At 45.4% G+C, this 57,671-nt stretch carries 48 protein-coding genes (2 of these 48 running past the window's edge); 23 read left to right on the forward strand and 25 right to left on the reverse strand.

Features of this window, described 5'->3' with window-relative positions; all coding sequences use genetic code 11:
- Both preA and CLV42_RS18215 read left to right on the forward strand, forming a co-directional pair.
- Positions 1 to 238: the end of an NAD-dependent dihydropyrimidine dehydrogenase subunit PreA gene (gene preA, locus CLV42_RS18210; protein WP_106603360.1), read on the forward strand. The gene continues 1,031 nt to the left of window position 1, outside the view; only the last 238 of its 1,269 coding nucleotides appear in the window; the start codon falls outside the window, past its left edge; the stop codon is at positions 236 to 238.
- 279 nt (positions 239 to 517) lie between these two features.
- Positions 518 to 913: a hypothetical protein gene (locus CLV42_RS18215; protein ID WP_106603361.1), complete on the forward strand. Its 396-nt coding sequence runs from the start codon at positions 518 to 520 to the stop codon at positions 911 to 913.
- A gap of 43 nt (positions 914 to 956) precedes the next feature.
- Here the strand turns inward: CLV42_RS18215 and CLV42_RS18220 are convergent, their stop codons facing one another.
- Positions 957 to 3,467, reverse strand: a complete 2,511-nt coding sequence (locus tag CLV42_RS18220; protein ID WP_106603362.1) for a phosphocholine-specific phospholipase C — start codon at positions 3,465 to 3,467, stop codon at positions 957 to 959.
- 488 nt (positions 3,468 to 3,955) lie between these two features.
- Between CLV42_RS18220 and budA the strand changes: the two genes are divergently transcribed.
- Together budA and CLV42_RS18230 are read left to right on the forward strand one after the other, a co-directional pair.
- A complete protein-coding gene (budA, locus tag CLV42_RS18225; protein WP_106603363.1) occupies positions 3,956 to 4,840 on the forward strand; it encodes an acetolactate decarboxylase in 885 nt (294 codons plus the stop codon).
- 163 nt (positions 4,841 to 5,003) lie between these two features.
- Positions 5,004 to 5,528, forward strand: a complete 525-nt coding sequence (locus CLV42_RS18230; protein ID WP_106603542.1) for a DinB family protein — start codon at positions 5,004 to 5,006, stop codon at positions 5,526 to 5,528.
- 67 nt (positions 5,529 to 5,595) lie between these two features.
- Here CLV42_RS18230 and CLV42_RS18235 read toward each other — a convergent pair whose 3' ends face one another.
- Positions 5,596 to 6,147 (reverse strand): DNA-3-methyladenine glycosylase I, encoded by a 552-nt coding sequence (locus tag CLV42_RS18235; protein WP_106603364.1) that lies wholly within the window; start codon positions 6,145 to 6,147, stop codon positions 5,596 to 5,598.
- A 283-nt stretch (positions 6,148 to 6,430) separates the two neighbouring features.
- On the opposite strand from CLV42_RS18235, the gene CLV42_RS18240 reads away from it, so the two are divergent.
- From CLV42_RS18240 to pstB, 5 genes are all read left to right on the forward strand, one after another.
- Positions 6,431 to 7,027 (forward strand): hypothetical protein, encoded by a 597-nt coding sequence (locus tag CLV42_RS18240; protein ID WP_146154417.1) that lies wholly within the window; start codon positions 6,431 to 6,433, stop codon positions 7,025 to 7,027.
- Positions 7,028 to 7,113: 86 nt separating this feature from the next.
- Positions 7,114 to 7,944 (forward strand): PstS family phosphate ABC transporter substrate-binding protein, encoded by an 831-nt coding sequence (locus CLV42_RS18245; RefSeq protein ID WP_106603366.1) that lies wholly within the window; start codon positions 7,114 to 7,116, stop codon positions 7,942 to 7,944.
- Positions 7,945 to 7,954: 10 nt separating this feature from the next.
- Entirely contained in the window at positions 7,955 to 8,845 is an 891-nt protein-coding gene (pstC, locus tag CLV42_RS18250; protein ID WP_106603367.1) for a phosphate ABC transporter permease subunit PstC, read from the forward strand.
- Positions 8,842 to 9,687, forward strand: a complete 846-nt coding sequence (gene pstA, locus CLV42_RS18255; protein ID WP_245901681.1) for a phosphate ABC transporter permease PstA — start codon at positions 8,842 to 8,844, stop codon at positions 9,685 to 9,687. The genes pstC and pstA overlap by 4 nt, the downstream gene beginning before the upstream one ends.
- On the forward strand, positions 9,680 to 10,462 hold the full coding sequence (gene pstB, locus CLV42_RS18260; RefSeq protein WP_245901682.1) for a phosphate ABC transporter ATP-binding protein PstB: 783 nt from the start codon (positions 9,680 to 9,682) through the stop codon (positions 10,460 to 10,462). The genes pstA and pstB overlap by 8 nt, the downstream gene beginning before the upstream one ends.
- Positions 10,463 to 10,533: 71 nt before the next feature.
- On the opposite strand, the gene CLV42_RS18265 is transcribed toward pstB, so the two are convergent.
- A complete protein-coding gene (locus CLV42_RS18265; RefSeq protein ID WP_106603368.1) occupies positions 10,534 to 11,862 on the reverse strand; it encodes a hypothetical protein in 1,329 nt (442 codons plus the stop codon).
- Between the two features lie 317 nt (positions 11,863 to 12,179).
- Here CLV42_RS18265 and CLV42_RS18270 point away from each other — a divergent pair, with 317 nt between their 5' ends.
- Together CLV42_RS18270 and CLV42_RS18275 are read left to right on the forward strand one after the other, a co-directional pair.
- Entirely contained in the window at positions 12,180 to 12,905 is a 726-nt protein-coding gene (locus tag CLV42_RS18270) for an SDR family NAD(P)-dependent oxidoreductase (RefSeq protein WP_106603369.1), read from the forward strand.
- 122 nt (positions 12,906 to 13,027) lie between these two features.
- A complete protein-coding gene (locus CLV42_RS18275; protein ID WP_106603370.1) occupies positions 13,028 to 14,416 on the forward strand; it encodes a hypothetical protein in 1,389 nt (462 codons plus the stop codon).
- Between the two features lie 25 nt (positions 14,417 to 14,441).
- On the opposite strand, the gene CLV42_RS18280 is transcribed toward CLV42_RS18275, so the two are convergent.
- From CLV42_RS18280 to CLV42_RS18300, 6 genes are all read right to left on the reverse strand, one after another.
- Positions 14,442 to 19,313: a PKD domain-containing protein gene (locus CLV42_RS18280; RefSeq protein ID WP_317048003.1), complete on the reverse strand. Its 4,872-nt coding sequence runs from the start codon at positions 19,311 to 19,313 to the stop codon at positions 14,442 to 14,444.
- Between the two features lie 318 nt (positions 19,314 to 19,631).
- Positions 19,632 to 19,766, reverse strand: a complete 135-nt coding sequence (locus tag CLV42_RS34445; protein ID WP_262487440.1) for a hypothetical protein — start codon at positions 19,764 to 19,766, stop codon at positions 19,632 to 19,634.
- A 554-nt stretch (positions 19,767 to 20,320) separates the two neighbouring features.
- On the reverse strand, positions 20,321 to 21,418 hold the full coding sequence (locus tag CLV42_RS18285) for a TIGR03118 family protein (RefSeq protein WP_106603371.1): 1,098 nt from the start codon (positions 21,416 to 21,418) through the stop codon (positions 20,321 to 20,323).
- Between the two features lie 385 nt (positions 21,419 to 21,803).
- Positions 21,804 to 22,793 carry an aldo/keto reductase gene (locus CLV42_RS18290; protein WP_211303480.1) on the reverse strand — a complete coding sequence of 330 codons (990 nt, stop codon included), beginning with the start codon at positions 22,791 to 22,793 and terminating at the stop codon, positions 21,804 to 21,806.
- Between the two features lie 65 nt (positions 22,794 to 22,858).
- Positions 22,859 to 23,716 (reverse strand): helix-turn-helix domain-containing protein, encoded by an 858-nt coding sequence (locus CLV42_RS18295; protein ID WP_106603373.1) that lies wholly within the window; start codon positions 23,714 to 23,716, stop codon positions 22,859 to 22,861.
- Between the two features lie 100 nt (positions 23,717 to 23,816).
- Positions 23,817 to 24,041 carry a hypothetical protein gene (locus CLV42_RS18300; RefSeq protein ID WP_106603374.1) on the reverse strand — a complete coding sequence of 75 codons (225 nt, stop codon included), beginning with the start codon at positions 24,039 to 24,041 and terminating at the stop codon, positions 23,817 to 23,819.
- A 159-nt stretch (positions 24,042 to 24,200) separates the two neighbouring features.
- Between CLV42_RS18300 and CLV42_RS18305 the strand changes: the two genes are divergently transcribed.
- Entirely contained in the window at positions 24,201 to 24,569 is a 369-nt protein-coding gene (locus CLV42_RS18305) for a DUF1963 domain-containing protein (RefSeq protein ID WP_245901683.1), read from the forward strand.
- A 161-nt stretch (positions 24,570 to 24,730) separates the two neighbouring features.
- Here CLV42_RS18305 and CLV42_RS18310 read toward each other — a convergent pair whose 3' ends face one another.
- The 5 genes from CLV42_RS18310 to CLV42_RS18330 form a co-directional block, all read right to left on the reverse strand.
- Positions 24,731 to 25,702 carry an ion channel gene (locus CLV42_RS18310; protein ID WP_106603546.1) on the reverse strand — a complete coding sequence of 324 codons (972 nt, stop codon included), beginning with the start codon at positions 25,700 to 25,702 and terminating at the stop codon, positions 24,731 to 24,733.
- A gap of 71 nt (positions 25,703 to 25,773) precedes the next feature.
- Entirely contained in the window at positions 25,774 to 26,232 is a 459-nt protein-coding gene (locus CLV42_RS18315) for an SRPBCC family protein (protein WP_106603376.1), read from the reverse strand.
- A gap of 61 nt (positions 26,233 to 26,293) precedes the next feature.
- Positions 26,294 to 27,124, reverse strand: coding sequence for a helix-turn-helix domain-containing protein (locus CLV42_RS18320; RefSeq protein WP_106603377.1), 831 nt, complete (start codon positions 27,122 to 27,124; stop codon positions 26,294 to 26,296).
- Positions 27,125 to 27,223: 99 nt separating this feature from the next.
- Entirely contained in the window at positions 27,224 to 28,018 is a 795-nt protein-coding gene (locus CLV42_RS18325; protein ID WP_106603378.1) for an MOSC domain-containing protein, read from the reverse strand.
- A 62-nt stretch (positions 28,019 to 28,080) separates the two neighbouring features.
- Positions 28,081 to 28,470 carry a winged helix-turn-helix transcriptional regulator gene (locus CLV42_RS18330; protein WP_106603379.1) on the reverse strand — a complete coding sequence of 130 codons (390 nt, stop codon included), beginning with the start codon at positions 28,468 to 28,470 and terminating at the stop codon, positions 28,081 to 28,083.
- Positions 28,471 to 28,591: 121 nt separating this feature from the next.
- Here CLV42_RS18330 and CLV42_RS18335 point away from each other — a divergent pair, with 121 nt between their 5' ends.
- A complete protein-coding gene (locus CLV42_RS18335) occupies positions 28,592 to 29,653 on the forward strand; it encodes a zinc-dependent alcohol dehydrogenase family protein (RefSeq protein WP_211303481.1) in 1,062 nt (353 codons plus the stop codon).
- 184 nt (positions 29,654 to 29,837) lie between these two features.
- On the opposite strand, the gene CLV42_RS18340 is transcribed toward CLV42_RS18335, so the two are convergent.
- From CLV42_RS18340 to CLV42_RS18350, 3 genes are all read right to left on the reverse strand, one after another.
- Positions 29,838 to 30,119: a hypothetical protein gene (locus CLV42_RS18340; RefSeq protein WP_106603380.1), complete on the reverse strand. Its 282-nt coding sequence runs from the start codon at positions 30,117 to 30,119 to the stop codon at positions 29,838 to 29,840.
- A 105-nt stretch (positions 30,120 to 30,224) separates the two neighbouring features.
- On the reverse strand, positions 30,225 to 31,415 hold the full coding sequence (locus CLV42_RS18345; protein WP_106603381.1) for a PQQ-dependent sugar dehydrogenase: 1,191 nt from the start codon (positions 31,413 to 31,415) through the stop codon (positions 30,225 to 30,227).
- A 173-nt stretch (positions 31,416 to 31,588) separates the two neighbouring features.
- On the reverse strand, positions 31,589 to 31,951 hold the full coding sequence (locus tag CLV42_RS18350) for a DUF2200 domain-containing protein (RefSeq protein ID WP_106603382.1): 363 nt from the start codon (positions 31,949 to 31,951) through the stop codon (positions 31,589 to 31,591).
- 112 nt (positions 31,952 to 32,063) lie between these two features.
- On the opposite strand from CLV42_RS18350, the gene CLV42_RS18355 reads away from it, so the two are divergent.
- Together CLV42_RS18355 and CLV42_RS18360 are read left to right on the forward strand one after the other, a co-directional pair.
- On the forward strand, positions 32,064 to 32,585 hold the full coding sequence (locus tag CLV42_RS18355; protein WP_106603383.1) for a hypothetical protein: 522 nt from the start codon (positions 32,064 to 32,066) through the stop codon (positions 32,583 to 32,585).
- A 358-nt stretch (positions 32,586 to 32,943) separates the two neighbouring features.
- Complete coding sequence (locus CLV42_RS18360; protein ID WP_106603384.1) at positions 32,944 to 33,855, forward strand: aldo/keto reductase; 912 nt, start codon at positions 32,944 to 32,946, stop codon at positions 33,853 to 33,855.
- Between the two features lie 146 nt (positions 33,856 to 34,001).
- Here CLV42_RS18360 and CLV42_RS18365 read toward each other — a convergent pair whose 3' ends face one another.
- On the reverse strand, positions 34,002 to 35,273 hold the full coding sequence (locus tag CLV42_RS18365; protein WP_106603385.1) for a polymer-forming cytoskeletal protein: 1,272 nt from the start codon (positions 35,271 to 35,273) through the stop codon (positions 34,002 to 34,004).
- Between the two features lie 98 nt (positions 35,274 to 35,371).
- Here CLV42_RS18365 and CLV42_RS18370 point away from each other — a divergent pair, with 98 nt between their 5' ends.
- The 6 genes from CLV42_RS18370 (at position 35,372) to CLV42_RS18395 (ending at position 44,628) form a co-directional block, all read left to right on the forward strand.
- Positions 35,372 to 36,307, forward strand: a complete 936-nt coding sequence (locus CLV42_RS18370) for a hypothetical protein (protein ID WP_106603386.1) — start codon at positions 35,372 to 35,374, stop codon at positions 36,305 to 36,307.
- Between the two features lie 244 nt (positions 36,308 to 36,551).
- Positions 36,552 to 37,643, forward strand: coding sequence for an efflux RND transporter periplasmic adaptor subunit (locus CLV42_RS18375; RefSeq protein WP_106603387.1), 1,092 nt, complete (start codon positions 36,552 to 36,554; stop codon positions 37,641 to 37,643).
- Positions 37,644 to 37,663: 20 nt separating this feature from the next.
- Positions 37,664 to 42,127, forward strand: a complete 4,464-nt coding sequence (locus tag CLV42_RS18380) for an efflux RND transporter permease subunit (RefSeq protein ID WP_106603388.1) — start codon at positions 37,664 to 37,666, stop codon at positions 42,125 to 42,127.
- A gap of 24 nt (positions 42,128 to 42,151) precedes the next feature.
- Positions 42,152 to 42,778: an outer membrane beta-barrel protein gene (locus CLV42_RS18385; RefSeq protein ID WP_106603389.1), complete on the forward strand. Its 627-nt coding sequence runs from the start codon at positions 42,152 to 42,154 to the stop codon at positions 42,776 to 42,778.
- 66 nt (positions 42,779 to 42,844) lie between these two features.
- Positions 42,845 to 43,873: a sensor histidine kinase gene (locus tag CLV42_RS18390; RefSeq protein ID WP_170117558.1), complete on the forward strand. Its 1,029-nt coding sequence runs from the start codon at positions 42,845 to 42,847 to the stop codon at positions 43,871 to 43,873.
- A complete protein-coding gene (locus CLV42_RS18395; protein WP_106603391.1) occupies positions 43,870 to 44,628 on the forward strand; it encodes a LytR/AlgR family response regulator transcription factor in 759 nt (252 codons plus the stop codon). The genes CLV42_RS18390 and CLV42_RS18395 overlap by 4 nt, the downstream gene beginning before the upstream one ends.
- A 324-nt stretch (positions 44,629 to 44,952) precedes the next feature.
- Here the strand turns inward: CLV42_RS18395 and CLV42_RS18400 are convergent, their stop codons facing one another.
- A complete protein-coding gene (locus CLV42_RS18400) occupies positions 44,953 to 45,663 on the reverse strand; it encodes a Vps62-related protein (protein WP_170117559.1) in 711 nt (236 codons plus the stop codon).
- Positions 45,664 to 45,854: 191 nt separating this feature from the next.
- Positions 45,855 to 46,817, reverse strand: coding sequence for a hypothetical protein (locus CLV42_RS18405; RefSeq protein ID WP_106603393.1), 963 nt, complete (start codon positions 46,815 to 46,817; stop codon positions 45,855 to 45,857).
- A 451-nt stretch (positions 46,818 to 47,268) separates the two neighbouring features.
- Between CLV42_RS18405 and CLV42_RS18410 the strand changes: the two genes are divergently transcribed.
- Positions 47,269 to 47,808, forward strand: coding sequence for a DUF2975 domain-containing protein (locus tag CLV42_RS18410; RefSeq protein ID WP_106603394.1), 540 nt, complete (start codon positions 47,269 to 47,271; stop codon positions 47,806 to 47,808).
- A 2-nt stretch (positions 47,809 to 47,810) separates the two neighbouring features.
- On the forward strand, positions 47,811 to 48,044 hold the full coding sequence (locus CLV42_RS18415; protein WP_106603395.1) for a helix-turn-helix domain-containing protein: 234 nt from the start codon (positions 47,811 to 47,813) through the stop codon (positions 48,042 to 48,044).
- A gap of 117 nt (positions 48,045 to 48,161) precedes the next feature.
- On the opposite strand, the gene CLV42_RS18420 is transcribed toward CLV42_RS18415, so the two are convergent.
- The 5 genes from CLV42_RS18420 to CLV42_RS18440 all read right to left on the reverse strand — a co-directional run.
- A complete protein-coding gene (locus CLV42_RS18420) occupies positions 48,162 to 49,064 on the reverse strand; it encodes a helix-turn-helix domain-containing protein (protein WP_106603396.1) in 903 nt (300 codons plus the stop codon).
- Between the two features lie 2 nt (positions 49,065 to 49,066).
- Positions 49,067 to 49,984, reverse strand: a complete 918-nt coding sequence (locus tag CLV42_RS18425) for an SDR family oxidoreductase (protein ID WP_106603397.1) — start codon at positions 49,982 to 49,984, stop codon at positions 49,067 to 49,069.
- 161 nt (positions 49,985 to 50,145) lie between these two features.
- Entirely contained in the window at positions 50,146 to 53,328 is a 3,183-nt protein-coding gene (locus CLV42_RS18430; RefSeq protein WP_106603398.1) for a reprolysin-like metallopeptidase, read from the reverse strand.
- 339 nt (positions 53,329 to 53,667) lie between these two features.
- Positions 53,668 to 56,532 carry a M1 family aminopeptidase gene (locus CLV42_RS18435; protein WP_170117560.1) on the reverse strand — a complete coding sequence of 955 codons (2,865 nt, stop codon included), beginning with the start codon at positions 56,530 to 56,532 and terminating at the stop codon, positions 53,668 to 53,670.
- Positions 56,533 to 56,605: 73 nt separating this feature from the next.
- Positions 56,606 to 57,671 carry the 3' portion of a helix-turn-helix domain-containing protein gene (locus CLV42_RS18440; protein ID WP_106603400.1) on the reverse strand. Its footprint extends 77 nt past the window's final position, so the window shows 1,066 of its 1,143 coding nt (coding positions 78-1,143); its start codon lies off the right edge, out of view; its stop codon occupies positions 56,606 to 56,608.

A 57,671-nucleotide genomic window follows, 5' to 3' on the forward strand; every position in this document is an offset into this window, starting at 1 on the left:
TCACTGTGGGCTGTGTTATATCAGCTGTGAAGACGGCTCACATCAGGCTATTAACCTGTCATACGGCAACCCATATAACACCTATACCGTCAAAGAAGAAGAATGTGTAGGTTGTAACCTATGCAAACTGGTATGCCCTGTAGATAATTGCATCACAATGGAGGAACACCGAAAAGGTGACGAATACCTCAACTGGAAAGAATTTCAGCGTAGGGGTCTTCCATTGAATGATCATTGATGCCCGGCTAACGAACCTGCTCTATATCAATGGTCTTATAAAACGCGAACGGAACAAAACATCAATCGCCCGCCTACGGCGCGGCGCCTTATTTGTTTACTGGATGGCAACCCGGGATGTAAAATCCGCGAATTACGATTCCCGCGGAAATTGTATCCCACAAATTCATTTTTATTACTATTTTTAACCGTGAACCATCACCCCTATACGAATTAAAACCCGGGACACATCTGACAATCAGATACCTATATTCGAATAAATAATCTACAAAAAGGAAAAATGAAACTTTGGACAAACGAACCAAGTAAACAGGAAGCTGAAGCATTAATCACTGAATATTTCCAACTCCTGCAAAACGGAAAATTAAACGAAGCAAACGACATGATCGGTGGTGCATACGACGATTGGTTAGACGCTATTTTCGTAGTGTGGGAGGACCATTACCTGATCCATGAAATCCCTAAGGATTCATCTTTTGAAGGTAAGGAATGGCTGAATGACCTGACCTGGTTAAAAGACCTGACTATTAAACCAGAAATGGAATGGATCAACGACAGCTATGTATGGGCTGATTTCATTTACCGTGGAGAACCATCTGGTTATGTAGGCGAATTCAGTATTCAGAAAACTGACGACGGTTACACCGTAAGACGTGAGATGTTTAAAATGGCATAATAAAAACCGGAGATAATCTCTCCGGTTTTTAACACTCAAATATTTACACAACATTCCCCATCAACGGATCTGTATGACTAACCTTCCCCGTCTCCACATGGCCTGCAAATCCCTCAAACATATCTGTTCCCGGCACACTGACAGTATAATCATACCACTGATGACTTCTGGCTAAATTTAGCACAACCTTCACCGTTTCCTGCGGAGCTATTGTGCGCGTTACAGCGCCATTCTTATAACTGTTGTCTTTTATCTCAACAGTGTATGCTTTAACATCATAGTTAGTGATGCTAACGATGATGTTGCCGCTCAACTCTGCCGCATTCTTTTTACTCTTTTCATAAAGCGTTTCTATCTTTATTTGCGGATTATTCCTGTCGCCTGCAAACTCACGATAGAAGCCATTAGGGGCATATACCCTCAGGTTATATCGACCCTTATCAAAATCATTCAGTGCCCATTCGTCCACAAGCGTATCTCCAGGAGCTGCGGCGTATTGCCATGTACGTAATGTTTCCATTTTGTAAGGCTGCATGGCATATACCATAAAAGGAGCACCTGCAGCACGTTCACCGAAAGCAGTCTTCGCCGCTTTAAAGCTGATGCCGTAGCTGTTCTTCTCTTTATTGAATTGCCCATTTACCAGCAGCTCATAAGGCGCAGCACAAGCCTGCCGCGTACCTTTTTCCTGTTTAGGGAAGTACGGCGACCGTAGATGATCTTTATTGATCTGCTCAATCTCCGATTCAGTCAGCGCCTTGAAGTTATCAGGCGCCTGCTTGAACTTTGCATTATATATCTTTTCGATAAACGCCTGTTTCTGCAGGAACTGCGGACTTTCAATCTGCTCTCCGTTATACGGCCTGAATGCAGAAGTCAGATCTCCGCAGATAGTTCTTCTCCACTGTGTGATGTTTTCTTCCTTCACCTGTTTGTTAAACTTCTTCGCGATAAAGTTTTCCAGGAATTGCAGAGAGGATGTATGATCAAACAGTTCTGAACAAACATACCCGCCTCTCGTCCACGGAGATGCGATGATCATTGGCACCCGGTAACCCAGGCCAATAGAGCTCTCCCTGATCCTGTCCGGATTAGCGGAAGGATTGGTCTGCTGCGCTTTCGTTGCAAAATCCATCCTGGGATCTATGCCGGATGATACCTTGCCGGTATTCTCTTTATAAGGATTGGGAACTGCGTACGGCACCACATGATCAAAGAAACCATCATTCTCATCATAGGTAAGTACAAAGATCGTTTTCTTCCATACCTCCGGATTCTGCAACAGGATCTCCATCACTTCATTCACATACCAGGGACCAAACCAGGGCTCTCCCGGATGGTCTGAGAAATTGGCGGGCGACATCAGCCAGGACACTGTTGGCAGCGTACCGTTTTTCACATCTTCCCTGAACTGGTGAAGGACGTCTCCTTTAGGCACATTCAGTTCTCTGCCGGCACCATCATCCTCATATTTGATAGTAGTCAGCTCATGGTAATGCGGATCGTTTTTATTTACCGTAAAGGCATTGGCATTTAGTTGCCTTTCTGCTTGAGGAAGGTTATTGTACGCCTCCATAGTATACTGCCGCTTATCTTCTTCTATTTTCGCCAGCACCTTCTTTGCTGCCGCCAGCTTGAGGCTGATGGCATCTGATGCAGGCTCTTTTTCCAGGCGTTCTATCTCTTTGAGGATATTAGCTTTCTTGAGATTAAGATTGGCAATACTACCCGGGTGTAAGCGGATATTGAATTGCTTGTAATACTCCAGTATGTTACAGCCGAAGTTGCTGAGCCAGTCATTCTCTTCTCCGTTCAGGCCAAATCCCATGGTCACCTCGTTCTGGTATACTTTCCAGGAAATGCCGTTCTCTTCCAGGCGCTCAGGATATGTTTTCCATGTCAGTTCCGGAGTGGCATAGTTGGTGATATTCCACAGATGCGCGATACCCGCCGGTTCATTCTTTTCACGTACAGTACCGGTCATCCAGTAATAACGGTTTGGATGTGTACCGGTAATGCTGGAACAAAAGTTCTGATCACAGATCGTAAAAGCATCCGCCAGCGAGTAATAGAACGGAAAATCCGCACGATCACAATATCCCATTGTCAGCGGTACATGCGCATATTCCTTCCTGGAAGTCTTCTTCACATCCAGCCAGCGATCGTATTTGCCTTCATTGCGTGCATCCGTCTGATCCGACCAGCCATGCGGTGTAGATCCCATCCAGGGTACTTTGGTGTCCATGGCATTCAGGCGGAAAGGCGCATAGGTCTGGCCTTCCTTGTTGGATTGCAGCCATACCTTGTTGCTGTTGCTCTGGCGGATAGCCCTTGGATCGTTAAATCCTCTGACGCCCTGCATTGTACCAAACAGGTGATCAAAGGAGCGGTTCTCCTGCATGAGGAATACAACATGTTCAGCATCATAAAAGGTGCTGCCCGGCTCCGGGTTAATAGCCAATGCACGCTGTATGGCTGGTGGCATTGTACTGGCAATAGCGGCGCTGCCTGACAATAGCGCTGCCTTTTTTAGAAAATCTCTGCGGGTATCCATATGCTTATACTTGATATTACTATTCGAAAAGATAGTGGGCTTCCGGTTCTCCTGTTCCTGACCAGGAGGTGGGCGAAGTTAAAAATAGCAATGCGAAAGGTCAACCCTTTGTATTTTAAATCTATTTAAAGTTTTCCAGCGGAGTATTTTGCTGATGTCAGTGGGCTTCTTTGTTTGTATAAACGGATTTGTGAACCAGCGGGAATATTTTCTGCGATCAGCATTTCAATAGCATTGGTCATTTGTGATAGGCGTTATTTGTAATGAAAGATAAGGCTGGTTAATTACCTTTGTTCCCGGCATTTAAAACGATCCCCACCTTTGGGGATTTTAATATCGCATTAGTTGACAGACATTTGCATATGAATAGCCATGTTAAATGTCTAGGTTTAAGTGAAGATCTGATGGGGGATCTTTCCGCTTAATGGTCGTCCCGGTTCAAACGGGACGACTTTTTATTGAATTACCATTATCCAATCATAAACGATATGACACAAGCATTTAATTACAGCAGGACCGGAGCATTACTGATGCTTATACTGTTCGGATCACTCTCTTCCTTACAGGCACAAAAACAAATCAGTGGAAGTAAAAATACCACCACCGCTAAAAAGTCGTCCAGGTATTGGAGAAGCAGAAGACTATCCGTGCCCACTGACTTCACGTTTAACACGCTTTTCCAATACGGTGTTGCCGATGCCTTTATCGGAGGCGTATTCGATGGCAATTACACCTGGCGCGAGTTAAAGGAACAGGGCGACTTCGGCCTGGGTGCTCCGGATCAGCTGGACGGTGAGCTGACCATCTGCGATGGGAAAGGCTATCAGACACTATCCACCGGTAAAACTATACAGGTAACAGACAGCTTTAAGACCTCGCTGGCTTTCGTTACCTTCTTCAGGGCAGATACTACTTTCGTGATCAGTGGTACCCAGGATAATACAGCCGCTTTTAAACAGATCGATAACTATGTGAAAAAGAAGAACGGCATGTACGCCATCAGGATCTCCGGCAGCTTTAATCAGCTGAAAACAAGGGCATTTCCCCCTCCGAAGCAGCCTTATGCGCCGCTGGCCACTTTGCTGAATACCCAGCAATTCTTTGATATAAAAAATACGAAAGGTGTGCTGATTGGGTATAAGCTGCCGACCTATATCAACGGTATCAGTATAGAAGGATACCATTTTCATTTCCTGTCAGACGACCGTACCCAGGGAGGACATATGCTGAACTTCTCAGGTAACGATCTGAAAGTAGAAGTGGCGGAACTGAGGGATTTCCATATGACGGTTCCGGACGATGGTTCCTTTATGAACTACGAGTTTAAAAAGAAGCAGAATATTGATCTGGAGAAAGTGGAGAAGGGGCATTAAGCCCCTTTTTTTATGCCCGGAAGGTACCTATCGAAATATTTAGCTCGATCAATAAATATCCTATATTTGCCGCGGAAATTACATTATAACCAGGCAGTGGATGAGCATATCTGCTGCTATACCACCAAATTGCATCATTGTACACAACGCAAAACAAGGTATCATGAGTACTCAAACAGAAAACATTGCAATAGCACAGACTAAACAGATCATCTCACAGCTCCTGACCACCTGGAACACAAATACCAACCGGGTCACCGCTTTCTTCAACAAATATGAAGATGATTTTTACCTGCAGGAAGTAGCGCCGGGTCGTAGCAGGGCCATATACCTGTTGGGCCACCTGGTGGCATCAAATGATGGTTTGCTGTCATTATTCGGCATCAGTGAAAAATTGTATCCACAGCTGGAGGAGCTGTTCCTTACCAACCCGGACAAAGCTTTTAATGAATATCCATCACCGGCGGAATTAAGAGAATACTGGAAGAAAGTGAGCAGTACACTGGCAGATCATTTCAGCAAAATGGAACCATCAGATTGGTTGTCCAGGCATACGAAGGTATCAGAAGAAGACTTTGCCAAAGAGCCTCACCGGAATAAGTTGAATGTACTGGTTAGCCGTGCTGGACATATCAGCTATCATATGGGGCAGTTGGTCTTCCTGGAGAAGAAAGAGCCTGCTTTTTAAGCGCATTATTCCCTGCTCATTGTGCTACCTTCGGGTGATGCAATGAGCAGGAAATTACCTTCTTTTTTTATTGTTTTGCTAACCACAATGGCTTTGCCTGTTGTACTTTCTTATACACCTTGCAAGTGGCATCATGAGCGCCCGGCAGACAGCCAATACTCATCAGGAATTCATTCACTATTTCCCCGCCTGTAAACTTAAATGTCTTCTTAAAGATCTTCACCCATTCCTCTTTTGTTTTTGGATGATGGAACGTTATCCATTTCTCAAAAGAACCATGTTCTTTTTGCAGCTGCAGGATGGTTTTGGCGTTTTCTATTGCCGCATTGATCTTTAAACGGTTTCTGATGATGCCGGGATCTGCCATCAATCTTTCCCTGTCAGCCTCCGTATAGGCGGCTACCTTTTTGATATTGAAATTGTGATATGCCTTCCTGAAACTGGCTTCCTTTCTCAGAATGGTTTCCCAGCTCAATCCTGCCTGATTGATTTCCATTATCAGGCGACAGAATAATTCGTTGTCGTCATGAATGGGAAAGCCGTAGTGCTGGTCGTGGTAAATTTGGTGTATCGCCTTTTTTTCTTCAGACATGAACTCGATCGCGGTGCAATATGACATATATGATCCTTCTAAAGTTTATATGGATTTTAAATGATGTGCTGTATGTGATAACAGACATCCGTTGTCTTGCTGACAGAAATTTTATGCCAAGATAGTCAAATTAGGCTTTACTATAGATCGTTTTGAGGGTTCTGAAGAATTTCATATTGCAAAGTTGGCAGGAGGGAGGATATTGCCAAAAGCAACCTGGATAAAATGTAGCCCGGACCACAGTAGTTAAATGCCGGAATATATATTTGACAGAACCTATTATGTACTGTTTATCTCATACCCGTTACCGATGAAAAGAATTTTTTTGTTAGCCGTAATTTGCCTGATAGGTATACAATCGTCAAAGGCGCAACGTCTCATGCACGCCGTAGGCGGCGGTTTTTTCGGAAGACCTTCGAATGCATTGTATGATGCTGGCGGTTTGTCATGGACCTATTCTCCCCGCTACAGTTTTGCGGAAAAAAAGAGAACCTCACTATCTATAGGTATTCCATTGACTGCTGGTATTGCTAATGTATTTGATGATCTGTCTGAAGGTAAGAATCGTCCGAATACGCGTGGCTACATGATCACTGTTCCCCTGATGTTCAATTTTAACATTGGCGCGGGTTCTGCCCGTAGCTGTAAAGAAAAATACGGCTACTTCGTTGGGGCAGGTTATGCTTATCAGGTTGGTTCTGTGTATGAAGCCTGGCCTGACAGACCGGGATATGATTTTAGTGAGCCCCATACCAGAAGCACTACGGGACCGGCCTTCAACATTGGTGGCCGTATAGCCTTGGGGCGGGAAAGAAAGCATATCATGGAGGTAAGAGCTTTATTTATGGCAGGGATCACGTCATATAAGTTTGGCCTTAATGAGTTTGCCTGGCTGATTTACTTTTAACCCCGGTTTCCTCTAGCCGCCCCGCAATTACTTCACATTCAGTTAACATTGAACTCGTATATTACTATCATAGCACTGGTGTTTGCATGAAATATAGCCTTTGTTTTTTCCTCATCCTATTGCTCTCCTGCAGCAATAAGCAGAAAGCTGTTAAAGTAAAAGGCTCTGACACAGAAGTAAACCTTGCCGTGGTCTTAGCCGAGCACTTTTACAAACTTAACAGACATTACCGCCTTGCCATCTCCGGTGGAGGTTCGGGCTTAGGTATTGCCTCCCTGTTAAATAACGAGGCAGATATGGCCAACTCCAGCAGGCCTCTCACGGCAGAGGAAAAAGCATTATTCGAGAAACGGGGTATTGCCCTGAAAACGGTCGTGTTTGCGGAAGATGCCACTGCCTTTATTGTACATAAAAACTTCCCTGTCGATTCCATCAGCGTGGATGCGTTGGCTGCCTTATTAAGCGGTAAATCCAAAACCTGGCAGCAGATAACGGGCAAACCAGTGCCTGTAAATATCTATGGCAGGCAAAGCAATTCCGGTACCTATTCTTTTGTACAAAAGAAGCTAGGTATTCAGTTCAGCACGGAAGCTAAGGAAATGAACGGGAATGCGCAGATCATGGAAGGAATCAAGACGGATGAGTCAGGAATAGGATATGTGGGCGCAGGATATATTATGCACGACAATGGAAAACAAGGTGTAAAGGTGCTGCGGGTCATCGATAGTGCCGGCAGACAGGCTATTTCTCCTTTAGATGCCAAAGCTATCACAGAAGGCCGCTATTTCTTCCAGCGTCCCTTGTATCAGTTCGTCAGAAGCAGTTCCTGGGGAAAAGTGGTACCATTTATCAACTTTGAGAAAAGTCCCGAAGGCCAACAGATCATCCGAAACTCAGGGTATTATATCATTGATTAAAGCAAGCCTAATGAAGTTAGCCGCTAGAGAAAGATTAGACAAGCTGGTAAAGTTGGTCTTCCGGACCACGGGTTTACTAGTGATTATGATCCTGGGAGGCATTCTGGTAATGTTGCTCTGGAACACCTTCGCCTTTTTCCTACACGTAAAACCGGTTGATTTTGTCACGGGTACACAATGGAACCCTGTTGGCCATAAGGCACGTTATGGGATGCTACCTTTGCTCGTCAGCACTGCGCTCGTGACCCTGGGAGCTATGGCCATTGCCATTCCGCTCGGGATTGGTACAGCCGCTTTTATTTCTGAGTATGCAGGAAAGAAATTGAGGAACATATTAAAACCGCTGATTGAAATGCTTGCGGCGGTACCTTCTGTAGCGATCGGCTTTTTAGGTATCGTGATCGTAGGTCCTGGCATTGCCAGTATCACCAATCAGGCCAACGGATTGAATGCACTGAATGGGGCTATACTCCTGGCTATTATGGCCTTGCCTACCATTATTACAGTAACGGAAGATGCATTACAGGCATTACCACAAACATATCGTGAAGCCAGTTATGGTGTAGGCGCCAGCAGATGGCAAACAGTGCGTAAAGTAGTAATACCCGCCGCAGCACCGGGGATTATTGCTGCCGTTATGTTAGGTGCAGGACGCGCCATTGGCGAAACAATGACGGTATTAATGGCCACAGGCAATGCATCCGCTTTTCCCAAAGGATTCTTTCACTCGGTACGTACCATCACCGCTACCATTGCTATTGAAATGGGAGAGGTGCCTTATCAGACTACACACTATTATGCATTGTTTGCCATCGCAGCAGTATTATTCCTGATAACGCTGCTGGTGAATCTGGCTGGTGAATATTTTGTAAACCGTTATAGAAAATACCAGGTTGCATGATGAAGAAGTTATCACCCGTCATAGAATGGTTTACACTCCTGTTTTGTACAGGTACCGTGCTGTCTTTCCTGGTAGTGATCCTGTACGACCTGGTTGTAAAAGGCTGGTCTACCTTATCCTGGCGGTTCATTACGGCACTGCCTACGCAGGGGATGACCAGGGGAGGTATTTTACCTGCCATCACAGGTACCATTACACTTACGCTGGTCACGGCTTTGGTGGCGGTACCACTGGGCATTGGTTGCGCCGTTTACCTGAATGAATATGCACCGGACAACTGGATGACGAGACTGATCAGGGGCTCTATCCGTAATTTGTCTGGCGTACCATCTATTATCTACGGACTGTTCGGCCTTGCTTTGTTTGTACAGGGTATGGGCATGGGCACTTCGATGATAGCAGCAGGACTAACCCTCGGACTTTTATCTCTTCCCTACATTATTTCCACGACAGAAGAAGCATTGCGACGCATTCCTGCCAGCACGCGTGAAGCTGCGTTGGGAATAGGCGCCACGCAGTTTGAATCTATCCGCGATGTAGTATTACCATCTGCTTTACCCGGCATCTTAACCGGTGTGGTATTGACCTTATCCAGGGCTGCCGGAGAAACAGCACCGATACTGTTTACCGGAGTAGCTTTTTATATTACCGGTTCTTCAGGGTTCCTTAACCAGGAATTTATGGCACTGCCTTACCATCTGTACATGTTGTCAACCCAGCACCAGTCAATAGAAGAGGTGCGGCCGCTGGCATATGGAACAGCGCTGGTACTGATAATAGTGGTGTTCCTGCTCAACTTAACTGCATTTTATATTCGTTATAAACATAGCAACAATGACTGAGGATGTAGCAATAATGATCAAAGAGAAAACAAAGCTGTCGGCAGCCGGTGTTAATCTCTGGTTTGGCAACAAACACGTATTGAAGAATGTTGGCGTTAGTTTTTCGGAGAAGAAAGTAACAGCGCTGATCGGTCCTTCCGGTTGTGGTAAGAGTACGTTGTTACGCTGTTTTAATCGCATGCATGACCTCGCGCCGGACGTCAGAATAGAAGGGAAACTGGCACTGGAAAAACAAGATCTCTACGATCGCGCCATCTCTGTAACACAGGTGCGCAAGAGAATAGGCATGGTATTTCAGAAAGCGAATCCTTTCCCGAAAAGTATCTATGAAAATATTAATTACGGTCTGAAGATCAATGACGTACCTGCAGGCGAAAGGCAAGGCATCATTGAAAACGCCCTGAAAGAAAGCTTCCTCTGGGATGAAGTAAAAGATGATCTGAAAAAGCCTGCCACCCGCCTATCCGGTGGTCAGCAGCAAAGGTTATGTATCGCGCGGACAGTAGCATTGCGTCCGGAAGTAATCCTGATGGATGAGCCTTGTTCTGCTTTAGATCCTATTAGTACTAGCAAAGTAGAAGAGCTGATTGAAAAACTGCGTGAGCAATATACCATTGTAATCGTGACACACAATATGCAGCAGGCACAGCGTGTTGCAGACAGTACTATTTTTATGTATTTGGGAGAAGTAGTGGAAGCAGGAAACACCAGTGATATCTTCAATAATCCGCAGAAAGAACTAACTGCCAATTATGTGAGAGGGCATTTCGGATGACGATCTCATACAGAAAATCCTGCCGGATAAATTAAAATCTGGCAGAGCCACTGATATTAATAATACTACAACTACTGAAATGGCAGCGGTCTTACAAAGCTCCTGTAGTAGTCAACATCAATCTCTTCGAGATCCTTCGCTGCTTTATACTCCGGATACTCTTTATTAGATGCATACTTCACTGCCTGCATAAACTGATCGACATAAGCCTGGTTCTTTTTAGCCGGCGTCTTTGCCTGATCAATGATGTCAGAAGCAGAAAGCATCGTTGTTTCCAGGTAGAGGATCTTGTCTTTTTTCCTGCTGGTATAAAATCCGAGGAAGCAGTGATCATGTGTCAGTACCATCACGGTAGAGATATGAATGGCCCTTAGCAGGGAAGCAAATACCACTGTGCCATCCACGCAATTCGCCTGGTTTGTTTTCATGGAATTGTCGAAGGTACGTACCGCCTGACTGACTAAAGCGTCGGTGCTGTTGGTGGATGTCGTGGTCACGCTGCTATATTGAAAACCTCTGTCATGTAGCACTTTCCAGATGGCAGCTACCTGCAGGATGGTATTGACATCATCACCCTGGTATCCACTGATGGAAGAGATCAGTTTTGTATTCAAGGCTTGTTTTAATATTTTATCGATCTCCGGATGTTGCTCCTGGATGAAGGCAGTAAACAGAAAGTCGAAGTTCTGTTCATGATAGCGATAAATGCAGTCATTAATGCTACGCATAAATAAGGGCATTGATTTTTCTGCTTTATTGCCATCTTCGTCATAAATTCTGAAGATGATATTGATTGGAGAACTCGACACTTGTTTTGCCAGCGTTGACATATTCCATGGAACGTTTGGCATGAAGTACACCTCCTGGCCTGCCTGCTGAAACATAAAGTCTCCGCTCACCTTATCGAAGTATGATTTATCAACGCTTTCAATTTCCCATTTTACAGGGATGTAGGAGTTGTTACTGATGAATCTGAACCCTAAAGCACTGCTCTTTACAGAGTTCATGAAGGCGTTATCAATATTGCCATTATAATTGGCCATACTGATCACCATAGAAGGGAAGATCTGTCCGTCGAAATAGGCAATAGGCTCCCATCTGAAATTGGTGAAATCACCCTTTTTATATTTGGGTTTTGTCGTCTGATCGGCAGGCACGGAAGGTTGTGGCGTATTACTCTTCACAACCTTTACAGATTTATTAAACTGCGCTGTGGTTCTCTTGGTCGCATCTATGAATCCCCCGAGAGTCCTCATTGTTTCTGTACCACTTTTGAGCATGTCATTGGCATCTTTCAATACTTTCGGGAGTTGGGCATAGAGGGGAGAAGAGAACGTCAGTATAATGGCAAGCAGGAAATATTGCTTCGCTCTCAACAGGTAAAATTGTCTGGTTTGCATCTTAATAGTTTTTGAACGTGTGGAACTACGTTTTGTAGTGTCAAAATGAGGTGGAATTTGTATATGGGGATTTGGCTGCAATAGTCAAAGGCACGATCGGGGGGGCCTGGCATTAGGCTCTCCCTTATCTTCCGTTAACAAAGTTATCTTATAGTTTTTGCTCAATTGGTTAATGAACTGTTAACCAATTAGTAATGGGGCTATTACTGCATATTGACTGCGGATATAATATGATGAATATAACTGTTACATCTCCCATCTGCGCCATGAGGCAACATTCCACCGGCGAATCAATGAAGAGTTCCTATATTTAGTCCATGCAAAGAAAAACTGTTCTCCTGCTTGGTGCTAATTCGGATGTGGCAAAGGCTGCTATACTGCGGTATGCAGCCAAAGGTCATCAGGTGATAGCTGCCTCGCGGAGCACCGATGCGCTTTATGCGCTTGTTGACCAGCATCCATCGTTTAAAGACCGGGTAACGGTGCTTTATTTTGATGCAGCAGATTTCGACAGTCATGCAGGTTTTTATGAGCAGCTGCCACAGAAACCCCATATTGTAGTGTACGCCGCCGGTTATCTCAGAAATAATGAAGAGGCCCTGCTGGACTTTCCGGGTAGTTTCCGGATGATGCAGGTACACTATGCCGGCGCTGTATCCATTCTGAATATCATTGCCATGGACAGGGAGAATGCACGTCTCGAGCGAATTGTAGGACTATCGTCCCTTTCCGGCGTACGGGGTAGGAAAAGCAATTTTATCTATGGAAGCACGAAGTCAGCCTTCACACAATACCTGGCCGGTTTGAGGCAGTACCTGTTCGGTAGACGGATCACGGTGAATGTGATCGTAGCCGGTTACATCCGTAGTAAGATGACTGCCGGACTGGACCTGCCGGAATCTCTGATGCTGGAGCCGGACTTTATCGCAAAGGCAGTGGTAGAAGCAGGCAACGGGTTCGTAATAGTACCGGGATTTAAATGGAAGATCATCTATACCGCACTGAAGTGGATGCCGGAACGCCTGGTGGCGAAGTTACCCTGACGCTCAGCACCGCATGCATAAGGAGTGGCAACCAGCTATGGCATAATATTTATGGAACTACTGCATGTGCGAAAGACAGGTGTGAGTACGGGAACATAGAAAATCATCCTAAATAGCTCAGTATGCAAAAGATATTCATGCTACTCGTCATGTGTTATCTGTGGCAGCCCGCCTTTTCCCAACATGAACACCACATGCCGGCGAAGAAAGACACAACAAAGCCCGGGTCGCAGATGAATATGGACGGCGATATGCATCACATGCAACATGGGGCTGGCATGAATATGCAGATGGATGTTCCCATGAGCCATGCTTTCTCACTAAACTTACCGATGAACAGAAACGGTTCTGGTACCGGATGGCTACCTGATGCATCGCCCATGTATGGATATATGATACATGCTAAAAAGTGGATGTATATGGTGCATGGCAGCATCTTCATCCGGTACAATGACCAGGACTTTACTGATAAAGGATCAAGAGGTGATTCAAAGTTTGATGCACCCTCCTGGTTCATGTTGATGGGACAGCGGAAAATAGGTCAGAAAGGCCTTTTTCATTTTAGTACCATGCTTTCTCTTGATCCAATTATAGAAGGAGGAAGAGGTTATCCGCTGTTATTTCAGACAGGGGAAAGTTATAAGGGACGACCCCTGATTGACCGCCAGCATCCGCACGATCTTTTTGATGAATTATCTGTAAGCTATTCTCATGCATTCTCCAGGAAAATAGACGCATTTATTTATGTCGCTTACCCGGGTGAACCTGCCCTGGGGCCAGTTACGTTTATGCACCGCCCTTCAGCGCTCGATAACCCTAATTCACCTATCTCACACCATTGGGTGGATGCTACTCATATTACTTTTGGCGTCGTAACGGTAGGTGTCCGGCTGGACAAGTTTAAACTGGAAGGTTCTTCCTTCACTGGCAGGGAACCAAATGAAGAACGGTACGGTTTCGACAAGCCAAAGTTTAATTCATGGAGCGGAAGACTTTCCTTTAATCCATCAGATAACTGGGCCTTACAGGTGTCTCATGGTTATCTGAAAAGTCCTGAGGAGTTGCATCCTGAAGAGAATGTTCATAAGACCACCGCTTCCGCTATATACAGTATTGATATGGGGAATGAAAACCGGATCAACGCAACAGTACTCTGGGGAATGAATAAAGAAAAGGAACACAAAGGCGAGAATGCCTTTATGGCGGAAGGTGCCTGGCGGAGAAATCGTTTAGCGGTGTATACGAGATATGAATTCACCGAAAAGTCCGGAGAAGAGCTGGTACTGGAACCGATGTTTGAAGCCCACGATAGGTTCAATATTCATGCACTTACATTGGGTGCTAACTATGATCTCTTCAGACTGTTGCATACGAGGGTAGCTGCTGGTGCACAATGGAGTATTTATCATGCGCCGGAGTCCCTTAATGCTTTATATGGTAAGAATCCTATGGCATTGGAAGTGTATTTGAGAATATATCCATCGCTGATGAGGATGGGAGGTAAAATGTAAAAAGCACTTGTATAATCAAAAACATTTACCTCACTATCGTCACCACACCCCTGAACAAAAACGTAGTCCCATCTTCACACACCGTCTCCATGGCATAAGCATAAGTTCCGATAGGCGCTATTTCATTCTTCCAGGTGCCATCCCAACCTGCTGCGGAGTTATTGATCTGGAAATGTGTTCTTTCGAACACCAGGCTGCCCCATCTGTCATAAATGCGCATCCACTTCACTTCTTTTACGCCGCGTCCTTTGGGATAGAACCAGTCATTCTTTCCATCCTTATTAGGTGTAATAGCATTAGGCATGAACACAGCGCCTTTGTCGCAGGTTATCTTAACGAACACTTCATCCGTAGCCTTACAGCCATAGCCGTTTTCTACTTCTACGGTATAGGTGGTGGATAGATTAGGTAAAGCTACTGGTGCGGGGCAGGTAGGACAACTCAGGTATTCTGATGGTGACCAGTTCCAGTTGATAATATCGGGGCTGCCCTGTCCGCGGAGTGTTACCGGGTCGCCCGCCATTGAGATACGGTCAGGCCCTGCGTCGATAGTAGGTGCTGGGTGTACACTTACCATCAGCGATGTATCATGTGTAAAGCAGTTGTCAGCGTCGTAACCGGTCACCTCGTAGGTATAGTCGCCTGTCGCTTTGATAGTAGCGTGTGGGTAGGGATTGTTAACATTATCGAGTCCTTCTCCTTTCCATACATAACGATCTGCACCGGATGCCCATAGCGGCAGTACCTGTCCGAGACATAGTATCGTATCGGGTGTAGCCTGTATCCTGAATGGCAGTGCCACACGGATGCTCACATCATCGGTATTGGTACAGTTGTTATCGTCGGTCACAGTCACCTGGTAGGTAGTGCTTACATCAGGGGCAGCGACGGGATCTGGTGCCTGCGGATTGCTCAGGCCCAAGGCAGGCGACCATTGATAAGTAGTTCCCCCACCGGCACTCAGCGTAGTGCTCTTGCCCAGACATATAAAGTCAGCCCCCGCTGTAGCATTGATCACAGGCTTAGGCAGTACAGTAATATCGTGCCGTGCCGTATCGCTACAGCCATCGGTGCTGACAACGGTAAGCACCACTTCCGCGGGACCAGTTTTACTGTACGTCTGATCGGGAGCCTGCTGTACATTGCCGGTTGTGCCATTGCCAAAATCCCATTTCCAGGCGACGTCATTCACCTTACTCACCGTTCCACTGAAGCTTACAGGCGCATCCTGACAGGCTTGTGGTGGGCCACTGATAGCTAATACCGGTTTCGGGTAGGCATGTACTGTTTTGCTTACCGTTTCTGTACAGCCATAAGCGGTGGTGGTAGTAAGGGTGAAATTATATTCCTTTGTTTTATCCAGGTAGAAACGGGGAGTAGCAGTGGTATCATTCTCCGCCGTTAAGCCGGATTCATATGTCCATTTGTATTTCGCTTCTTTTTTCAGCTCGTCAATGGAGTAACTGTTGAATTTAGGTGTAAAGGTGATCCAGCCTTCATCACACACAAAGGCCGGCTCAGGCGTCAGCGCTACCTCCAGTTTATCTATGACGATAGGATCCTGGAGGAAAGCAGTACCCTTACAACCTGCCTGGTCTGAGAGGATGAGGCGCGGTTTGTAAATACCCGGTTCTTTGAAGGTATGCTTGATAGTAGAATCCGTTGTTTCCAACACATTACCATCTGTAAAGTCCCATGCAAAATTAACAACAGCGTTTGCCTTTACCTGGAACTCAATCTCTTTGGTGAGACATCCGCCGTCAGATGAAGTCAGGATCGCAGCAAAAGGTCCTTTTACCACTACTTCCTCTTCATACTCGTCTTCTGTATCGGCATCGCCTGTCACCTTCAGTTTCACTTTATACTTGCCAGCATAGGTATATGTGTGAGAGGGATTGTCGAGGGTGGAAAAGCTACCATCGCCAAAATCCCAATAGGAAGTGCCGTAGTTAATGGATTTATTGTTGAAACGGGCTATTACCGGCGGACAACCACTGTTATTCACAAACGCGGTAGTGTATGTAAAGGCCGCACCAACACTCGATACCTTGATCTTTTTCTCGGTGCTGTCCGAACAGCCGTTGTCATCCTTTACCAGCAGTTTTATGTTATATATGCCTTTATCGGGATAGACCTTATACGGACTGGACTCCGTGGAGGAAGTGTTATCGCCGAAGTCCCAGAAGTAAGTAGCAGCGCCGCCTGTTTCGGAGGTGTAGTTATAGAACGATACACCAGTGCCTGGTGGTACCAGCGTAGCACTGGGTACAAAATCTGCATTGGGACCGTTCACCTGTAGGTAGTTACCGTTAGCTGTACTGGTACAGCCATCCTGGTCTGTCACCTTCAGCTTTGGATAGTAATAGCCAGACTTGCTGTAAGTATGTTTGAAAGGTGGAGCCGTAAATACCTGCGCAGCGGTGCCATCGCCGAAATCCCATGACCAGCTCTTTATAGGCTTCCCTTTGGAAACGTCTGTCTGGTCAGTGAAGGTTAGCGGTGTACCCCGGCATTCGAGTACATCCGGTGATTGAAACTTAGCTACCGGCCCATGTACGTTCACCACAACCTTATTGCTGCTATCGGGGCATCCCTGCAGGTTATATGCTGCGTATTGGATGGTGTCCCTGCCGGGTTGCAGGTTGATAAAGGTAGCGCTCTTATAATCGGTATTCCAATTGAAAGGAGTGCCGTCTGAAGAGAACCACCCATATAACGTGTTATATATAGGCGCATCTATGGACGTTATTGTGGACGTGAGCGCTTCGTTGCCGCACAGCGTTGTTTTGTCGGTCGTAATGGTAATGGGCGTCGGCGCATACACATTAATGTTCAGGGAGTCAGTACTGGTACAGGTGCCGTCTGAAACAGTCAGTTTTGCCATGTACGTACCTGTCTGGGCATATTTGTGCTTAACAGGAGTTGTTTGTGTGGTATACGTATTCTCCTTCCCATCTCCCCAGTTCCATTTCCAGCTGGTAATAGTGCCAATAGAGCGGTCATCAAAGATCATCTCCGTCCGGTGATCACAGTCAATAGGCTGCCTGCTAAAACGTGGGAAAGGGTTTACAGCTGTGATATACGCCTTTTTGGTAACTGTTTCGGCACAACCATAGTTTGAAACGATCAGCGTTACTGTATAGGTACCAGGATCTCTATAGCTATGCACCGTATTCTGTCCGGAACTGTAGGTGCCATCTCCGAAACTCCATGACCAGGAAGTACCCACATTTGTGGTGCTGTTGAAATTTACCCAGTTATTGCCACAAATCTGGGGCGCCTCAGGTGATGAAAAATCAGGTATCGGTTTTTTACGTACCTGTATAACACCACCAGGATAGATGTTTACCGTTCCTTTACAACCATTGGTAGTCGTATAGGTCAGCTTTACCGGGTAGGTGCCTTCCTTATTATAGGTATGTGAAGGTGTAGCTTCTGTCGATTTGGTGCTGCCATCACCGAAATCCCATTCATAGGTGGCAATAGCGTCGCCATTGCTGATGGAGCTGGTAAAGGTCGGTGTCAATCCTTCGCAGCCCTCAGTAACACTTGCATACGCATAGATGTCTGTTTTTACTACGTCCAGGAAATGTTGAACGTCGCTGCTACAGCCAAAATTATTGCTAACAGTGAGCGTTACGCCATAATACCCCAGCTGATTGTAGGTGAAGGATGGATTTGGCAGGGTGGACGTTTGTCCGGAGCCAAAATCCCACTTCCAGCTGGTGGCGCCCGACGATTTATCGATCATTTTCACCGTGGCGGGTACATCACAAATGATTTTCTGATCGAAGTCAAATTCGGCCTGTGGTGCCGGATTGACTACAAAGTTCTTGGTCACCGATTTCTGACAAGCACCATAGTCTGCCGTCATGGTCACTGTTATAGTACCGGTGCCTGCCGGATAATAAGAAGCAATGTTATCATAGCCATAGACCTCACCTTTATCAACGCTCCAGGTAATGTTGCTTGGCTGCGGACTGGTGATGGCTGTAAGAGCGGCTCCACCGTTCTCGCAGACACTTGTGGGTACCTGTAAATCAACATTCTGGTTGGCCACATTGATATCTCCGGATGTTTGAGTAGCAGTACACCCTTTGTCACTGGTAACAGTGAGCTTTATCTTGTAGGCGCCTTTGGTCGTATAAGTATGCGGACCAGGGCTCGCACCTGAAGCGCTGCCGCCATCGCCGAAATCCCATTGATAGGTAAGGTTACCAGGACCCGTAGATGTATTGGTAACGGTCAGTGGGCTGGAAGTGGTGCACAGGAAGTTGCTCGACACGTTAAAGCCGGCAACCAGTGAGGCTGCAGCCTCCACAATATTGTTGATCTGTTTTGATGCCGTACAACCGTTACTATTGGTGACGGTAAGGGTAACGGTGGGCGACGAAACATTATTATAAGTATGTACAGCCGGATTGCTGGAACTAACAGCGCCATCACCAAAATCCCAGCTATAGGTAGAGATGGTGCCGTTTACCGGGTCCGATTTATCTGTGAAGGTAACGTCAAAGGGTATACAACCTTTCGCAGGACTGGCGGTAAAATCCGGTTTAGGCTTTTCCCATACGGTCACAGTCTTTTGTGCGGTACTTGTGTTGCCGGCAGCATCCTTCACAGTCAGCGTTACGGTATAAGTGCCAGGCGACGTATAGGAAGCGCTCGGACTTCGTTGTGTAGAGGTAAAACCATTACCGAAGTTCCACTGCCAGGAAACAGGGTTACCAGTAGAATTATCATTGAATTTGGTGATCAGACTTTCACAATCGCTTGCTTTGCTTGGGTTAAAATCCGCTTTTACCTGCGCATGAACAGTAACGCTTAGTAAAAGCATGGTAAAAAGTACGACATAGGTGAAAACAACGCCCCGGGTTGTTTTGATAATTGAGGACATATCTAAGAGTTGGCGCCGGAAATTTAAGCAAAAAATCTGATCCGGTTGTTAAGCGAATGTTATAGGGGCCTCGGTGATACCACCGATTTCAGGGCTTTAGGACTTTGGAGTGCATACCTGCAGGTTACAACGCATGTGAATATACTGTGTTATGTTGTTTTCGTGTAATATGAAAGCGCCGGACTTAGCGTTTATTATCTGCGTCCTGAAAGGTTCGACAGGGTGGTGATGATAAACAGAAACACAGACAGCATACAAATCAATAAGCCAGCATGATCACTGCTGGCTTATTGGGCTAATGTGAATATATTGGTGGTATTACAACCCTGTTGTAGTACACCAGAATGTGTTAGGGGGAATGGTCGCAGCCTGCATTTTCTTTTCTGCTGTTTCACTCAGTCTTGCGATCTTCATTTTACTGATGTTCAGTTTTTTCTTGTTTTTCTTTTTCATAAACGGTCATTTAGGAGGTAAAAAAATGCCTACTCTTTTCTGAAGGTTTTCAGCTATCCCTTGTTGGAAATTGATGAATTATAAGGAGTTTGTGGGTTTCTATTACAGGTCATATACAGGCTATGGCATCAGTTACGTATTACGGGTCTACCCTAATTTAGGGCTTTTATTTAATAGCACCTCGTTTTATTATATGATAATTATCTAGTAGCCGTTGTAAGGTGGTCGACTTTTTCCTGTATGTGCGACACGAATTTAATAGCGAGCGATCTCTTCCAGTAAGCGACTGCCTTTGCGGAATCGCGCGTCTCCCTGTAATAGTCGCCCATGCTGTCATAGGTGTTAAAACTCTTAGGGAAGTATTCAATATTGAGCTGGAAGAATAGTAGCGATTTTGCATAATTTATGCAACAAGGTCGACAGATTCCCGGATTCTCTGCTGAATATGTGATGTAACTATATTAAAAAGGGGCGGAAGAGTAGCCTGGAATATGCTGCTATTCCAGGCTATAACGTTTGGCCACTGTTGCAGAATGGTATTAGTATATACGTTATTAATGGGATTTCATCAGGTAACCAAACAGGCCATGTGATTCGTCAGCGGGACCTGCCGTAAAAAATAGCTGTTTAGGATCGGCCTTGGGAACATTATTTTCCAGTGCCCATAAACCTTCAATAGTAATAGGTTTGCCCCAGCTGCTTAATGGTCCTACAAACTTTCCGTTGTCATCATACATGTTGATGCGGCCATCACCAAAATTGCCGATTAAGATAGCATGATTAAGGTTGCAGAAAGGACTACCAGATTCCACCATTCCCCAGGGGGAGTTAAGCGCTCCTTTGGATGCAAAACGTTTTACAAGTACACCATCGGTGCGATAAATGTCTACATATCCATTACCTGGACCAGCATCATCATCTTTTTTTTCCGGTAGTTTCTGTTTAGCATAAGTAACAAATAGCTTATCACCTATCAGCCGGATATTGAAAGGTGCAAAACCGGGAGGGATAGCAGGATCATGGAATGGTTTGGTTGTAACGTACTGAAAGTTCTTATCAAAAACATCTATTGTTCCGCCTCTGAAATTAGCTGCATAGATGAAATTATTGCCGCCATCATTTGCCATTGTTAGCCCTTTATACAATGCATTCCACGGCGATCTGTCGGCTGCAATTACAGCCACGTTGCCGGTGCCGGGCCCCCAGGCAGCAAGTGTCCCATCTTCGGTTGCAAAGATGAACCGGCTGGCAGTTACGGTTTTTCCCCACATGATAGCAAAATCGGTCGTGCCATTAAATACAACACCTGTAGGCGCTCCTTTGCCCGTATTTCCCGGACCCGGAATAGTTACAGGAGGGCGTAGCGTAGCGCCTGTTTTATCATAAATTGTACTTAATCCCGGCTCATTCGACGACAGCCAGATAGGACCACTGGGTGCTGCTGCGATACCCCAGGCGTTCACAAGGTTGGGGTCAATCTGTGCAGCGCCATAACCAGTAACATCAGCAACAAGGTTGGTTTGCTGGTAATTATCCAGGATGAAGTCATGTGGATTCTTCTTGCATCCTGCAACAAGCATAAAGAGGGCACAGACGAGTGCAAATTCCTTTGTTAAAAGAATGTTCTTCTTTAAGGTAGATCGTTTTGACATTTTGTTGGCTTTTAAATGTGATAAAACGGTATATCAAGCTGTAACCAATCGCCACAAGGAGGTCGTGGAATAGTGCCATGCAATAGTATCAGTCTGTACAATAGAATAAATGAACCAGCAATTGGTGTAAACGGGAAATGGGGTATTGAACGCATACAGGAGAAGAACAACGGCATTGCCTGCTACATGAACAATCTTTTTACCGTATTGTAGTCATATTTCGTTGGCGTAGAGGAAAGCATTCTCCTCTGTCTTTTAAACACAAAAAGCAAAAAGTTGGTTGCGTCAAAGGTAGGTAATTCATTGGATTTAATGTTGTTATTCTATCAAAGAAAAAGCCGGAGATAGCTTTCTCCGGCTTTAAAAAAGCATTGAGGATGGTTAATTATTTATTTAAGGCACTCATAAACATTTCAGGATAGCGTGTACCCGATACACTTCCTATGGGTATATCCGCGTTAATGCGTTGTAGATCTTCTGCTGAAAGATGTACATTTTCCGCTGCTATATTTTCTTCCAGGTACTTTATTCGTTTAGTACCGGGAATAGTAATAATATCCTTACCCTGGGCCAGTACCCATGCAATGGCTAACTGAGAAGGTGTACAGCCTTTTTCCGCGGCCAGCATACTGATCTTTTCTACCAGTGTGAGATTCTTTTGAAAGTTTTCTCCCTGGAAACGTGGTAAGTGTGCCCTGCTTCCCTGCAGGTCTTCAGGGGTTCTGATCTCTCCACTAAGAAAGCCCCGGCTGAGAGGCGAGTATGCAACCAGTCCTATTCCGAGTGCACGGATCGTTGGAAGTACTTCCGCTTCAATGTCCCGGGTCCAGAGGGAGTACTCTATTTGCAACGCTGTAATGGTATGAACAGCAGCGGCTTTCCGGATAGTGTCTGCAGCTGCCTCGGAAAGGCCGATGTAACGAACGACGCCTTTCTGAACAAGATCGGCGAGTGCGCCTATACTATCTTCGATTGGTACATTCGGATCTATCCGCGCAAGTGTATAAAGATCTATATAGTCTGTTTTAAGGCGTTGAAGGCTAAAGAGCACCGCATTGCGGATATAATCAGGATGGCCATTTACCGGCCCGATCATTCTTGATCCGTTAGGCCCCGGGGCAAACAGCTGGCCTGTCTTTACAGAAAGGAATGCTTTGTCCCGTTTACCTTTTATGGCCTGTGAGATCAGTGCTTCATTATGCCCAGAGAGGTAATAGTCAGCCGTATCTAAAAAGTTATGTCCCAGTTCAAGCGCTCTCTCAATGGTGGCGATGGAGGTGTTATCATCGGATTGTCCATAGGCGCCTGACATCCCCATACACCCTAAACCTATCGCCGATACCAGCGGTCCGTTTATTCCTAATTGTCTGTTCATGATTCGTTTTTTATTTCATGAACAAAGTTCAGGAGACATCAAGAACAGGAGCCGGACAAAACATATTAATTCCCTGACAAATCCTGAACGAAGGTAGTGATCGTTTTGCCTGTTACTTTTTTGAACAAACGGGAAAAGTATTCAGGATCATTAAAGCCGAGATCGTAAGCTAGTTCCTTAATGGAGCTTTTGGAATAGTAGAGCTTGCGTTTCGCTTCAAGTATGAGGCGGTTAGTGATAAATTCTTTGGGAGATAATCCGGAATAGTGTTTTACAATATTATACAGGCTATTGGTATTGATGGCAAGCTTTTCAGCAATCTCTATAATAGTGGGATGGTCGGTCAGATGATTCTCTACGATCAGTTTAAACCGGATGTATTTGGATAAGTTGTCGTCTGCCAGGTATTTATCAGCAGAAAAATACGCGGCATTAATTTCAGTCAACAGGGTATTGAGATGAGCAAGGATGAGTTCCGGATTGGTATCCATTTTTCTCAATAATCCCAGTAGCATTCCAAAGATGGATTGCAGTCTTGCCGCGTCAGATGGGGTGAACGCGATTTTCTGATTGTTGAATGGGTTTATGAGAAAGGGATATTGCCTTGGCAGCAGCGACAAACACTCTTCATCAAACCCCAGTTTATAATAATTAGTTCCCTGTTTGGTAGCCGGAAGATGGTGGATCTGGTGGGGAAGAATAAAGAGTAGCTCGTTGTTCTTTACGTCGAATCTTTCAAGATCAACGCCATGGCTGGTGAGACCTTCTATCATAAAGAGGAAAAAGTAATGAGGTGTGCGGTGGGCAAGACCGGTGATACCGAGCGTTTCGGGAGAAAGATGGCCAAACGTCGGTGATACAAGGCGGATAGGTAGTTGCTTGTTTTGTTTAAAGTGCTGAAGAAATGGTCCGAGGCTTTGCATGACCTAAAAGTAGTCAAAATAGGCAGGATAATATATGCCGGAGAAAAGAAACGGGCCAGACAATTCTCCGGCCCGGTAGTGGTTAAATTTATAGATCATTTCAGAGAAACCGGAAAACCTGCTTCCTGTATTCCTCAAAATCATGTTCATTGGAAAAAGTCTGAAATTTCTCCCGGCTGCCGTTACTACTTTCTCTCATCAGTATGACGTCCATGCCTCCGACTATCGTTCGTTTTGCTTTTTCAAATATCAGCTCCAATTCCTGGCGGTCCTGGGTTAACTGTAATTCTTCGATACGATTCACTACAATTACAAAATCTTCCATTTCATTTATTTCGGGCAAATTTATAACAATATACCTGATTTCATAGCTGGCTTAGTTGTTGACGATGACAAGTGTGGAATGAATGGCTGATTGCCGCTTCTTTTTATTGAATATCCGTATGAAAAATAGTATACTTGACGCTGATACACCCCCTTCCAGGTGAAGACCGGAAAGTACCCCGACATGCCTGTTATGTACGATACCCGTAGCCTTTATCCCGAACTGGCAGATATGGAAGATATGTATGAGGAAACGGAACACTTGAAAAAGGGCTTAAAGAGCCGTTCTGTTGATCCGGTACATAGCATGAACGCTTATGTATTCAAACAGCATGATACGCCCGAAATGGAGGCTGTAAATGCGAAAAGAGGTAAACCGGAGGAATGGATGGTACTGTTGAGGGTAAGTTCGGATCATAAAACCGGTTTTCAGTTCTGGGACGCGGGGGAGATTTACTTTGTGATTCATAAGAGTGACCTGGAGAAGAAGAATTTCTCGAATGTATATTGTGGACTGGAGAGTAGTTGAGGTGTGGTTTGCCGTCTTGATACCGCTTTGATACCGTCTTAACAAGGTTTCATCTATGTTCATCTTACGTTCATCCCAGGTTCCAGAACGTAGGATGAACGTAAGATGAACCTAGGTGAAACCTTGTTTGTACGGGTTTTGTACCTTATTACATCGAAGATTCATCCCAGGCGCTCCGCTTCTTTCTTCACATCTCCCGATACAGTCATATTCAGCTTCTGGAGCTCCAATATCGTCGTATTACCTGTTTCCCGGTACATTGGTACAAAGCGCCGGTTGAACTGTATTTCTTCCCAGGTATAAGAGGTCCGTTTTAGTACAGAATTGGAGAATACATCGTCAAATCCCCGCACCGTTACATAGATCTCAACATCGGCTGTTTTTATATCCTCTTCGTTAAGGCCCAGCAGGGGACTGTCTGCATCAATGGCATGTACTACGGTCCAGTTCATAGGCAGGTTCTGGATACGACTGCGTTCCAGGGCCAGCTCGAAGAACCGGTATGCTGTCTTACCATCCTCTTGCACCAGTAAGGCGATGTTAGCCTGGACAGTCACATCAGTGAGGGTATGCATGTTTTTGTAGGAGGCAAAGCGGAACATCAGGCCCATTTTCTCCTTGTAAGGAGCTATTACGGCTATGTCACTGAATTTCAGGAAGGCTTTGGGCTTGGAAAAACGTCCATAGATCAAACCCGTGAAAACTGCGAGATAGAGGAAACCGTTCAGTGCTTCTACAGAGGCTACCAGGTTGGCGCCATCCCCGATGGGGTTCACACGCCCATAACCTACCGTGGTAAATGTCTCTGTGCTGAAGAAATAGATCTCTTTGAACACCTGCCACTCCGATGTACCTACGATGCCCTGGAACTGATGTGCACCAAGTGCCAGGTAGATCAACGTATACATCAGGTTAACAGATACGAAAAAGACGATGATGGCAAGGAAAAATTTCCAGCCAGGCAGGTTGAGCAAGGTATGATAAATACTCACACGTTCCCATACCGGTATGCCTTCCTTGCGCAGGTTAAAGGTGCCATCCCGGTTTATAAAGCGACCCACATAACTGTTGGAGTTGCTGCCAAAACCGGTGTCGTCATTGGCCCTGGAAAAGGGATTGATACGTAAAGCCATATAAGGGAAATCTTTATATGGCAAAGCTAAAGTTTAGATTTGATTTTTTCTCCTGCCTGGCCGGTTATATGTCAGTTGCCTGCTTTACGTGACTTATCAAAATCGCCTTTACCGGTGGTGAAATAAGAGAACAGACTTGTCTGGATCCAGTGCGTCCAGCCTTTTTCACAGTCCTTGTAACATTCAACATCCGGCGTAAGACCTTCATGTTTGAAATTCAGTTCTGTAATGCCATCACTCTCCCTGAGATCAAAAACCAATTTCGTATTGGCCCATTCCTTTTTATCGGAATACCAGGGCATATAACAATCTGTAACTAACCAGACCACCCTTTTGCCGGGGATCAGTTCTGTTACTGTAAAGTTGAAGAAGGCATCTTCCCCCATCCTGATTACAAACTTATCATCTTGTTTTTCGGAGTTTCCGCTAAAGGTAACTCCCCACCACCCTGGTAAATTGCTGATTTTTTTTGTGGCCTCACCTGCGCTGATCTTTGCCGCAATGCTGCTGTTGAAGTGATTGTTTTCCATGGTATTGCTTTTTTAAGCAAAGGTCGGATGATGGCAGTGGGAAGTATTGTACGAATCGGAACTAGCTCCGGAAATTCCTGGTACTGAGTTCGTTCATGCTGTTTTGTAGTTCAGTGGGAGTGGTGCCGGTAAAGCGCTTAAAGGCCCTGAGGAAGTGGGACTGGTCGTAATAATAGTGGTAGAGGTGTTGTTTTAAATGTTCGGGGGAGGCATCAGCCGAATAGGCCTGGTAGAAATGTTTGAAACGGACAATTTCTGCGAGGTTCTTAGCGCCGGTACCCAGATGCGCTGAGAATTTCCGGTGAAGCCAGCGGCTGCTATAACCGGTTTCCTTTTCAAGTTGTGCCACGGTGATCAGCCCCTGGGTTACTGTAATACGTTGGATACAATGGTCATAAATAGCATCAGCTGTAGATCTTTCGAGTTGTTTGAGGAGGAAGTTTTGCAGTAGCTGCAATTTCAGGGAGACATCTTCCGCGTCAGCTAATTGCGTGCGAAGTGCGCGTGTGAGGTTACTGCTCAGATCTGCCAGGTCTGCGATTTCGTTTTTGACTTCCGTATACTGTAAATGAAAGAAACGGTAGGCGCCGAGCGGATTGAATTCAATGATGATGGTTCCGGTCTGTGCATCCTCATAGGGATCCAGGGTGACTGGTGTGTCGATCAGGCCGGTCAGCGTCAGTTCATTTTCACGCTGCAGGAAAGGCTTGTTCCCCACATGAGCGGAAATGCCGTTGCGATAGGTCAGTGTTAATTTGAGATTTGTATTAGGAACAATCAACTTCTTTTCCTGTGCCGGAAGGCGGCCGCTGCTTTCGAATACCCATATCTTTGCGATATATGGGCTCAGCAGCGGATGCGGAGTGACCGGCATGAAGCGGAAGTCTGTCATTTGGGAAGCAGTTGTTAATGCTACTTTAAAGTTACGTTAAACGATGGATTTTGTCAGCAGATACTCCCTCTGAAAATAAGTGGCCATGACCGGTAAAAACTATGGCAGGGTAATCTTGTCGCCAACGTGGATAGTGCCACTTCCCTGAAACAACAGATTCTGACCAAAGTATATCTTCTGATTTTTCGCACGATAGGTACTGAGCGTTTTCAACGGCTCTTTTGCCTTTACACCACTTTCCTGATCGATGGTAGTAATGACGCAGCGGGCGCAGGGCTTTACACCGAAGAATTGTATATCTCCGATACTGAATTGTTGCATGTCGTCTTCCTGGAAAGGAAGTCCTCCTGTAAAAACAATATTCGGTCTGAATCGATTCATGGGTAAAGGTGAAGCCAGTCTGCTATTCAGATCATCAAGAGATGACTGCCCAATGATCAGCAATGGATATCCATCAGAAAGACTGGTAATTTCGTCATTGTGGGCATATTTCTGATCGACTTTTCTTTGTGTGCCGTCAGGCATATATACCAGCCTGCAGGACATCTCCAGCTGGCGACTAAACCAGGCATCCGCTTCATCGCTGACGCGCTGCGCTATACAGTTGTCATCCCACACAGATACCATCATAGTTTCTGATGTCTGCGGTTCAAAAGCGATCACGATAAGATCTGTTGTTTTCTTATTGGTGATGAGCAGATTTTCGTCCTGGATAGTGGCCTGTAACAATGCCATGGCAGGTATTTCCCGTTGAGAGAGAAAACGATTGTTGTCATCTATCAGCATCCATCTTCTATCGTATGTAAAACCACGATCGGTTAGTGTAGCCGATGGCAGGGAAAAGCCGCCTAATGACTTCACAGGATAAATATATAAGTCGCTAACAGTAAGCATAGGCCTAAAGGTACATAAAAAGTCAGTGTATCAGCATCCGATCCTGTAACTGCAATTAAAGATCATTCATCGATATCGTTTATGACGCCTTCTTCCTCCTCTGCCGGCTCCATGCCTGGTATTCCGTGCTCCTGCATCTGCGCCTGGCCCCAGAGGCTGATCATCTCAATGGAGGGGATAAGCTTGTTGCCATTTTGGGTGAGGGCGTATTCAACACGTGGGGGTACTTCCAGGTATACTTTTCGTGTGATCAGCGCATCCTCTTCCAGCTCACGCAATACCTGTGTGAGCATCTTGGGTGTAATACCCGATATGAGACGGCGTAGCTGTCCGTAACGCTTCACATCATTTCTCAAACACCATAAAATGCGGCCCTTGTATTTGCCACCGATACGTTGAAAAGCATAATCGACCGGGCATTTTGGCTGAGGCGTCACGTTTATTTTTGTCATTTACAAAATATTTTGGTGCTGAATATCAACAATAGTATACAGTTGGTACCTAGGCTACTAAAAGGTGCATACTTGACTCAAATATACTGACTGACCTAGATTTGTTGCCTAAATATTTTTTATGGAGACAATGCAAAAACAGTCTACTGCGTCATCCAGGGACAAGCAATCAGCCGGCATGAAAAGTTATCATGTGCAGTATGGCGGAGGCCTTGCATCACTTACTGTGAAAGAACACGCAATACCCCAGCCGGGACGGAAAGAGGTATTGGTACGCATACATGCCAACTCGCTTAGTTACCGCGACCTGATGATTCTCAGAGGCAATTATCCTTTGCCCGTGAAGCCGGATGTGGTGCCGGTATCTGATGGCGCCGGTGAGGTGGTGGCTATTGGCGAAGATGTTACACGTACCAAGCCGGGCGACCGTGTAATGGTGCAGATGTTCCCGCATTGGATCGATGGTCCTTTCGCCCTGGAACATGCAGCGCAGATAGGCGGTTCGCTGGATGGACTATTAACAGAATATGCGCTCGTAAGTGAAGATGCGATCGTACATATGCCTGCACATCTTTCGTACGAAGAAGCAGCCACTTTGCCCTGTGCTGCCCTTACTGCCTGGAATGCATTAACAGGAGGTAAGGCGCTGCAGACAGGTCAGACAGTATTAACACTGGGCTCAGGCGGTGTATCACTTTTTGCTATCCAGTTTGCGAAAATGATGGGCGCGCGAGTTATTGCCACTACATCCTCTGAAGAAAAAGCACAACGTTTAAAAGCAATGGGTGCAGATGAAGTGATCAACTATCGTATAACACCCGACTGGCATCGCGCTGTCCGGGAATTAACGAATGGCTACGGCGTAGATCAGATAGTGGAGGTGACAGGTGGTACGCTGGAGCAATCTATTCAGTCCATCGCCATCGAAGGACAGATCAACTTTGTGGGTCGTCTGGAGGCGGGTGCGCAAACCATCAATATCAATATGCTCTTCCAGAGTTGTGCATCTGTTCGTGTAGTGGCTGTGGGTAGTTGCGCGCAGTTCATTACTATGAATAAGGCGATTGAAGCAAATCAATTACGTCCTGTTATCGACAAGGTATTTTCCTTCGAAGAAGCTGCTACCGCTTTTGAATATCTGCAGGAAGGAAAGTATTTCGGTAAAATAGTGATCAGCCATTAATACCTGGGGAATGTTGGTGTAGAAAAATGGGTGTCCTGGATTTTCTCTGCCATTCAGCAAAGGCGACCTGGTAAACATAAGATCCGTTTGGGGGCTGTTGTGCGTACGTCTTACCTGTATAAATAACAGATAAGAGCAGCATAATAAATACTGTTTCATAGATATATTAGTGGTCAATAATAAACTACTCAGTGATACCTGATTTCAATGCAATCAGCAGCATCTCTTTTTGTTTGCCTTTCAGTTTGATCGAGCCTAAAGTTTGTGTAACGAAGTTGCCAGCCAGGCGTAAAGATGCCGCCAGATCGCCAGAGACGATCACCTCCTGATTGAATTCCCTGCGCATATTCTGTATGCGGGAAGTCGTGTTCAATACATCGCTGGAGTAGGTGATATCTCTTTTGATGATACCAGTTGCTTCAACTTGTAGGATGTCCTCCTGTTCATGAAGATTTTGCCTGCTCAAGATATCCCTTTTTCAGGTAAAATGGTACCGTCTGACGTTTGCAGAAAAGGCTGACCCTATGGCCAGCCCTTTTTGAATACAGTCCTGATGTATCAAATGCAATATTTAGTTCGCCGTAACACGGTATACGCTGTTCCCGGTATTGGATACAACATATACTTCTCCGCTTTCAGTTTCTCCGAAATCCACGATGCCTGTCGGAGAAAGTGTTTGCGTAGTAACAGTCCATCCGCTGGAACCATTGGGGACAATCTTATAAAAGATGCCGGAATAGAAATCGGCACTCAGGTAACAGCCCTGCAGGGCAGGGTAGGCGGTGCCCCTGTAAACGACTCCTCCTGTGATACTTGCTGCAGGATTTTGTGTAGCATAAGCATGCACCGGGAAGGTATAATTTGTTCCATTACATCCGGAGGAATTATAGACAGCATTACCTTCATAACAGCGCCAGCCGTAATTGGTGCCTGCGGTAACAGCGGCTGCACGGAAATTAATTTCCTCCCAGGAGTCCTGTCCTACATCGCCTATCCACATATCCTGCGTCGCTTTGTCAAAACTCCAGCGGTAAGGGTTACGTAGTCCGTATGCATATACTGCATTTGAAAAAGGGTTGCCCGGAGGAATAGTATAGTAGGGCGCAGTGGCAGAAGTATTGACGTTGAGACGTAATATTTTACCCAGCAACACAGCTGTGTTCTGCGCATTATTGGGAACGTCGCCTGCTCCGCCACCGTCACCGGTGGATAGATACAGGTAGCCATCCGTACCGAAGTGCAATTCTCCGCCGTTATGGTTTGCATTAGTGGGATGCGGAATGGTTAACACGATCACTTTTGATGCAGCATCCATGGTGTTCGGCGTACCGCTATTTACATGATACCTGGCCAGTTCAAGGTTGCCGGCTGTATTGGTATAATAGACGTATACAAACCCATTCGTTGCATAATTTGGGTGAAAGACCATACTGAGCAGCCCTCTTTCTCCGCTGGTGCTCAGGTTTGATACGGTGCCGAATACAGCAATAAAATTAAATGCAGAATCATACACTCTGATGGTACCAGCTTTCTGCGGAATAAAAATGCGTTTACTACCGTCGCCGGCGTTCACAAATTGCATAGGTGCATTTAAACCGGAAGAAATAACTGATGTCAGTGATATCTGAGGAGCGGCAGCCAGGGCCTTGGCTGGTGTCTTGTTTATCAGGTTATCTTCATCTGTTTTACAGCCTAGCATTAACGTTGTCATAATGGCTACGGACAACAGTTGTCGCGGAAATACACTTAATAGATTTTTCATACTTTGAGGGTTAAGATTGATAGTTAAAAAAGGGTTCGCATCAGGACTGATTCATGATAGTTTCCGTACTTTGGTATTCACTGTACTGTGCTAAATATACCCAATTTATCAAGAGTGGATGCGCCCTCTCAGCATATGAGATTTATTTTGTTGTATTGCTGGTATTTTACAGATTATCCGCGCAAAATCTTATCCATTTTCCGTCCCTTTGCCAACTCATCCACTAACTTATCCAGGTATCGTACCCGCTGGGTCAAAGGATTTGCGATTTCCTCTACGCGATACCCGCAGATCACCCCGGTAATGAGATGTGCATTGGGGTGTAGTGAAGCCTCCTGGAAGAATGTTTCAAAAGTGACCATTTCTTTTATCAGTTCCTGTAGCTTTTTGTTGTCAAAGCCAGTCAGCCAGGTTATTACCTGGTCTAATTCTTCTTTTGTTCTGCCTTTCTTCTCCACTTTTGCGAGATACATCGGATAGACCAAGGCAAAGGTCATTTTTGCGATACGCTGATCTTGTGTGTTGGAACTGTCCATAAGTGGTATTTTAATATTCTGGCTATTTGGGAGTTTGTAGGTCACCGGCTTCCGGAAGAAATATTATGATTTTCTTAGCAATATTAACAAAAAGGATGGTTATCTTCATACTATGATACGTGTCATCATTTTTATCGCAATTGTAATGTCGGCTATGGCTACAAAGGCTCAGTCCCCTCTGTTTTCCGGGGCTCAGAGCGGCATGCAGCCTGTGTTCAGAAACCCTGGTCAGGCAACCGATACTAATTACCTTCGGAAGAAATGGTTTGTCACAAGGTACGCCGGTATTTCCACCGGTTTTATTGCCTATAAGGGGGGAAGTACCAATTTCCTGTCGGCGCCTATGGAATTGCAGGTCAACCGGCAGCTTACCAATAATGTTATTGCGTTCGGCGGTGTATCGGCCACACCTTATCTTTTTCAAAACAATAGTACGTTTTATCAACCTGCGATCGGCAAGAACTATGGTTTAATGCGGACGAACAATTTTGGTGTTAACCCTGCCGCCAGAATAGGTGTAATGTATATGAATAACGAAAGAACATTTTCTATTTCCGGTAGTATCAGTGTAAGCAGCAGTAGCTACCCTGGTTATTCTCCTGTTTATGCTCCGGTTAATTCTCACGTGCAGTAGCAGCTGCCAACCCTTATTCCCTGTTTATTTTAACTGATCGCTTAAATGCCCGGAGGTTGGATATTGATTAAAAATGATCTTATCCGAAACGTCCGACACTTGATATTGCTGATCACCTTCTTCACGTTGCCATTAGGGCAGTCATTGTAATAACTAAGAAACAATTTGCCTGGAAAGAAACAGGTAGCTAGAATCATATGAAAAATGTGATGTAGGTCACGCTGTGCCCGCGAATTTCTACCGTACTTTGCTCCGGGAATTGGGACTATATCTAGTAACAGGACAACTCAGCAATTCAGGCCCCAGCGCTATATCAACTGATTGGTCAGCAAAAGGAGGGGACAAAATAAATAATGTTATGAACACGAAGACGACAAACGACAGTCTCCATATGCCCTTATTGGGATTTGGTACACTGATACCTGATGCGGCTCTGACAATAAGCGCTACCAGAGATGCGCTGGAAGCAGGATTCCGGCACTTCGATTGTGCGGAACGGTACAGGAATGAAAGGGAAGTAGGTATGGCGTTGCAAGCTGGATTGGCGGCAGGAAATATTGACCGCAAGGATATCTTTGTCACCACAAAGTTATGGAACACCAATCATCGGCCTGACCGCGTCGAACCTGCATTTGAGGCGAGTCTGAAAAGACTTGGACTCGATTATCTGGACCTCTACCTTATTCACACACCCTATGCGTTTCAACCGGGAGAGGAGCAAGATCCGAGGGACCAGAACGGGAACGTCATTTACGACCGTGAGATAACTTTACTCGACACGTGGAGAGCGATGGAAGACCTTGTGGATGGTGGGAAATGTCGCGCCATCGGATTATCTGATATTACCCTGAAAGACCTGGCGCCCTTGTATGAAGCCGCCTGCATCAAGCCAGCTGTAATCCAGGTTGAAGCGCATCCCTATCTGCCGGAAACGGAGCTACTGGAGTTTTGTAAAGAGAAGAACATCGTCTTTTTAGCCTTTGCGCCCTTAGGCCACGGCATAAAGCCCGGACCACTTGAAGATCCGGTTGTGCTGGATATTGCTGCACGGGTAGGAAAGACACCTGCGCAGGTACTGTTAGCCTGGGCGATTCAGCGTGGCACAGCTGTGCTTACCACCCCAAAGACTACCGCCCGTGCGAAAGAGAATTTTGATATCTCTCCGCTGCCGGAAGATGCATTTGAGGAGATCAATCGCATTCAGACCAGACAACGGTTCAATCAGGTGGTGAATACAGGCGTGCCTGGTTTCATTGCAAAAGGGAACTAAGGAGAATTAGATAACTGCATCAGCCATATATTGATTAGCAAAACCGGTGTGCATTGGCTTGTACAGATCTGTAGGAGAGCGGGGAGGTGACGAACCGCTCTACCTGGGAGCTGTTGTAGCGTGACTTAATCTGCAACCGGGAGCTACTAAAGTCTCTCCAGTTTGCGTTTATATTTCTGTGTAATCTCTGCCCATTCTTCTTTATACGTTTCATTATCATAAATAGACCTGGCATAGCTGTAGGTATCCGCAGAAAAGTGCCAACCAAAGATGTTTTCAAGGTATTGAATGCCGTCATCAATAACCCTTTTCAGTATGTGTTTTTTGGATACGCCAGCGGCATTACAGTATTTGTCGAGCCATGCGCCGCGGCCGGTTTTCACGTATGTTACCAACAAATCTTCTGTAATATAGGCTTCTGGTATACGTTCCATCTGGGAATCGCTATGCCGGATCAGAATTTGTAATAGTTCATCGTCATAAAAATGTTCTGGTATGTCCAGATCGACAATAGCTCCTTTGGCAGCTGCCATGTAACATAGCTCCCTGGTAATAAATATTTCGGGGAGATAGCGCAGTGCCATTCCACTTATATTTACCGCCTGCTGTGCCAGTTCCGGGGTAATAAGTGTCAATGGGAAATGTTGTATCGCTGACACTGATTTATCAAGTGCCTGCATGCATAGTTCCTGGTTACGGAGTTCTGGCGGCACTCTTTTCAGATCATGGTGGTTTCGGCTGATCTTTTGTTGCCAATAACGAATGTCACGTTTAACAGGTCGTAATACGTATTCGCCAGCTGCCAGATCGCAACGTAGCTCTTCGAAATTGGTGGTGAGCTTATTATCCAGCGAAGCCTGCAAATTTTCCGATATATGTTGATCCTCATTATCATCCTCAAAACAATTATTCTCCTCCGGGCTTTTCGGATCATTGTCATTGTGATAGAATTCGCTGATATTCATTCGATCCGGGACAAAATGATAGTCTTCCACAATCATTACCGGGGCTATAAATATACCCGGACATTTCATCCAGCCATGGTTGTAGTATAACATGATCACCTCTTCTGCAGTGATGTTCCCGTTGATGTGCACCGGTGCTCCACCTACCAACAGGCTACGGCATTCGACATTACCTGTTACGTATAAGATTGGTCCATAATCGCCTTCCTCATTTATAATATTGCCTTTCACTTGCAGGTTACCATCAATGATGTAACCCTCAATTCCCTCCTGAAGACTATCAGTATCCAGTATGAAATGATCATTCAATGTCAGATCACCTTTATACAGGTAGAAGCGGCCATCCGCTTTTACAATGTCCTCAAACATCCCGCTGCTTTCATAAATGTTCTCATCGATGCTGTAGTTTGCAATTGCGTCTGCCACTGAGATTGTATCGAAGGCTATAGTCATGCGTACAAGATCCGGTATTTAACGGTCTTGTCCAAGACTATATGAATAAAGAGTTTCCCAATTTTCTGTTATCTTAGTAGAAAAGAACCCAAGTCCCTATGTCTGAAGCTACTAAGGAATCCGTCGCCACTATACCCAGCGACTGGATTACCACCAAAGCCCTCAAAACTGTTAGTGGAGCAGCCCTGTGTTGCTGGATGACCACTATTTTTTTTGACCTGATATTTTTCAAAACGATTGCTAATCGTGAGCTGGCTGCGTTGCTGGTCTTACTGGTAAGCACCATGAGTTGCCTGGCCCTGGCTTTGTATAAGGTATTTAGCATGCGAGGAAAGAGAACAAAAGCTCTTTGGATACTTATCATCCCTAACGCTATGTTGATCTATGTGCATGCATTGGGATTCCAGGTTGCTACAAAAGAACTGGCAACACGTGCATATGCAGAACAAAAACAAATGGTTGTGGCCCAGGTGAAAGAAGCAGGTTTTTCAGCGCTCTTTTATTTTCTTACTCAACAGACTCCGTGGATGCCAGATTACAGGCTTACAAAACAGGTGGAGAAAGTTACCGTACAAAACGACTCGCTGCAAGCAAATAACGCAGCATTGCGCAAATCGTTACAGTTGCATCAAATAAGAGATACTATGGCTGCGGCTAAATCTTTGTCGGTATTAGAATCAGCTCCTGTACATTCCGTTGGAGTCGACAGCATAAACTATTTCCGTCAACATATTCGTAAGCTAGTCCTGGAAAATAGTCATCTGAAGGCTGGTAAATTTACTCAGGACAGCCTACTCAGTATCGCAAAAGCTGAATATGAGCAATGTCTTATCAGACGGGATAAGAATAGTAGGACTGATGCCACACTGGCGCGCAGGATTGAAGAAAAGAATGGCCTGATTAAACAATGGAATTTAATTATGGCCCATCAACCTATGGTTAGAGCAGATATAGAACGGCAGATGAATGGACATACAGGTGATGCCAGTTTCTATAAGAAGTTATTCCAGCCAATGCCGACACAGGTACAATAGTATATTTGTAGTACGTTATTAGCCGCCCGGAAAAACTAGTATTTTATTATCAATATCAATATGTATAAGCTGCCCCTAAGGCAGCTTATTTGCTTTTTACCCCGCTTAAGCTTAATTCCTCTACTATAGCCCCTTACAACTCACCCCGGCATATAACGACTCAACCCTCAATAATAACGACCCGGTGTTTTTGACCTGCTGTATTCATACACGGGAAGATAATTTCGCAGAACAAAATAAGATCATGCGAAATAAGTTTTTTCTTCTACTGGGTGTATTAGTCGCCATCGGGCTGATAGCGCTTAAGCTGTTTCTTAACAAAGAAGCATCAGATAAAGAAATTAAGGCTGAGAAAGCCCTCATTCCCTTTGCCGTTGAAGCTACTACTGTTCGGACAGTGGATGCTTCTGCATCAGATAATTATCCCGGTACTATAGAACCGTCGAGAACTGTCAACGTGTTAACTCAGACGAATGGCAAAGTGACGAACGTAAATGTTGCTAAAGGTAGTGGGGTTCAGGAAGGGCAGATCATTGCTACGATGCGGAATGATCTGAAAACACAATCTCATCAGATCAATCGGATTAACTACGATAAAGCAAAGCTTGATTACGAACGTATTCAATCCCTGTATAAAGAAAACAATGCTACCGGGGTTGAATTGGAGGGAGCGCAGCATGCTTTGAAAACAGCTGAAAAACAGCTGGGTATTTCCCAAACGGATGTAGGCTACGAAACAGTGCGGGCGCCAATTACGGGTATCGTAACTGAGAAATTTGTCAACGTAGGAGACATCCTCTCTGACGGCGGTCAGGTTGCCACCATCGTATCATTGCAGCATATCGAATTAAGGGTATACGTACCGGAAAGTGAAATATCGAAAGTACAGGTTGGTCAGCAAGTGGGGTTTACGGTAGACGCTTATACAGGGTACCAGTTTAGGGGCAGCATTACGGCGATCGTACCGCAAGCTACCCAGGCAAAGGCATTTCCCATTGTGGTCAGGGCTGCAAACAAACAACACGGTATTATGCTAATGGCAGGTATGACTGCCAATGTAAACTTTAAGAATCAGGAAACCACATCTCCACTAGCGATCCCACGTACTGCCATTCGCGGGGATATCAATTCACCTTATGTCTGGAGTATTGACAAGGACAAAAGAGCTGTCCGCCGCCCATTTCAGATGGGACGGCAAATGGAAGAGTATGTAGAAGTGATATCTGGCTTAAACCCCGGGGAGGTTGTCATCACCAAGGGGCAGTCGAATATTGCAGAAGGATTGAAATTGGAGTCCCTGAAATTGTCAGGAGGAAATACCCTAAGTAAACATTAAAATCTCAACCCGATTACACAATGAAAATTACGGAATTGGCGATCAAACGCCCGATACTATTTATCGTTTTTTATCTGATCATTGCCGGGCTTGGGATAATGAGCTACAGTAAGCTCAGGTATGAGCTACTTCCGGAACTGGCGACGCCGATAGTCACCATTACGGCTGTATATCCTGGTGCATCACCATCGGAAGTGGAAAGTACCGTTTCAAAAAAACTAGAGGATGCAATAGCTGGTGTAAATAAGATCAAAAGAGTAAGCACATTTTCTGCAGAGAATTCTGCGGTTATATCTATTGAATTCACTGCGGATGCAAATTCGGAGAAAGCTATACAGGATGTTCAGCGGGCAGTGAATAAGGTATTGCCGGAATTGCCCACTGCTGTGAAATTCCCAACAATTGAAAGTTATAGCATCAATGCAGAACCTGTGCTCAGGATTGGTGCTACGGCAAATATTCCGGAGGAGCAATTGTTTGAATTGCTTGATAAACAAATCAGACCAGGTATTTCGCAATTGAAGAACGTAGGCCGGGTTACATTACTGGGAGGCTCTCCACGTGAGCTCAAGGTATTGGTAGACCTGAATAAGATGAAAAGCTATGGCATTGCGATTGATGAGGTAGCGGCAGCCATCAGCCGGAGTAACGTAGAGATTCCAATTGGTGCTTTAAAATCCGGTGATGGAGAATTTGATATACGGCCGACAGGAAAAGTAACTGACCTGGAACAATTGCGTATGCAGGCAGTGCGTGTCATGGAGGATGGGAGTGTGATCTATGTGAAAGATATTGCGACGATTAAAGAAGGAAAGAAGGATGTCGCCGTTGTGAACAGAGTTAATCAGCAGACATCCATAGGTATTCTTGTAGATAAGCAAGCTGGTTCGAACGCAGTGGAAGCAGCGAGGCTGGTCAGAGCGCAACTGGTCCAACTGGAGAAAAACCATAGCAATATCGGGTTGAAGTTCTCTATTATACAGGATTCGTCGGAGTTCACGTTGAAAGCGGCGCATGCTGTATATAAGGATTTTCTTATAGCAGTGGCCTTAGTGGCACTGGTCATGCTCTTTTTCCTGCACAGCCTTAGAAACGCATTAACCGTGTTAGTCGCCATTCCCACTTCATTGGTGACCGCTTTCATTATGATGTATGCTCTGGATTATTCGCTTAACTTAATGACGTTGCTTGCTATGTCATTAGTGATTGGAATACTGGTAGATGATTCTATTGTCGTGCTGGAGAATATCTACCGTCATATGGAGATGGGGGCAGACAGAATGAAAGCATCCCTTGACGGCAGGAATGAGATCGGCTTCGCTGCAATGTCTATCACGCTTGTAGATGTGGTCGTATTCCTTCCGCTGGCGTTTGTGCCAGGATTAGTCGGAAGCCTTGTTAAAGAATTTGCCCTGGTGATAGTCATATCTACTCTTTCCAGCCTGATGGTTTCTTTTACCTTGACGCCGATGATCTCATCCCGCTTTTCAAAGCTGGAACACCTGGACGGTAAAAGCTTCTTCTCAAGGATCGCATTGTATTTTGAAAGACAGATCGATCGCCTCATCCTTACTTATACAAAGGTGCTTTCATGGGCACTGGAGCATAAATGGACAACTATACTTATCGCCGGCGGCTTTTTAATTGCATCGGCCAGCCTGATGTTTACGGGAGATGTAGGTGCTGAGTTTGTGCCTGCAACCGATAAAGGCGAATTGTCACTGATGATAACGGCTCCTTCGGGAACACGTCTGGAAGATATGGATAAGGCGGTAAATGCCATTGAGAAACGTGTTGGCAAACTGCCGGAAGTCACCAAACAGTTTACCCTGGTTGGCTATCAGAGTGATGGATTCAGCGAAACGAAGAGTAGCAATGTAGCCGGCATTAATATCTCGCTGGTCGATGCTTCTAAACGTAAGAGATCTCTTACGGAAATCGGGAGGGAACTTAAAAGGATCGGCTTGCAGGAAGCTGGAATGAAGGTCGATGTATCCGCAGTTGGGTTGTTCGGAACGAATGCAGCCCCTATTCAACTGTTGTTATATGGAGAAAACAGAGACAGCGTTTATGCTGCTGCACGCAGGTTGCTGAACGATGTGAAAGGCATCCCTGGTATAGTGGCTCCCAAGCTGTCTGTAGAAGAAAGCAGGCCTTCGTTCCAGGTAAACATAGACAGGCGGAAATTAAGCGACCTGGGACTGACAATTGAAGGGATCAGTACATCCTTACGTATTGCTATCAATGGCTATGATGAATTAAAATACAGACACGGGGGTACAGACATGGATATGCGTATTGTGCTACGCAAAGAAGATAGGGCGACATTAGCTGATCTTGAAGACTTCCCATTTGTTAATGATAAAGGACAACGTGTCTATTTAAAACAGTTTGCAGCAGTCAGACTGGCCAGCGCTCCGGCCATGCTGGAAAGAAGGAACAAGCAGGCATCAGTCATGCTGCTTGCCAAAGTGACTGGCAGACCAACTGGTGATGTAGGAGAAGATATAAAGTCGCTGGTGAAACAGAAACCAATATCACCGGCGGTTTCACTTGCATATGAAGGTGATCTGGATCTGCAGGATGATGCATTTGGCAACCTGGGTATTGCCCTCGCCATGTCGCTATGCCTTATTTATCTCATTATGGTGGCGCTCTATGACAACTGGGCATATCCTTTTGTGGTACTCTTTTCTATCCCTGTTGGCGTAGGTGGTGCTATTATCGCATTGGCGCTTTCTGGCAGGTCACTGAATATATTCTCCATATTCGGATTAATTATGATGATGGGGTTGGTTGCGAAGAATGCTATCCTGCTGGTAGATAGGGCCAATGAACGCCTGTCAGAAGGCGATTCCTTACATGACGCTTTAATGGATGCAGGTAAGACCAGGTTAAGACCGATCCTTATGACAACACTGGCCATGGTGATAGGGATGTTACCGCTGGCATTATCAACGGGAGCATCGTCAGAGATGATAAGCAGTCTGGCGTGGGTACTGATAGGCGGATTGACGAGTTCAATGTTCCTGACACTGGTCCTCGTTCCTGTAGTTCATTATGGTATTACACGCTTGTTGCAACGCGCTGGAGAAAGGAAGAAAATGAAATTGAGCAAGGCTGGTATTGGTGTGATGATACTGCTTCTTTTTGCAGGTTTTAATACGCAGGCACAAACTGCAGATACAACCGACAGGCAGGGATTGTCCCTTACGGTAGACCAGGCCTTAGAGATGGGCCTATCCCGGAACAGAACGATCAGGTCCGGGGAACTAATAACCTTAAAATCCCGGTACGCAACGAAGGAGATTGAGGCCGGTCGATATCCTCAGATTAGTGGGATGACCTCTTATATTCGTAATATCAGCCCTACTGTTTTCTTTTTCCCAGGGATAGGTGTTAGTTCCAACGGTGACTTAACCATCGATAATTCAAAGATGATGGCTGTAAATGGCTCAGCAAAGAATCACTTTGATGGTGTGATTGATATGCGCCTGCCTTTGTTTAATGCCGAATTGCAGCAAGGCGTAAAGGTTTCGAAGCTGGGGACGGCATTGGCGGAAGCAGAGCAGAAGGTCACCGTATGGGAATTAGCCGCAGAGATCCGGAAAGCATGCTACAATATTATGCTGGCGAGGCTTAACAGGGAACTGGCGGCACAGGCATATCAGAGAGCCGTGCAAACACTGAACGACACGAGGATATTATTTCGGAATAAGATGTTACTGGTATCTGATACGCTCAATGTATATATCAACGTACAAGGCTATAAGTCGAATATGTATATGGCCGATAACCAGATAGCGCAGGCAACAGACTATCTGAAGGATCTTTTGGGCGTTCCCCTGGAAACCGGTCTTGCCCTTGTTAGTGATGTGGACGCAGGTACCCTTTACTCTGGAGCACTCAATGACGAGGCAAGACAATCATTTAGGGAGCGGCCAGACTTTAAGAAGAACTTTTTGCAGCAACAGTTGCTTACACAGCAGATCCAGCTGGATAAGAGCAGGAAGCTGCCATCAATTGATTTCATCAGCCAATACCAGGTACAAACCCAATCTGACGATTTCAGGTTTAATCAGTACAAGTGGCCGCAGAGTTTTTATGTCGGTGTTCAGGTGAGCATTCCCATTTTCAGCGGCTTTAAGAATGATTATAAAGCCCGGCAATCTGCCATTGCATTACAGGAACTGAAGATCACGGAAGAGCAGCTTGTTAGCAAGGCACAGTTGGAGTACCGTAAAGCACAGGGTGATTATAAAGAGGCGATAACAAGGATGCAGATGCAGCAGGAGATAGTCAGTGCCGCCGAAAAGAGCCTTGAGTTGATAAATAGCAGGTATCAAAAAGGCCTGGCGCGTTATCAGGATGTGTTGGATAGCCAGTTCGGTGCTATTCAGGCTAAAAACGGTTATAATAAGGCCTTTTATGATGCCTGTATTGCTTTGGCGTCAAAGAATAAGGCGCTTGGCGCAGGAAAATGATTATCACAAGCTCAATGAACAACAATGAGAAAAGCCGCTATTTGCATTTTGGTATTATGCATCGCCATCAGATCATCCGGTCAGGACAAAGCCAGGGGGACCCGGGAGCCCAAAAGATTCAAATACTATTTCAACTCGGGCATCGGGTATTACCTGCCTTTTGAATCGAGCAAATGGCTTGCTGACAGAGGGGCCGCGTATGCGTTTAATTTTCAGTGTAATTATAGAGATCGTTACTTTACGCATCTTTACTTTGACATGGCTGTCATTAATTATAGTAAGGAGAATACTGTCGTTAACAATGTCGCTTCAAATTTTGACTATAAACTAAATGCAAATAATGTCGGACTGGATATCGGGTACACATTACCGATGAAAAAGGTCTCACCATATATCTATGCAGGCCTGGGATTATCTTTCATGGATACGCCCTTTATCAAACCAGGGAGTGCTGCAAACGACATTGTTTTCGGTACAAAAACGAATGCCTTCTTCCAATATAGAGGTGCTATAGGCGTCGATTATAAGATATCCCGTTATTTCATTTTATACCTCGAAGCGATGTATTCATCTACCGCCTTTAAATCGGTATTGGATGATCAACGATTACAGGGTGTCAGCCTGATATTAGGTTTTAAAACGCCATTGTAATCGGATAACCGATGGCTGGGAGGCCATTGTTTTTTTCCCTGGTAATTTCGGTAAATTGCATTAATGATGGCTGTTCGACATAGAAAGTTCAAAATAGTTGGTTATTTTCTCATGGGGGTGTTATTTTATTTTCTATTGCACCTGATCAATCCCTGGGACTACGATGAATGGAGCAGGGAGATACTGATTGACACCTTGATGGAAATAGCGGTGACCATTACAGGCGTAGTGCTTGTAGTCGAACTGGGATTCTGGATAACAAAGCGTTTAGACAACTGGCTTCCATGGCGGAAGTCTATAAAGAAAAGAATTGTTGTTCAGCTGGGAGTACAAATAATTTTAGTGAGCTTAATCATCGCTTGTATCAAGATGGTATTTCCCACCTTGCTTACTGAGGAAATAGATTTTCGGCAAGCGATGGTAATGGGAATTATTTTATCTATTCTGATAACGGCAATAGTCACCGCTGAATTATTCTTTACACAGTGGAACCAATCTGTACTAGAAGCAACAAAATATGAGCAACAGGCAACAAAGGCTCAACTGGAATTTCTGAAGATGCAGGTAGATCCACATTTTCTGTTCAATAATTTCAGTACACTGACATCCCTGATTGAGGAAGATCCCCGGCTTGCAGTGGAATATTTACAACGATTGTCGGCTATCTACCGGCATGTGCTGAAAGAACAGGAACAACAGGTAGTGCGGTTGGAAGAGGAGCTGGAGTTTATTAACGCTTATCTTTTTTTGTATAAGACCCGTTACCAGGATAGTCTGCTCGTTGAAGTGGATATTCCCGGATCTCTGATGGATAAGGGAATTGCTACGGCTACGTTACAATTACTGGTGGAAAATGCTATCAAGCATAACTCCATCAGCAAGCAAAATCCGCTGACAATTAATATCCATGCGGAAGGAGCATATCTCGTAGTAAAGAATAATATCAATCAGACAGTAAAACGGGTTGAAAGCACAGGATTGGGCCTGAAGAATATTGCTGAGCGGTATCTGTTATTATGTAATCAGGAAATTGTCATTGAACAAACACCGTCCAGTTTTGTGGTGAAAATTCCTCTTTTAGAAAACAAAGTATGATTAAAGCTATCATTATCGAAGATGAGCCATTTACCGCCAATAGATTGAAAAGATTGATTGAGGAGGTGCAGGGTGATGTTGAAATAGTTACCGTTTTGCAAACGGTAAAGGAATCATTGGACTGGCTTGCTGTAAACAATGAACCGGATCTGTATTTTATGGACATCCAGCTTTCGGACGGTCTGAGCTTCGATATTTTTTCAGGGTTCAACATTAGCAAACCTATTATTTTTACAACTGCCTATGATGAATATGCAATAAAAGCTTTTAGGGTGAATGGTATTGACTATTTACTAAAGCCTATTGTTAAGGAAGAACTTGAGAAAGCTTTTAAGAAGTTCCAGCGATACAATCCCCAGCCCTTCCTCCCGAACTTGCAGGAGATATTGAAGAACATTGCGAACCATCAGACCGTATACAAAACAAATGTGTTGGTAGAATGGCGTGACCAGTTGCAATCAATACCACTCACTGAAGTAGCTTATTTCTGGCTGTCACAGAAGACCACTCACCTGGTCGGGTTTAAAAAAGAAGCGCATATTGTAAATGCCACTTTGGACAGTTTGGAAAATGAAGTAGAACCGACTAAATTTTTCAGGATTAACCGGCAATTCTTAATCTCAAGGGCATCTATTCAGCAGATAAACCTATATTTTGGAAACAGGCTAAAGCTTTCCCTGAAACCTGCTTCCCAGGAGGAGGTGATTGTCAGCAGAGACAGAGTACCGGATTTCAAATTGTGGTTGGACAGATAAGTAATGGCGTATTTACAGGGATGTAACATTACGTTTTTCGCATAACTCCTTCACTTTTTCTCAAAAATTTCCAGGTCGACTTTTTCGATTCCATATTTGTGTCATGATTGCTGATCGGATACAGAAATGCAACATGAGTAAGATATGATAGTGTGCCCGCTTGTTTAAGTGGCACTGAAAATAACTTACACAAACAGTGTAAAGGTTGAGGTTTAAGCTTGTGGTCCGGCATTCCTGCTGGACCTTATCTGTGTGAAGAGCAGAAGACCCTTTGCAGGAGCGGATCTTCTGCGTTAGTTAGTTTTGAATTAAGGTACTTGTGTACTAAGATTGCGATTGCTGATTATATTCTACTCTGCTATTGAAAACATAAATAAGGCCGTCGAAAGTATCGTAATTTGGCTGGCCGACAAAAATACCCTGTAGCTGTGTCTCAAACCCAGATCCATTAGGGGGCGTGTAAAGGGCAATGCTCTTATATGCATCGGAGTGGTGATCATCCCAAATCAATGTCGGCGCAGACTGAACTAATTCAACAAAATCGGCACGTACACATCTATATTCGCTTATGTTGGGGGGAGTTATGGGACTATCACCGAGTTGAGCTACCCATCCCATAGCAACATAACCCACCGGCGCCTGCGGCATCCAGATGGAACCTGTTGTATCAGTATCGGAGCCATCTGTAGACCACATGAACACATAACCCGTTGGTGCGGCAAGTATAGGGTCATTAGGATCGTCATTTACAGGACTGACAATAGGTGAATAACCTGTTACAGCGCTGTAATTGTTTTGTGCATAATCACCAATCATAAAATAGCCGTCAGGGACCGACTGCAAACGATATATGCTTACGTCATATTCAGCATCACTGCCCAGGTCATTCCATATCTGGCTAAAGGAATAAGCGCTACCAGTGCCGCCGGCGAATTCCAGGAGGAGGTAGGGAGCGTCGTCGTCGGCAATCGCGCCGTTGTTACGTTTTGATCTTATCTTGAATTTTGTGCCGGAAGTTGAAGTTATTGGTTCCATGGTGTTTTCTTGTGTTATGGGATTTAAGTGCTTCAGACTAATGTACGGTTTTCTGCGGAAAGGCATGAAGTGGTCAGACAAAATTCATATTGAGAATTTTTCCGGCGTATGTACTAACAGGTTAGCATGGCGCACACACGAATGCGCCACTTAGATATGAGGATTGTATTCAGCCTGTGAAAGACAGCTTATCACACCAGGAACTGATCATAGTCGTAATGATGAAAGGCCGTTAGTGAAAGATTTTCTTCTGGTATACTGATTCCTTTCCTTTGAACAGCGTCTCCGATTTCCTTTCCGCGGGCGCTTGCAGGTATGTCGTTTTGCTGACTTACAGCCTGTAACATATCCGCTGCAGAGCGGGTTTTCCTTGTAATCCTGGATGTTTTGGCAGGTTGCTGCGGATCTTCTTGCTTGTCTGCCAATGGTAAAACAGGCGGCAGGACTGCGGTTACAAATGCCTGTTCGCTGCTGGCTGTGCTGGCGCTCTGAATACCGGTATTGGTACGGAGGAAGCGCAGTTGTAAAAGAACGATGGTAGCAGTTGCGCTGACAGGTGTAACAGGCAAGAGCAAGGCATGTTGTTTGGCTCCAAGTGGAACGCAGCTGGCTGCGGTGGTCGTCCGGAGGCAGGTGTTCTGCTCAAAGTCCATGTCCAGTGCTACGGCCTGGAGCTGTATATAACGGGCATCTTTAGGCGGCGTCAGCCAGTGTTGCCAGTTGGTGGGCAATTGCACCATTATGCTGCCATTTTCCTGGCGGATGGTGTCTATACCGCCAATGATCATGACGGCCTTTTTGTTATAGCGGAAATCTTTGAGATGCTGATGTAAGGCCGCGGGACTGAATACACGTTTACCACGGGTATGCATAGTATCCTCCCGCAGTGCCGCATAAACGGCCTTATTTAGCCTGTATACAGTCGTTTCGTCCTTTGCAGGTTGCCATATACCGTTCAGGGCAGCGCGGATCGATTTTGCGGCCTTACTGGCCTTCGCGAACTCGCGGCTGCTTTGTTTGCTGGCGACAGACATACTGTCCGGACCATACTCGGGCATTTTACGGCAGAATTTCCTGCCGTTCCGTTCATAAAAGATAAGGTCCCCGACGTGGCCGGAGAGTCCCTGTGTAATAATATTACGGTTTTGGGCCATGGATGTAATCGTTTATTTATCAATTTACAGAAAAATCAGCGTTTTAACAAGTTGATAGTTAGCCTATTGTTAGCAGTATTCTTTTATTCTTGCCTTACATAATGAGGTTATTAAAAGTACACTTGTATATCCCTATAGGGTATTGTAATGCACTTATAATGAGCCATTAAAGAGTAAGTATGACTAAGCTTTAACAGGAGTTGTATAGGACTTGACCTGGACTTAATCGGGAAAACTTGTTGTCGAAACCCCAGACAGGGGGAACGGGAGGACCAGGATACGAAGGATTGACAGGAGGGGAGACCTGGCAAGTAGATCCGTTGGTAACCTGACTTAACTACAGCTTTTTATATACCTTGCCCTGAATCGGTCTGTTTTAAATAATTAAAATAAAACGATAAATTTGTATTGTTTTAAATTAATTGTTCAGTACTTTTGGAAAAAAACAACTATGAAGAAATTGATGCAGGGCAATTTTCTCATTGCTCTTATTGGCTGGGGGGCAGTTCTCCTGTCAGCTGAAGCTTTGATATACTATACCAGATGGTTTATCCCTTTGGTGACAGGGCACCATTCTTTCGTAGCGCCTCCTGTCAACATTCCCGAATTATGGTTTATCGGAAAGATTGCCAGCAATGCCATCTTTTTATGGGTCGGGGTGCTCCTGCTCAGACTATATAGCAAATACCGCAGATCGGGTTATTTTGAAAAGGGGAGCGCTGACATATTGAATAAAGTGATTGTTGCATGCTTAGCACTTGCTTTTATAGGTTTCGTTCAAACGATCTGTGAAAATGCTGATGCACTTCATATCAATCAGTGGACTTCTTTATGGGCTGTTGTAAATAGTTTGTGGCGATTCTTTACCCATTTAATTGTGCTGAGAGAGCCGCAAACGATGTATCTCCTGCTTGCTGCTATTGTATGGGGAATTAAGCAATTTGTATCTCAGGCTTTGAATGTCAAAAGAGAAAATGAATTAATCATTTAGTTATGGCAATAGTCGTCAATTTAGATGTGATGATGGCGAAACGGAAGATCTCATTAAATGAGTTGTCGAAGGAAGTAGGGCTTACCAATGTGAATCTCTCCATTTTAAAAAACGGAAAAGCAAAAGGTGTGCGGTTTGAAACGCTGGCATCTATTTGCAAAGTGCTGGATTGTCAGCCCGGCGACATACTCGAATACAGAGAAGATCCCGTTCAGGAATCAGCCCTGCCAGCTTGATAAAAGCATAATAGTAAAAGACGGGTTTGACCGCCAATATAAAAAGCCAGCGCCTTTCGGGGTGCTGGCTTTTCTTTATTCCGTGCTATATTAGTTTTATGGTTCCCTGCCTGGTAGTTATTGAAAGGACTTTCTGAACGCCACAGGGGAAAGATTCGTTTTCGTCTTAAATAATTTACTGAATGACTGCGGATGCTCAAATCCGAGCTGATAGGCAATTTCACTGACTGATAGCGTAGTAGTAGACAATTGCTCTTTGGCCTTTTCGATCAGCTTCTGATGGATATGTTGCTGCGTATTCAATCCCGTTAGTGCTTTCAGCATGCTGCTCAAATAATCAGGTGAGACGTGCAGCGCCTCTGCTATATAGGTCACAGTTGGCAATCCCTGTTCTCTCTCAAAATAAGCTTCCAGGACATCCTCCAGTTGTCCCAGCAACTGATGATTTGTGATTCGCCTGGTCAGGAACTGTCGCTGGTAAAATCGCTCGGAGTAATTGAATAGCGACTCAAGATGTCCGATGATAATATTATGACTGAACTGGTCAATATTCGCCCGGTACTCCTGCTCAATATTAGCAATGATCTGATTGATCGTTACTTCTTCTTTTTCTGACAGGAATAAGGCCTCATTTACTGCGTAGTCAAAAAACTCATACTGCCTGATCTTCTTCGCCAGTGATGTGTTCCACAGGAAATCGGGGTGTATCAGTAACATCCAGCCCGAAGGCTGTCCTTCTATCGGGCCTTCCAGTTCAAACCCTACCAGTTGTCCGGGCGCCATAAAAGATAGGACCCCTTCATCAAAGTCGAAATCCTGCTGACCATACTTCACTTTAATAAGTCCGGAAAAGCCCTTCTTCAACGCGATCATATAAAAATTCGGCACCAGCAATTTAGGTCCTTTCGGGATCTCTGTAATGCTGCTGATATCTATCACACTGATTAAAGGATGCAAAGCTTTGGGCAGTCCCCGCAGCTGCAGAAATTCAGTGATTGTCTTGACCCTGTATGGTTGCATGCTTAAATATACTTCTTTGCAAATTCCCTCACAAAATCCTTTAGCTTTACCTTTCCCAACACAGGCCTGTGGCGATCGTATTCAGCCAGTATAGTTCCATCATGAATAGCCGCCTGCATTTGCACCAGGCTTTCTGCCAGCCCTTCAGGCAAGCCAGCCATCTTATATCCCTGCAGCATCTGTTTGTCTGAGATCCTGATCCATTTCATCCAGGGCTTACCTATAGCTGATCCTAGTATGGCTGCCACTTCATTACAGGTCAGTTCTTCACTTCCGACATACCTTATTTTTACGCCGTTAACCGGTGTTGAAAACTCTTCTGCCGCGGCGGCAGCAATATCTTCCGGCGCCACCAGCACAATCCTGTCATTTCCGCCATAGTTTCCCACCAGCGAACCTCTTCTGCCGAATAATGCCCTGATGCCATAGGCCTGCCATCCCATTATCAGTCCTATCATTCCCTTCCCACGCATCATATCCATCATCTGATAAAAGTTGGTATAAAAGATGGCGGGACGCAATTCAGATACATGCACACCCGCCAGCTGTTTATAGACTTCCGTCATACTATGGCCAGCCACTTCTGCTGCCCATCCGGTCAGGAATATCACTCTTTTGATGCCTGCGTGTCGAATGGCCTGTACATAATTCGCCATGATCTGCTTCATGTGTGCATCCTGATCTGCTATTGAGAAATCGAACGGCACCATACAATAAGCGGCATCTGCCCCTGTAAAGGCAGCTGTAACAAACTGCGCATCAGTCAGCGAACCAATACTGGCTTTTGCTCCCAGTTGTTCAATCTCCCGCTGCTTTGCAGGATTACTGCTGATAACCGTTACGGAATGACCTTGCTTTATCAACGCTATGCTAAGCGGTTTGCTGATGTTCCCTAAAGAACCTGTGACTACTATTTTCATGTTCCAAAGGTACCTGTGCTGCTATAGCCAGACGTAATCAAATCCGGTCAGGTTGTAGCCAAATCCGGGGGATAAGTCTTATAAGCTTATTGTGTTGCTTAATAAGAAAAGCCAGCGCCCCGAAAGGCACTGGCTTTTCTGTGTCACGTTCTATATGATCTTTATTGTTTAATGATCTTGGTCATATTTACATCTTTTGATCCGTTCTTAATCCTTATCATATACACACCTGCAGGCAATGTAGAAATATCAAGCTGCGCTTTCGCTGAGTTCACTTCGCGACGCAATACCTGACGGCCATTCACATCAAACATGCTCACTTCTGATTTTCCTTTGTAAGCTGAGAGGTCAATGTTCACGACATTGTTAGCAGGGTTCGGGAATACGGCCAATTTTGGTACATCGCCGGTGTTAACATCACTTTCACGACTGGCAGTACCTAGTTGTACGCGTAATGTATAACAGGAGGTTGCGCTATTCGCACCGTTGTAACCGTATACCTGTGCATAATAAGTACCTGGACTAACGGTCCTGCTGATACTTTCACTGGTGGTACCACCAGCCTGTGAAATATTGAGCTGTGAGCCTGAGCTGTTCAGCAGTTTCAGGTCATAGTCGCCAGGCAATGTGCCCAATGTGATCGTAATAGTACCACGGGTACTGATCACGAACTTATAATGATCGATATCACCACTTGGACTGATAAGACCAGTAACATCGGTATTGAATGGAATAGTGGCAGCACCGGAAGTTGTTCCATTAGTGGAGTTGTCCAATGTATTGGCACAACCTGATACGGTTAAGGTCGTGAATTGTGCAGCTGTATATGCGCTGGTGCCGCTTGCACAATTTGTTCTCACTCTCCAGTCATATAATGAAGCTGATGTTAAACCGCTCAGGTTAACAGATGTGGAAGTAGTGCCGGTTGCGGCATTGGTCCATGTGGAAGAGGTATTAAGTTTATAGTCTACATCATAGCTTGAGGCACCGCTTACGGCTGTCCATGCAACGGTAGCGCCGGTAGCCGTGACAGCTGAACTGGTTAAACCAGCAGGTGCATTACAAGTACCTCCTGTGGTTGTAAACTGTGCAGCGGAATAAGCGCTGCTGCCGCTGGAGCAGTTGGTTCTTACCCTGTAATCGTAGGTAACGCCTGCAGTGAGGCCTGTTAAGCCCACAGAAGTAGCCGTAGTTGCTGTAGCCGCATTGATCCAGGTAGAAGAGGCGGTAGATTTGTAATCCACATCATATGATACAGCACCACTTGCGACTGTCCATCCTACTGTAGCGGAAGTGTTGGTAATAGCAGAAGCAGCTAATCCGGCAGGAGAAGCACAGGATGAGCCGGATGTGATCGTGAAGTTGGTATTGGAAATGTCAAAGAAGATGTTTCCTACCGCTTCTACTTTTATCCTTGCTGTTGTAGTAGCGGTATTGGGAATAGTTACCACCTCACTACCATCATTAGGTGTGCTTGCCACTAATGTGCTGAACGTGTTACCTCCGTCTGTAGAGATGGATATTTTTACGTTGGCACAACTAACGGGAGAAGCGGTTGTACTTGCTACGTTCCAGGTTACTGTTTGTGCGGAATTGCCAGCCCATGATACTGCTGTATTAGGAGCAGTCACTGAGAAAGGACCGGCAGCGCTGCTGACAGTCACTGTCATGTCTGCAAAGTTGGTTTGTCCGATGGTTACCGGTGCTGTAGAACTATAAGGTGCATTGTCCCTTACCGTTAAGCGGAAGTGTAAAGTTCTTGCAACGGAACTTAATGCTTCTGTATTGGCGCCGGCATCACCACCTGACAAAGGACCTGACACTAGAGCACCCGCAAGAATGGTTGCCAATTTAGGGAAATATCTTGTTGGTGACGTAGTAGGGGCAAATGAGATCCAGTTAGGACCGGATGCTTTGGTAGCGCTGGCCACGCTGCTGGAGCCTGTTTGTGAAGAGGAGGCATTGTCATTCTGTTCCCAGCAGTAAGTCAGCACATCACCGGCATTTGCGTCAGTGGCTGAACCGGTCAGTGCAAACGGTGTGCTGATAGGAATGGTGAAGTTACCACCGGCATTTACAACAGGTGTTGCGTTATTGGCAGATACACTGGTTGTTATCGGACAGGTCTTGCTGGTAAGGTTAGACTGGATCTGTGAAATAGAAGCTGCATGATAGATGTCAATAGAATGTGGCGCGAGGTCCTGGCTGGTAATACCGGCATAACCCATAATGGTGATACCTGAACCTGGTTCTACGTTAACGCCTGTACCTTCATTGCTCATAGAGAATGTATGGTTCGCGCCCAACTGGTGACCTACTTCATGTACTACATAGTCGATATCAAAATTATCTCCCTGGGGAATATTATCAGCAGGAGAGGTAAAGCCACTTCCTTTTGAATTGTCGACACAGATACAACCGATACAACCTGCGTTACCACCACCGCCGGATGCACCGAAGAGGTGGCCGATATCGTAATTTGCAGCACCGATCACAGAGGTCAGTGTGCTCTGTAGTTCGCTGTTCCATGCACCACCAGCGCCACTGCTGGCATCGGAGTATGGATCTGTTGAAGCGTTATAATAGAATACATTGGTGGTGGCTGCGATCAGGTTAAGATGGATAGCCAGGTCTTTTTCATAAACGCCATTGCAACGGGTAAGTGTGGCATTGACAGCGGCCAATACCAAAGATACCTGTGAAGCGCTGGTGGCGCCGAAATAGTTGGAGTATTCGGCGGTCACTGATTGCGCCAGTCGCATTGTTTTTACATCGCCGGTCGACCTGGCATTAGGTAACTGGTTGCTTATACCAGTTGCCAGTTTTTGCTCTGGCGTAAAGCATTTCCATGGTAAGGTCTTCGGCTGTTTTTTGAAGACCGTGTAAACCGTGTGGTCAGCAGAATAAGGTTCAATAAACTCATTTTCCTTTCCTGTACGGAATACCATTGTTTGTATTCCCTGCGGAGAAACGCTCAGTTTTAGTGTAGCTGTTTTGTCGGTAATACCTTTTCCTGAAAATGCTCTTATTTCTGGGAATTTAGCCTGTAATGCAGGCTCGAAATTGGAAGCTTCTATAATTTCGAATTGTTCAATCTGTCCGTCTGCGTTAGGCAGGGAAATGATGGTTGAATGGGCTGATGCATTGCCTACGGTTTTGAATACTTCGCTCCGTAAAGGGGCCAGATTCAGGTCGAACAATTTGAAGTCAGCCGGGAATGCAAGCCGGGCTACGGCCTTGTCTGTGGTAATTCTGGCATTGGCGGTGTGTGGCTGCCAGTAATTCTGCGCATACGACATTGTACTAAACAACAATGCTGTTGCGAATAGTAAAACTTTGCTCATGTAATTTAGATTTAGATTTGGGTTTGAATTCAGATTTAGGTTCAGATTTGGTTTTAGGGTGAATAGTGGCTTTCGTTATAAAAATAATTTAAGTCGCTGCAGTCGTAATTATAGTGACGAATCGTATCCGTGCACTATGGGTTGTAGAATAATTGAGTTATATGGACGAAGCGGTGTACATCATCCACGACTTCATATATGGGCTACCGGTGGTTATATATGTGATTGCTCAAGTGAATTTAACTAAAAAAAATGATATTAAAAACATATTTCAGGCATTTCTGTCATAGGCCAGCTGTGTAATACCGTTGGTTTGGTGGCCAGTGACGGGGTATTGCTTCAGACCTCTGTTACCTGTATATAGAAATGATCTTCATCTACCTCAAAATCATCTTCTCTCATTTGCTTCAAGGTGATTGTCTGCCATTGGGTAGTTGGATAAATGAAACCAAACCGCTCGGGAGCAAGGGTTACTTTTACCGGCATCTTAAACCCGGATACATCTGCCAGCCAGCGGTACGTCAACTGTAGATTATTGCCTTTTTCTTTCAGGGATATTTCCAGCTTCGGTATATGGGTGTATTTCAGATACTGGTCAAAGAACCACGTGTAATCCTTTCCTGTACGTAGCGAGATGTAGTTTACCAGATCATCAGAAGAAAGTGTCTGATAACGGAAATGCTGCTGTATATCTTTTAACAGGGTAAACCATTGAGTATCGTTATTCAGTACAAAGCGGAACGTATTCAATAGCAGGCTTCCTTTAGTATACATGTCGCCGATATCATAATGTATGTGATTTACATTGTACACGCCCACTACAGGCTCGCGGTTTTTCACCCCATCTTTCTGTGCATTCAGATATGCTACACCAGCGTCTTTGCCGTCGCTGCATTCCATCATGAGACTTTCTGCATAGGTGGCAAATGCTTCGTGTATCCACATGTCGGCAATATCTTTACAGCTGATGGCATTCCCCCACCATTCGTGCGCGGATTCATGCCAGAGCAATGGCGTATAGTCCAGCTGCATACCGGCTTTGATCTTTCCTATGCATACACTGCTCTGATGCTCCATCGGGTAAAGGCCCTCGAGCAGTGTGAAGCCATCACGGGGAAAGGGGTATTTACCAAAATGTTGTTCGTAGCATGCCAGCATGGGTTTTACCTGGGCAAACATCGTTCTGGCACGCTCCACATTATAGGGCATCACATAATAGTCCAGCGTTAGTGTATCGTGACCACTGACATAGGTGTCTTTAAAATTGGTGTATTTGCCTATGCAAAAGGTAGCGTTATAGTTATTGATCGGGTAAGTTACCAGCCATTCATACCGGGTTTTATCGCTACCCGCCGGCGTTTTCCTTTGCAAGCGACCGTTGGAGATCTCTGTGAAGCCGTTGGGTATGGTGATTGAGATGCGCATGCTGTCCGGTTCATCAGACAAATGGTCTTTGTTGGGCCACCATAAGCTGGCGCCTGAGCCCTGGCAGACTACCTGTACCCAGGGATTACCTTTCTCGTCTTTATCCCATAATATACCGCCGTGCATGGGGATTTTAAAGTCAGGTACCTGGGGTATTCCATCATAATAGACTGTTATCGTTTCTTCGCTGCCGGCAGACAGTGTAGCCGGGAAGCTAACAAATACCGCATCTTCTTCGCGGATAAAGGATAGTGGCTGGTCCTCATACAGGATCTTTTGGATGTGCATGTTGGCGTAAAGGTCTATCTGCATCCGGTTGAAGGGGGCCACTACTTTAAAACGGATCTGATTACTGCCTGCTATGGAACGGGTTTCCATGTTCAGGTCCACATCGAGGTGATAAAAACTAACATCATAGCAGGAACGAAGCGGCGACAAAGCGCCGCGTAATGTATCTGCCCGGGTAAAGCCGTTCTGGCGGTTAGAGACATGTGTTACTTTGCCAGCCGGCCGGGCGGCATCTTTCTTTGGTTTAACTGAGTCCTGCAGTTCAGGCAGCAGGATGTTGTAATTTTCCCAGAAGGAGGGATCATAGTTATTCCCTACTTCATTATTCATGGATGCCTTGTCGTTACTGATACCCGTGGCAAAGCGTTGCAAACTATCTTTCGTCATATCGGTGACGAGCAGATAGAAATCACCGGTCCATGGAACATCCTTCATTCCCCGTTTTTTGCTGTTCACTACCCAGTCCCAGTGACGCTGTACAGTACTGAGATAAGTTTTATTGCCGTATTGCTTATAGGTGATCACGAGTGAGATGTTTGTGAAATCAATAGTAGCTTTTACGATCTTAGACATAATGGTATAGCCGATACCTCCTTTCTGATGGCGGTTCAGATAGTCATTCCCCGCCGGGGTTGTCTTCAGCTCACACCTGACCAGTGCCATGGTGGCTTCGTCGATATAGATCTTTGCCTGTACCAGTGCCTTGCGACTATCATCTTTGGGCTGAAGAGTTAGTACGAGGAGATTGTGGTCGCCTTCCCGGATTGTTTCCTTATAGTCGCAGGTATAATAGCGGAAATTGCGCTCATTCAGTATGTTATTCTTTGCGTCGAGGTATTTCTGGAGGTCTTCATTAAGAGAGGAGTAAGCTGTATTTGTGATATTGCTGATCCAGCCATACAACTGGGGATCTTTACTCCAGTCCACCTTCTTTTTGCGGCCTTTGATAATATGGATCTGATCTTTGTGGTCCCGGCCGGTGTGATAGGTTTTGTAAATATCCAGCACCGATTCATTGAAATTGATCGTGTCTGCCATCAGGCGGATATTTTCCCTGTAAAAGGCGGTCAGTCGTACATCGGCTGTATCATAATTGGCTGGTATACTGCTGATCATTTTTCTCAGGAGACCGAAACCGTCGCGCACATTTACCGATACTGCCGGGAGTAGGTAAACGGAGGGTTCAAGTTGGATATCCATATCCTGTAAGCTGGCGGAAGGCAGGGGCAGGGTAACTGTTTTATAACCGATGCAGGAAATCAGCAAAGTGTCCTGCCAGAATTTTTCGGCTACTTTAAAAATGAAGTCTCCCGCTGTATTGGCCACTGTACCGATGCTGCCACTCTTTAACTGGATATTGGCATAAATAACGGGTTGGTGACTACCGGCATCGGTGATCTTGCCGGAAAGCGTAATGAATTTTTCCTGGGCAACAACCTGATTGGTGGCCAACACCAATAATAACAGACAAAGACCGATGTAATGTTTCATTTCCTTTTTTTCGGTAAAGCAAGCCATTTCAGGCTGTTATATCTACTCAAATCCGGAATTGAATAACATTTTCCTACTCATTTTCCGCTTTTGGCTGCTTTTCCAGGTGCAGGGTCATATATTCCCTGGGCGACATCCCGGTATGGTTTCGGAAAGCCCGTTGGAAAGTTGCCTGGGAGTTAAAGCCGGCATCAAAAGCCATGGCCAGGATAGTCATATTGTCCTGCTGGAGTTGCCCGATATTTTGCTTAAACGCCTCTACCCGGTATCCGTTCACAAATTCATTGAAGCTTTTCTGCAGGTGCTGGTTCAGTACCAAGGAAATGGTTTTCTGGGGCAAGCCGGTATGCCTGGATAACAGGGCGAGGTTAAGCTCGGGATCGAGGTATAGGCGATCCTGCTCCATTGCCTTCTTCAGTAATGGTTCAGCCTCCTCTACCAACTTTACTGGGGGAGGCATGACCACTTTCTTTGCCACCGGTGTTTCCTCGGGTATCATCATGTAGCCTTTTATTCCCAGACAGTAGATCAGGGCTACCAGGGGAATATATACAGGGTACCAGTCGACGGTATTCAGCACCCTGTCAGTTAGCGATGGAATCACATAAGGGACCAGGTAGATGAACCATATAATCTGAAATCCGAGGAAAAGCCGGACAAACTGCCGCATCCATTGATAATGAGGACTCTTTTCTGTGTTGACCCCGGCAAGGTACCTGGCGGATAGCCAGAGATATGTCGTAACAGAGGCCCAGCGGGGTATGTCGGCATAAACGTTATAGTCGTCAATAAAACGCCCCCAGGAAGCGGGAGCCGGTACAGAAAAGCCTAAAACGGCGCCTGTAAGATATATTATAACACTCAGCTGTGTACCACAGTCTATTATCACTGGCAGGAAATGTATCCACTGCTTCCGGGAAATCCTGAAGGAGGCATCCATCGTGCTCCTGACATAAAAATATAGCAGTGGGCCAACGGGCATGATAATCACCAGCGGAATGAGATTACCCACCAGGTTCAGAACAGGATCGTTGGTAAACCAGGCTGATTCGAAGAGGTATAGGTTCAGACAAGCCAGCGCTATGAGTAATATGAGCGTACCCAGTAAGCGGTTGGGGCGCGACCGCTTCTTTGAGAAG

Origin of the sequence: Chitinophaga ginsengisoli (assembly GCF_003014595.1) — a bacterium.
Classification (GTDB): domain Bacteria; phylum Bacteroidota; class Bacteroidia; order Chitinophagales; family Chitinophagaceae; genus Chitinophaga; species Chitinophaga ginsengisoli.

What these genes read in the sequence shown, in the direction of transcription:
- CLV42_RS18315 (WP_106603376.1), bottom strand. Translation starts at nt 26,232, where the DNA reads ATGGAAAACAATCACTTCAACAGCAGCATTGCGGCAAAGATCAGCGCA.
- CLV42_RS18300 (WP_106603374.1), bottom strand. Translation starts at nt 24,041, where the DNA reads ATGGAAGATTTTGTAATTGTAGTGAATCGTATCGAAGAATTACAGTTA.
- budA (WP_106603363.1), top strand. Translation starts at nt 3,956, where the DNA reads ATGACACAAGCATTTAATTACAGCAGGACCGGAGCATTACTGATGCTT.
- CLV42_RS18390 (WP_170117558.1), top strand. Translation starts at nt 42,845, where the DNA reads ATGGCTGTTCGACATAGAAAGTTCAAAATAGTTGGTTATTTTCTCATG.
- CLV42_RS18435 (WP_170117560.1), bottom strand. Translation starts at nt 56,532, where the DNA reads ATGAAACATTACATCGGTCTTTGTCTGTTATTATTGGTGTTGGCCACC.
- CLV42_RS18325 (WP_106603378.1), bottom strand. Translation starts at nt 28,018, where the DNA reads ATGCTTACTGTTAGCGACTTATATATTTATCCTGTGAAGTCATTAGGC.
- CLV42_RS18355 (WP_106603383.1), top strand. Translation starts at nt 32,064, where the DNA reads ATGATACGTGTCATCATTTTTATCGCAATTGTAATGTCGGCTATGGCT.
- CLV42_RS18295 (WP_106603373.1), bottom strand. Translation starts at nt 23,716, where the DNA reads ATGCAAAGCCTCGGACCATTTCTTCAGCACTTTAAACAAAACAAGCAA.
- CLV42_RS18420 (WP_106603396.1), bottom strand. Translation starts at nt 49,064, where the DNA reads ATGCAACCATACAGGGTCAAGACAATCACTGAATTTCTGCAGCTGCGG.
- CLV42_RS18320 (WP_106603377.1), bottom strand. Translation starts at nt 27,124, where the DNA reads ATGACAGACTTCCGCTTCATGCCGGTCACTCCGCATCCGCTGCTGAGC.
- CLV42_RS18350 (WP_106603382.1), bottom strand. Translation starts at nt 31,951, where the DNA reads ATGGACAGTTCCAACACACAAGATCAGCGTATCGCAAAAATGACCTTT.
- CLV42_RS18360 (WP_106603384.1), top strand. Translation starts at nt 32,944, where the DNA reads ATGAACACGAAGACGACAAACGACAGTCTCCATATGCCCTTATTGGGA.
- CLV42_RS18270 (WP_106603369.1), top strand. Translation starts at nt 12,180, where the DNA reads ATGCAAAGAAAAACTGTTCTCCTGCTTGGTGCTAATTCGGATGTGGCA.
- CLV42_RS18385 (WP_106603389.1), top strand. Translation starts at nt 42,152, where the DNA reads ATGAGAAAAGCCGCTATTTGCATTTTGGTATTATGCATCGCCATCAGA.
- CLV42_RS18405 (WP_106603393.1), bottom strand. Translation starts at nt 46,817, where the DNA reads ATGGCCCAAAACCGTAATATTATTACACAGGGACTCTCCGGCCACGTC.
- CLV42_RS18275 (WP_106603370.1), top strand. Translation starts at nt 13,028, where the DNA reads ATGCAAAAGATATTCATGCTACTCGTCATGTGTTATCTGTGGCAGCCC.
- pstC (WP_106603367.1), top strand. Translation starts at nt 7,955, where the DNA reads ATGAAGTTAGCCGCTAGAGAAAGATTAGACAAGCTGGTAAAGTTGGTC.
- CLV42_RS18430 (WP_106603398.1), bottom strand. Translation starts at nt 53,328, where the DNA reads ATGAGCAAAGTTTTACTATTCGCAACAGCATTGTTGTTTAGTACAATG.
- CLV42_RS18370 (WP_106603386.1), top strand. Translation starts at nt 35,372, where the DNA reads ATGTCTGAAGCTACTAAGGAATCCGTCGCCACTATACCCAGCGACTGG.
- CLV42_RS18245 (WP_106603366.1), top strand. Translation starts at nt 7,114, where the DNA reads ATGAAATATAGCCTTTGTTTTTTCCTCATCCTATTGCTCTCCTGCAGC.
- CLV42_RS18345 (WP_106603381.1), bottom strand. Translation starts at nt 31,415, where the DNA reads ATGAAAAATCTATTAAGTGTATTTCCGCGACAACTGTTGTCCGTAGCC.
- CLV42_RS18400 (WP_170117559.1), bottom strand. Translation starts at nt 45,663, where the DNA reads ATGGAACCAATAACTTCAACTTCCGGCACAAAATTCAAGATAAGATCA.
- CLV42_RS18330 (WP_106603379.1), bottom strand. Translation starts at nt 28,470, where the DNA reads ATGACAAAAATAAACGTGACGCCTCAGCCAAAATGCCCGGTCGATTAT.
- pstB (WP_245901682.1), top strand. Translation starts at nt 9,680, where the DNA reads ATGACTGAGGATGTAGCAATAATGATCAAAGAGAAAACAAAGCTGTCG.
- CLV42_RS18410 (WP_106603394.1), top strand. Translation starts at nt 47,269, where the DNA reads ATGAAGAAATTGATGCAGGGCAATTTTCTCATTGCTCTTATTGGCTGG.
- CLV42_RS18335 (WP_211303481.1), top strand. Translation starts at nt 28,592, where the DNA reads ATGGAGACAATGCAAAAACAGTCTACTGCGTCATCCAGGGACAAGCAA.
- CLV42_RS18230 (WP_106603542.1), top strand. Translation starts at nt 5,004, where the DNA reads ATGAGTACTCAAACAGAAAACATTGCAATAGCACAGACTAAACAGATC.
- CLV42_RS18310 (WP_106603546.1), bottom strand. Translation starts at nt 25,702, where the DNA reads ATGGCTTTACGTATCAATCCCTTTTCCAGGGCCAATGACGACACCGGT.
- CLV42_RS18220 (WP_106603362.1), bottom strand. Translation starts at nt 3,467, where the DNA reads ATGGATACCCGCAGAGATTTTCTAAAAAAGGCAGCGCTATTGTCAGGC.
- CLV42_RS18280 (WP_317048003.1), bottom strand. Translation starts at nt 19,313, where the DNA reads ATGTCCTCAATTATCAAAACAACCCGGGGCGTTGTTTTCACCTATGTC.
- CLV42_RS18425 (WP_106603397.1), bottom strand. Translation starts at nt 49,984, where the DNA reads ATGAAAATAGTAGTCACAGGTTCTTTAGGGAACATCAGCAAACCGCTT.
- CLV42_RS18415 (WP_106603395.1), top strand. Translation starts at nt 47,811, where the DNA reads ATGGCAATAGTCGTCAATTTAGATGTGATGATGGCGAAACGGAAGATC.
- CLV42_RS18365 (WP_106603385.1), bottom strand. Translation starts at nt 35,273, where the DNA reads ATGACTATAGCCTTCGATACAATCTCAGTGGCAGACGCAATTGCAAAC.
- CLV42_RS18265 (WP_106603368.1), bottom strand. Translation starts at nt 11,862, where the DNA reads ATGCAAACCAGACAATTTTACCTGTTGAGAGCGAAGCAATATTTCCTG.
- pstA (WP_245901681.1), top strand. Translation starts at nt 8,842, where the DNA reads ATGATGAAGAAGTTATCACCCGTCATAGAATGGTTTACACTCCTGTTT.
- CLV42_RS18290 (WP_211303480.1), bottom strand. Translation starts at nt 22,793, where the DNA reads ATGAACAGACAATTAGGAATAAACGGACCGCTGGTATCGGCGATAGGT.
- CLV42_RS18215 (WP_106603361.1), top strand. Translation starts at nt 518, where the DNA reads ATGAAACTTTGGACAAACGAACCAAGTAAACAGGAAGCTGAAGCATTA.
- CLV42_RS18285 (WP_106603371.1), bottom strand. Translation starts at nt 21,418, where the DNA reads ATGTCAAAACGATCTACCTTAAAGAAGAACATTCTTTTAACAAAGGAA.
- CLV42_RS18235 (WP_106603364.1), bottom strand. Translation starts at nt 6,147, where the DNA reads ATGTCATATTGCACCGCGATCGAGTTCATGTCTGAAGAAAAAAAGGCG.
- CLV42_RS34445 (WP_262487440.1), bottom strand. Translation starts at nt 19,766, where the DNA reads ATGAAAAAGAAAAACAAGAAAAAACTGAACATCAGTAAAATGAAGATC.
- CLV42_RS18375 (WP_106603387.1), top strand. Translation starts at nt 36,552, where the DNA reads ATGCGAAATAAGTTTTTTCTTCTACTGGGTGTATTAGTCGCCATCGGG.
- CLV42_RS18380 (WP_106603388.1), top strand. Translation starts at nt 37,664, where the DNA reads ATGAAAATTACGGAATTGGCGATCAAACGCCCGATACTATTTATCGTT.
- CLV42_RS18240 (WP_146154417.1), top strand. Translation starts at nt 6,431, where the DNA reads ATGAAAAGAATTTTTTTGTTAGCCGTAATTTGCCTGATAGGTATACAA.
- CLV42_RS18395 (WP_106603391.1), top strand. Translation starts at nt 43,870, where the DNA reads ATGATTAAAGCTATCATTATCGAAGATGAGCCATTTACCGCCAATAGA.